This is a genomic window from Roseivivax lentus, assembly GCF_900156805.1.
In the GTDB taxonomy this organism is placed as follows: domain Bacteria; phylum Pseudomonadota; class Alphaproteobacteria; order Rhodobacterales; family Rhodobacteraceae; genus Roseivivax; species Roseivivax lentus.
Genome location: NZ_FTOQ01000004.1, coordinates 273894 through 328578, shown reverse-complemented (window position 1 = coordinate 328578; position 54685 = coordinate 273894). Strand labels below are relative to the sequence as shown.

Sequence of the window (54685 nt, the reverse complement as noted above, 5' to 3'; positions counted from 1 at the left end):
CCCCGCGGCCAGTAGATCGCGCGTCCGTCGAGGCCCGGATCGGGTTCGGCATGGTAGCCCCAGTTCAGCTGGGGATTGGCGAAATTGACGCCGTAGCCGACAGGCACCTTGATCCAGAACTTGCGGTCCGTCCCGCCGGCTTCGAGCAGGAGAACGCGGATACGCGCATCGCGGGTCAGCCTCTCGACCAGCGCACAGCCCGCGGAACCGGCGCCCACCACGATGTAGTCATAGGTTTGCAGGTCCATCGCGCGCTTCCCGTTGCCGTGCCGCGATGTGAGCGCAAGCGCGCGGATGATGCAAGCGAGGGCGCGACATGGCGGAGGGCTTCGGGGCGCATAAGCGGGGTGTTTCGCGCGCCTTGCGACAGGCGCCGTGATCCGCAATGCGCCGCGGGCTACCACGCGGTATTCGACAGGGCGCCGGTCGGAGCCGCGGCGCGGCTGCGCGATGCGGGATGCGGGGTCGGGTTGGCGCTGCGCCTTGCCGCCGACCCCGTTGCGGCGCTGCAGGACGCGCGCCGCGTCGCAAGGCCCTGCGGCAAGGTCTTCGTCATGACCTGGGGTGAGCCGGGCAGCATGGAGGCCGCGGCCCTCGTCGCCGCGCTCAAGCCGCTGCTGCCGCCGCCGCCCGCGATTGCCTCAGGCCCGTTTGCCCTGTCCGAGCCGGGCAAGCTCGAAGCGTTGGTCGCCAGCGCCGGGCTGGACCTGGTCGTGGTCTTCGATGTCGACTCGCCCAGGGCCTACCCGGATCTGGCGACGGCCCAGAAAGGGCTCGGCTCCTCGGGCGTCGCGGTCAAGGCGGTCGAGACCAGCGGCCAGGACGCGCTCGACGCCACCCATGCGGCCGCGCTTGCGCCCTTCTGTCAGCCGGACGGCAGCTACCGCATCGGCGCGAGCTTCCGCGTGCTGATGGCGCGGGTCGGGGACTGACACTTCCCGGGGGGCGTTCTTGCCCGAAACCGACGCGGCGCGCTCTGATGCGCCGCGTCCTGAGGCGACCGGCAGGCCCGATCCCGCGATTCCGTACCCATGCGGCCGAATTTGCTTTATACTTGGGTTCAGAAGCCTCAGCCTCGCGTAGCGTTTTTCTTTTTGAGTCATTGATCGGCGGAGACAGACATGCCCCAGATCCTGCAAGTTGCCGCAATCGTCCTTGCCACTGCCGGGACCGGTGCGGCCACCTTGACCGTGATGAACAAGGATATTCCCGACCTCGCCGTGCCCGAAGGTTCCTGGGTCGCGAGCGGCGCGCTGGATGGCCAGGCATTCACAATCCGCGGCACCGATCTCGACAGCGGTGCGGTGCTCACGGATGAGCTTCTGTTCCGCGACGGGGCCTTTCAGTCCGTGGACTGCCAGAACTACTGCGATTTCGGCTGGTCCGACTACCAGACCAAGGAGATCGACGGCGTGACGTATTTCACTGCCACGACCCGTTGCCCCGACGCGCCGCACACGGTCGTCTGGTACGGCGCGGTCGAGGAAGAGGCGATCACGCTCGACGTCACCTGGACGACGCGCCGCTGGTACTGGACCAACCAGATCGCCATCGAAGCGTCCGGGGAAGCCACGGATTTCGACGCCGTCCTGCCCGTGTCGGGCTAAGGCCGTCGGAATGCGCCCGTCCGGCCCGTCGGCGGGCGCCCTCGTTCTGCGAGTCGCCCTTCTGATCGCCGTCCTTGTGCTGGCCACCTGGGGCGCGCATGCGGCGCGCGACGCGCTGAACCTGCAGATCCGGCCCGATAACGAACAGCAGGTGCATCGGCTCATCATGCTGGGCGCGGTGGCCTATATCGGGCTTCTGGCCTTGCCCTTCGTCCCGGGCGCCGAGATCGGACTGGCGATGCTCGCGGCTTTCGGCCCGGCCATCGCGCCGCTGATCTACGTCTGCACCGTGGCCTCGATGATCCTCGCCTACACGGCGGGGCGGTTCCTGCCCATCGAGGTGCTGCGCAAGCTTCTCTCGACGCTTCGGATGCACCGCGCCGCAGCGGCGATTGCGCGGGCAGCCCCCCTGTCGGGCGACGAACGGCTGGCCATGCTGCTGGATGGTCAATCGGCGCGGACCCTGCGGCTTGCGGTCCGCTACCGGTATGTCGCGCTGGCGCTTGCGGTGAACACGCCCGGCAATTCGGTCATCGGAGGCGGCGGCGGCATCATGCTGATGGCTGGCCTGAGCGGCCTCTTTTCGCCTCTCGCGACCTTCGCGACCATAGCGATCGCGGTATCGCCAGTGCCGCTGGCCATGGTGTTTCTCGGTCTACGGATCTGATTGGACGGGTCACCTGACGCAGTCTGTCGGTCCCTCGCTTTCGGTGAGAGTCCGCGGACTGGAACCGGGTAGACCCGTTCTTCATCTGGCAGAAACGCACCAATCGACACCAATCAATCGAAGTATTAGCATCATGATGTCGGAAAGTGGTGCCCAGGAGAGGACTCGAACCTCCACGTCCTTGCGGACACCAGCACCTGAAGCTGGCGCGTCTACCATTCCGCCACCTGGGCAGGTTGCGTGAGGCGCGATGTACCCATAGCCGGGAGGCGTGTCAACGCCTTGCGATCACGTTTTGGGCGTGGATCACCGATGTCTTGCCCGCCGCCCCGGGGACCGGTAGGAACAGGCCGAACGCAATCTCCGGAAGGAGCGATCCATGCCCAAGTCCAAGCTTGTCACGATCATCGGCGGCTCCGGTTTCGTGGGCCGCTACATCACGCGGCGGATGGCCAAGAAAGGCTGGCGCGTGCGGGTTGCATGCCGGCATCCCAACGATGCCATCTTCGTGCGGACCTATGGCGTGGTCGGGCAGGTGGAGCCCGTGTTCTGCAACATCCGGGACGACGATTCGGTGCGCAATGTCCTCAAGGACGCGGATGCGGCGGTGAATTGCGTGGGCGTTCTGGCCGAGACCGGCAAGAACACCTTCGACGCGGTGCAGGCCGAGGGTGCGGCCCGGGTCGCGCGGCTGGCCGCCGAAGAGGGCGTCGGCCGGCTCGTGCAGATCTCGGCCATCGGGGCCGATGCGACGGGCAAGAGCAAATATGCGCAGACCAAGGCGCGGGGCGAGGCGGCGGTGCTCGAGGCGTTCCCGGACGCCGTGATCCTGCGGCCCTCCATCGTCTTCGGGCAGGAGGACCAGTTCTTCAATCGTTTCGCCTCGATGACGCGCTTCGGTCCGGTGCTGCCGATCGTCGGCGCAGATACGCGCTTCCAGCCCGTCTACGTGGACGATGTGGCCCACGCCGCGGCCAAGGCCGCGCTGGGGCAGGCGGCGCCGGGCACCTATGAGCTGGGCGGGCCGGATGTGGACACCTTCCGCGAGCTGATGATCCAGATGCTGGACATCATCAAGCGGCGGCGGTTGATCGTGAACATCCCCTTCCCGATCGCGAGGATCATGGGGGGTGTCTCCGAGGTGGTGAACACCGCCACGCTGGGGCTCGTGCCTGCGCAGATCACCCGCGACCAGGTTGCCAATCTCAGGATCGACAATGTCGTGGGCGAGGGCGTGAAGACCTTCGCGGATCTCGGGATCGAGCCGACCTCGATGGAGGCGGTGCTGCCGGATTACCTGTGGCGGTTCCGGCCCTCCGGGCAGTATTTCGCGATCAAGGAATCGGCGGATTCGCTCAAGCCGCGCTGAGGCAGTCCGGGTTGCCGGAGCTCAGGGCTTCAGTTTTTCCAGAATACGCGCATTCAGGCAGCCCGGCATCGCGTCCGGGCTCTCTTCATGCGCGTCCAGCCAGTCATCGCAGCGCTCCGGCGCGCCGCAACTGCGGCAGCGAGTGACGATTTCAGCCCATTCCGCATGCTCGATGACGCCGGAATTGCGCGCCGCGGCGGGATCGGCGCCGATGGCCTTGGCCATGCGGCGGACGCGCATCAGATGCCTGCGCGGATCGCCCAGCGGCTGGGGCCGCATCAGGCCTGCGCCTTCAGCGCGGCAAAGCGCGTGCGGTTGCGGCAATATCCCGGCGTCGCCTCCTGCGGGGCGCTGAAATCCATCAGCCAGGCGGCGCAGGAATCGGCGCGTTCGCATTGCGTGCAGGTCAGGACCGCGGCCTCGACCTCGTTCGAGGGCAGGCGCCCGCGCTGGCGAAGGACCTCCAGGTCGAAGCCGAGCGCTTCGGCCATCATCGTCACCATGCGGCGGTGTTTTTCCAGTGTGGCTGATCCCAACATGCGCATCTCCCGGTGTTGGATTGCATGCAGGAGATGTTGTCAGCCGGCCGCGCGCGGCGCCTTGATCTCAATCAAACCCCGAGTCGGGCGGCGGTCTGGCGCACGATGTCGATCCGCGCGGCATTGGGCGGATGCGTCCCGAGGAAGCGGTTGCCCGGGTCGGGGATGCGCAGGAAGAACGCCGCGCCTCTGATCGGGTCGTATCCCGCCCGGGCGGTGATGACGGTGCCGAGCTGGTCGGCCTCGAGCTCGAAATCCTTGGAATAGCGGCGCGCGCCCATTTCCGCGCCAAGCTGCTCGGCCTCCCGGACGGAGGCGGGGCTGGCCCCCGACATCGCCGCGAGCCCCGAGAAGATCACCGCGCCCACGGCCGCGTTCTGCTGCGTGCGTTCGAGATGGCCGAGGATGTGATGCGACGCCTCGTGACCCATCACGAAGGCCAGCTCGTCGGCATTCTCGACCGAGGCGATCAGCGCGAGGTTGAAGGCCAGAATCGGCCGGCCCGCGCGGTCGACCGTCTGGAACGCATTGGGCTCCTGCCCGGGGCGGTCGTCGATCACGATGATGAAGTTGCAATTGGCCCGGGGCGCCACCCGGCGGCATTCGCGTTCGGCCACCGGTTCCACCGTCTCGACCACTTCGACGAAGGTCCGCGCCGAGCGGGACGCGCGTTCGGCCACATCCGGTGTCGCGGCGGGCGCATAGGCACCGGCGGGCGGCTTTGCCGCACCGGTCGGAGGCAAGGGCGCACAGCCCGCGAGACCCAGAAGGACAAGCGGCGCAAGCAGCAGCAGAAATCGTCTCAAAGCACGCATGTTCTATGGCATATCGCCGCCGATTTCCCGGCGAAACCCACAAATACGTCACTTGGCAGGCCTTCGCTTACACCTACCTCCGACCCCATGAGCGATAAAATGACGGTCATCTACAACGATACCTGCCCGATCTGCGCACGCGAAGTGAAAGGCTACAAGTCGATCACGCGCAAGCACGATCTTGCCATCCGCTATCATGGGCTCAGCGAGGGCGAGATGGATGCCTACGGGCTGACCAATCGCGAGGCCGCGCGGCGCTTTCACGTGGTCAAGGACGGGGTTCTTTATGACGGCGTCGACGCCTTCGCGCTGGTCTGGGACGAGATGCCCCGATTCCGCTGGCTGGCGCGGCTGGTGAGGGTGCCGGGGATTCATCGTATCGCGGAGCTGCTCTACGATCATGTCGCGGCGCCTGCGCTTTTCGCGATGCATCGCCGACGCGCCGCGAAGGGGCAGGCGCACAGACAGGGCTGACGCGGCTGACGCGGCAGGGCGCGATTTGCGGTTTTCACGTCTGCCGCGGCGTTCTAGGCTGAGCGCATGTTCAGCATAGAGCACGAATTCGACGCCACCGTGGTCACCCTCGTCGACGAGGGGTCCGAAAACCTGCAGGAAGACGTGATCGTCAATTCCTTCGAGGAATGCGTGACGATCGAGCAGTTCGATCCCCGCACCGATCAGACCATGCGGATCACCCTGTCGATCAGCCAGATGCGCGACCTCGCCGCCGCGATCGAACTGCCCGAGGGCGTCTATCGCCGGGATCCGTCGGACAGCAAGACCTGACCGCGCCGTGTGCGACTGCGCGAAGCGGCGGATCCGCGGTTGAAACCCGGCTTCCGATTACAGACATAGGCAGCATCAAGACCGAGGAAGGCCCATGCCCGACGCTAACCCTGCCGCGCTCGACTTTCTCCTGACGCGCCGCTCCCGCCCCGCCAAGACGCTGACCGGCCCCGCGCCCGACCGCGCCGGGCTGAGGACGCTGCTGACCGCGGCCTCGCGCAGCCCCGATCACGGCAAGCTGGAGCCCTGGCGCTTCATCGTGCTGGAGCGCGCCGCACTCGACAGGCTGGCGGCGGCTGCCGTAGCCCGGGGCGAGGCGGCCGGTCTCGACCCCGAGCAGATCGAGAAGGGCCGCAAGCAATTCGCCGACAGCCCGCTTTGCGTGGCGGTGATCGAGACGCCCAAGACCTCGCCGAAAGTGCCTGCGCTGGAACAGACCTACGCCGTGGGCGGCGTCTGCCTCGCGCTGCTGAACGCCGCGCTTGCGGCGGGCTGGGGGGCGAACTGGCTGACCGGCTGGGTCGCCCACGATCGGACCCTGACCGCAGAGGCGCTGGCGCTGTCCGACGCGGAACGCGTGGCGGGCTTCATCCATATCGGCACCGAAACATCGCGTCCGCCCGAACGTCCGCGTCCCGATCTCGACCGGATCGTCACCTGGCAGGACGCATGATCGGGCGCAGCCTTTCCCGTGCGGTCGCGCAGATGGGCGATCCGCGCTTTCGCAGCGTCCTGCTCAAGGGCGTGGGCCTCGCCGTGGCGCTTCTGGCGCTGTTCTATGCAGGCTTCGTCACGCTGATGGGATGGATCACGCCCGAGGTCGTCACGATCCCATTCTTCGGCGAGGTGCGCTGGATCGACGATCTGGTCAGTTGGGGCTCGATCATCCTGATGCTGGGGCTCTCGGTCTTCCTGATGGTGCCCGTGGCCTCTGCGATGACGGGACTGTTCCTCGAAGATGTCGCCGCCGCGGTCGAGGACCGGTATTACCCCAATCAGCCGCCGCCCGGGCGCATCCCCTATGCCGAGGCGTTCCGCGACACGCTGTCCTTCCTCGGCCTGCTGATCGTCGCGAACCTCTTGGCGCTGGTCCTCTACCTCGTCTTCGCGCCGCTCGCGCCCTTCATCTTCTGGGGGCTCAACGGCTTCCTGCTCGGACGGGAATATTTCACCATCGCGGCGATGCGCCGGGTCGGCCGGCGCGGCGCTCAGGAGATGCGCAAACGCCATTTCCTGACCGTTTGGGTGGCCGGCATCCTGATGGCGGTGCCGCTGACCATACCGCTCGTCAACCTGCTGGTGCCGATCCTCGGGGCCGCGGTCTTCACGCATCTCTTCCACGCGCTCCGGGCTTCGCGCGCGGTGTGACGGGTCCGGTTACTCGGTCTCTTCGACCGCTGCGGGGCCCATGCGGTCGAACATGTCGATGTCGCGCACGGTGATCCATCCCGAGGTGATGATCACGTAAAGGATCACCCAGATCACCGCCGATACGAGGGTGGTGATCCAGGCCTTTTTCTTGAGGTGGTGGTTTTCGGGGCTCGAGGCATGGGTGCCATGGACCACCTCGCCCAGATCGCCCTGCGTCTCGAGCCGGATCGGGATCGCGATCAGGAAGCCCATGAACCAGATGACGGCGTAGAGCACGAAAGCGGATGTGATCGTCATGCGTTTCTCCCCGGCGCCGGTCGCGCCGTCAGACTTGTTCCAGTTCGACGAGGCAGCCGTTGAAATCCTTGGGGTGCAGGAACAGCACCGGCTTGCCATGCGCCCCGATCTTGGGCTCTCCCGACCCCAGGACCCGCGCGCCCGTACTCTTCAGATGGTCACGCGCGGCCAGAATGTCATCCACCTCGTAGCAGACGTGATGAATGCCGCCCGAGGGATTCTTGTCGAGGAACCCCTGGATCGGGCTGTCCTCGCCCAAGGGATAAAGAAGCTCGATCTTGGTGTTGGGCAGCTCGATGAAGATCACCGTGACGCCGTGATCCGGTTCGTCCTGCGGCGCGCCGACCTTGGCGCCGAGCGCGCTGCGATACTGCTCCGCCGCGGCCTCGAGGTCGGGCACGGCGATGGCGACATGGTTGAGACGTCCGATCATGGGCGGGCTCCTTCTGCGATCCCCTGCGATATGCCCCGCGGGCCTCGGGGTCTGCAAGACCGTGCAGTCATTAACTCCGCATTAGCTGTTCGAAGGCACGCTGCGAGAACAACAGAAATGAGAGGGTGTGATGAACGATTCGCTAAGTCTCGAAGGACGCATGCAACCGACGGCGGCGCGGCCGCTTCTGGGCCTGACCATCCTCATGGTGGAGGACAGCCGCTATGCCTGCGACGCGGTGCGGCTGTTATGCGTGCACAGCGGCGCGCGCCTGCGGCGTGCCGATTGCCTGGCCTCGGCCCACCGGCATCTCGAAGTCTACCGTCCCTCGGTCCTGATCGTCGATATGGGCCTGCCCGACGGTTCGGGGGCCGATCTTTTGCGCGAGGCGTCGCAATGCACGCCGCGCATCGCCGCGATCCTTGCCACCAGCGGGGATCCCTTCTCTGAGCATTGCGCGCTCGCGGCGGGTGCCGATGGCTTCCTGCCGAAGCCGATGTCCAGCGTGGCGATGTTCCAGAACGTGATCCTGTCGCACCTGCCGCAGGAGCGGCGCCCGATCGGGCCGCGCGTCATGACCGAGGCGACGGTGGATGCCGATCCGGTCGCCTATCGCGACGACATGGCGCATGCCGCGGAGGTGCTGGCGCAGCCCGGCGATCTGGCCGGGCTCGATTACGCCGCGCGGTTCCTTTCGGGGGTCGCGCTCAGCGCCGGCGACCGGGTTCTGGCAGATGCCGCCGATGCCCTTTTCGAGGCGCGCATGTCCGCGTTGCCGGTGGGCGCGCCGCTGATGCGGTTGTCCGGATTGGTGCAGGAACGGCTCGAGGATCGCATGGCGGTGTGACGGCGGTTCGGCGGGGCTTGCCCCGCGTTCGGCTGCTTGCTAGGTGTTCTGCATATGTTCGCGCACCCCGCTGCAGGAAGCGGGGTGACAATCCAGTCGAAATCTTTCATGATCTGGCCCATGGCATCCGACGCAACACAAGATTTGGCGCGCTTCCTCGGTCCGGACCGGTTCGGCTGCGTCATGGCCGATCCGCCCTGGCGGTTCACCAACCGCACCGGCAAGGTCGCGCCTGAACACAAGCGGCTGGCGCGCTATCCCACCATGACGCTCGAGGATATCTGCGCGCTGCCGGTGGCCGATCATCTGGCCGACCGGGCGCATTGCTATCTCTGGGTGCCCAATGCGCTGCTGCCCGATGGGCTGCAGGTGCTCAATGCCTGGGGGTTCGAGTACAAGTCGAACATCGTCTGGCACAAGGTGCGCAAGGATGGCGGATCGGACGGGCGCGGGGTGGGTTTCTACTTCCGCAACGTGACCGAGCTTCTGCTGTTCGGCGTGCGCGGCAAGAACGCCCGTACCGAAGCCGCGGGCCGGCGGCAGGTCAACATGATCCAGACCCGCAAGCGCGAGCATTCCCGCAAACCCGACGAGCAATATGAGCTGATCGAAGCCTGTTCCTGGGGCCCGTATCTTGAGCTTTTCGGGCGTGGCGTGCGGGACGGCTGGACGGTCTGGGGCAACCAGGCCGATGCCGATTACAAGCCCAGCTGGACCACCTATGCCTACAATTCTGGCGTCGCCGCCGAATAGGGCGTGACGCTGTCGGCGGGCAGGCCGATCAGCAGAAGCGGGCAGGGATTGCCGACGCCGCGCCGGACGCGGTCCTCGATCTTGCTCCAATGGGTCGTCGCCATGCCGAACTTGTCGGCCACGAAATAGCGCGCGAAAGCGGTCGCGAAATCCTGCCCCGACGCCACCGCCTGCGCGACGTATTTGCGCTGCCGCGCGGTGCGCTCCTTCATCCCGAGGGCCACGAGCGGGGCCTCGTCGACGATCCGGGCCGCGCGCAGATACGCCTCGATCTTCTGCCCGAGCGTATCCTGCAGCGCCCGTCCGCGGGTCACGATGATGCCCGCGCTGATGATCGATTGCGCATGCAGGCGCTGGAAATTATCGAGATCGCGGTCGAAGAACGGGTCCTTGTTGTTCCACTCGATCTCAAGCGCGAGCGTCCCGGCGGGCGACCGCCGGATATGGTCGATCTCGTGGCTCGTGCCGTCGCCCTTGGGCACGCCGTCCACGTTCGTCTCGATCCGGAAATTGTGCTTCTGCCAGCCGGCCAGCGCCAGTTCGCGCCGCAGCCGCTGGGTCGACTTGGCCTCGCCGCCGCCGGAGGCCACAAGCTCCGTTACCGGGATCGCGACCCGCAGGAGCGCCTCGACCAGCTCCTGCGTTTCGTCCGGGAAATCGACGCTCAGGATGGCTTCGGCATGGTTGCGCACCATGACGTCGAAGCCTCTCCCGCGCAGCGCGTCGAACATCACTCCTCCGGGATCACCCGAAGCCGCAACTCCATCAGCTGATCGCTGGTGGGCTCGGACGGCGCGCCCATCATCAGGTCCTCGGCGCGCTGGTTCATCGGGAACATGATGACCTCGCGGATATTCTGCTCGTCGGCCAGCAGCATGACGATCCGGTCGATGCCCGCCGCGCAGCCGCCATGGGGCGGGGCGCCGAAGCGGAAGGCGTTAACCATACCGCCGAAGCGCTTGCGCACCTCGTCCTCGCCATACCCCGCCAGTTCGAAGGCCTTGAACATGATCTCGGGCTTGTGGTTCCGGATCGCGCCGGACACCAGCTCGTAGCCGTTGCAGGCCAGATCGTACTGATAGCCCAGAACCTCGAGCGGATCGCCCGACAGCGCGTCCATCCCGCCCTGCGGCATCGAGAAGGGGTTGTGCGAGAAGTCGATCTCGCCGGTTTCCTCGTCGGCCTCATACATCGGGAAATCGACGATCCAGGCGAAGGCGAAGCGGTCGGTATCGGTCAGGCCCAGCTCGTCGCCGATGACGGTGCGCGCCTTGCCCGCGACCCGCTCGAAGGCCGAGGGCTTGCCGCCGAGGAAAAACGCCGCGTCGCCGACGCCGAGGCCGAGTTGCTGCCGGATCGCCTCGGTCCGCTCCGGGCCGATATTCTTGGCAAGGGGGCCCGCGGCCTCCAGGCCGTCGCCCTGGTCGCGCCAGAAGATGTAGCCCATCCCCGGGAGGCCCTCTTTCTGGGCAAACGCGTTCATCCGGTCGCAGAACTTGCGCGACCCGCCGCCCGGGGCCGGAATCGCGCGGATCTCGGTGCCCTCATGCTCCAGAAGTTTCGCGAAGATCGCGAAGCCCGAGCCGAGGAAATGCTCCGACACGACCTGCATCTTGATCGGGTTCCTGAGATCCGGCTTGTCGGTGCCGTACCAGAGCGCGGCATCGGCATAGGAGATCTGCGGCCAGTCCTCGGGCGCGTCCACGCGGCGGCCGCCGCCGAACTCCTCGAACACGCCCGCGATGACCGGCGAGACGGTGTCGAAGACGTCCTGCTGCTCGACGAAGCTCATCTCCATGTCGAGCTGGTAGAAATCGGTGGGCGAGCGGTCGGCGCGCGGATCCTCGTCGCGGAAACACGGTGCGATCTGGAAATACTTGTCGAAGCCCGACACCATGATGAGCTGCTTGAACTGCTGCGGGGCCTGCGGCAGCGCGTAGAACTTGCCCGGATGCAGGCGCGAGGGCACGAGGAAGTCGCGCGCCCCCTCGGGGCTCGAGGCGGTGATGATCGGCGTCTGGAATTCGCGGAAATTCCGCTCCCACATGCGCTTGCGGATCGAGGCCACCACGTCCGAGCGCATCACCATGTTCTTCTGCATGACCTCGCGGCGCAGGTCGAGGTAGCGATAGCGCAGGCGCGTTTCCTCGGGATATTCCTGGTCGCCGAAGACGATGAGCGGCAGCTCTTCGCTGGCGCCCAGCACCTCGACGTCTCGGATATAGACCTCGATCTCGCCGGTGGGCAGCTTGGGGTTCACGAGGTTTTCGTCGCGCGCCTTCACCGTGCCGTCGATGCGCACGCACCATTCCGAACGCAGCTTCTCCACCTCGGCGAAGACCGGGCTGTCGGGATCGCAGAGCACCTGCGTCATGCCGTAATGGTCGCGCAGGTCCACGAAGAGAACGCCGCCATGGTCGCGGATGCGGTGCACCCAGCCCGAAAGGCGGACATCCTGGCCCACATGGTCTTTGCGAAGATCGGCGCAGGTCTGGCTGCGATAGGCATGCATTGGGTTGGCCCCTTGGAATTCTGCGGGAAAGTTAGGCGCCGATACACCGCCCCGGGCCCAGGAAGTCAAGCGAAAGGCCTCCGGATTTGGCGCCATGGCCCGCTTGGCGTATCCTGCACGCAGGAATCGGCGGACCGTTTTGACAGGCCTTTGCACAAGGGGGCGTTTCATGTGGGACCGGATGCTGGACTCGATCCTGTCGCGTTTCGTGACGATCGGCGATTTGCACGTCACTTGGCCCGACGGGCGTGAAACCCGCTACGGCGCGAATTCCGCGCCGCGGGCGCATGTCACGCTGAAAGACCCCTCGATCGTGCGCTTTCTCTGCCTGCGTCCCGTCCTTGCCTTGGGCGAAGGCTATGTGGATGGGCGGATCGAGATCTCCGATGCGGAGTTGCATCCGCTGCTCGCGCTGCTGCAGCGGGCGCGGGAGACCGGCGGGCGGCTGCCTCGCTGGCTCGAGATCGCGAGCGACGCGAAACTTGCGCTGAGCGTCTTCCTGCAGCGCAACTCTCCGCTCTCGTCCCGGCGGAACGTGGCGCATCACTACGACCTTTCCGATGATTTCTACCGGCTCTTCCTCGACGAGGACATGCAGTATTCCTGCGCCTATTTTACCGAACCGGGCCTTGACCTCGCCTCGGCGCAGGCGGCCAAGAAGGCGCATATCGCCGCCAAGCTGCAGCTGAAGCCCGGCCTGCGCGTGCTCGATATCGGGTGCGGCTGGGGCGGCATGGCGCTGACGCTGGCGCGCGATTACGGGGTGCAGGTCACTGGCGTCACCCTGTCCGAGAACCAGAAGGCGACCGCAGAGGCGCGGGTGCAGGCGGCGGGCCTATCGGACCGCGTCGATATCCGGCTGCAGGATTACCGGCAGGTGTCGGACCGGTTCGACCGGATCGTCAGCGTCGGCATGCTGGAACATGTGGGGCGGCCGCATTTCCGCGGCTACTTCGCCAAGCTGTCCGAGCTTCTCGACCCGGAGGGCATCGCGCTCGTCCACACGATCGGGCTGAGCCGGCGGCCGTCGCCCACCTCGCCCTGGCTGGCGAAATACATCTTCCCCGGGGGTTACGTGCCCGCGCTTTCGGACCTCGCGCCGGAGATCGAGCGCGCCGGGCTCTGGATGGCGGATATCGAGGTGCTGCGCGGGCATTACGCCTGGACGCTGCACCATTGGCGGGAACGCTTCGAGGCGTCCCTCGACCGGGTGCGCGCGATGTATGACGAACGCTTCGTGCGGATGTGGCGCTTCTACCTCGTGGCCTGCGAGACCGCCTTCGAGCAGCAGCGCCAAGGCGTGTTCCAGTTCCAGCTTTCCAAGGCGCAAGGGGCGGTGCCGGTCACCCGCGACTACCTTTACGGCGGGCACGGGGCGGGCGCGATGTCCCAGGCAGCGGAATGAACGGGGCCCGGGATCAGATCGAGATATCGAAAGCGCAGTGATCCCCGCCGGTCGCAATGCAGCAGCGTTCGGTGCAGGTGAAGTCGCGGTGCGACAGGCGCTGATACATGTGCTCGAACATCGCCGCGTAGTAGTGGCAGCAGGGTCGGTCGGTCTGGATGTTCAGGGCCAGCGGATTGTGGAACAGCGCCAGTCGTGAGGTCGTCTGGATCGCGAACATCCCCGATCCCGCGAAGGTCCAGGCATTGTGCCGCGCCGATTTCCCCACCAGCCAGGCCGAGATCGACCAGGGCATGTTCTGCAGCATCAGCCGCGCCTTGGGCGGGATGTAATGCGCAACGAAGACCTCGGCGGCGACGCGGCCCGCCATGTCCATCATCCGCGGCGCCTGGTCCGGCCATGTCTGCCAGACAAGCTGGTGCAGATGCGCGACCTTGCCCTCGGGCACGAGGTCGGCCTCGGCGGGGATTTCGATTATGCCCGAATCGTGGAAGACCTCATCGCGCGCTGCGGCGCCGATTTCGCGTTCGATAACGGCGTGCAGGGGTACGATCATGTTCGCACCCATGAGCCCCGCCTGTCTCTGCGGCGGATGGGTGGTGTCGTACGCTACTGCCATGCGGCGGCTCCTGGGGAGAGGTCGGATCTATTTTGTCTGTCTTTCGCTGCGTTTTCTAAGAATGGTCACCGCGCAGAAGAGAAGTATAGCAGAATAGACATAATTGAGTGTCAGAATATTATGACAACTTAAGTCAATAATGCTGTCATTCTTGCGCTTGGCGGGGCAATGACCCCGAGGGCGCGCGTTCGGGGCTTTCGGGCTTGAACCGGGCCTGTGCATGTCTATAACGCACGACAATTTGCGACCCGCCTCCTTCGGAGTCCGGCCACCCTTCGTCTGACGAGGACCCCATGCCCAAACGCACCGATATCTCTTCCATCATGATCATCGGCGCCGGGCCCATCATCATCGGACAGGCCTGCGAATTCGACTATTCCGGCGCCCAGGCGTGCAAGGCGCTCCGGGAAGAGGGCTACAGGGTCATCCTGGTCAACTCCAACCCCGCGACGATCATGACCGATCCCGGGCTCGCGGACGCGACCTATATCGAGCCGATCACGCCCGAAGTCGTGGCCAAGATCATCGCCAAGGAAAAGCCCGACGCGCTGTTGCCCACGATGGGCGGGCAAACGGGTCTGAATACCGCGCTCAAGCTCGAGGAGATGGGCGTTCTGGCCGAGCACGGCGTCGAGATGATCGGCGCCAACCGCGATGCCATCGAGATGGCCGAGGATCGCGCGCTTTTCCGCGAGGCGATGGACCGGATCGGCCTCGAGAACCCCAAGGCCACCATCGTCACCGCGCCCAAGAAGCCCGACGGCAATGCCGATCTGAAGGAAGGCGTGCGCATGGCGCTGGCCGAGCTCGAACATATCGGCCTGCCCGCGATCATCCGTCCCGCCTACACGCTGGGCGGCACCGGGGGCGGCGTGGCCTATAACCGCGAGGATTACGAATATTACTGCCGCTCGGGCATGGATGCCTCGCCCGTGAACCAGATCCTGATCGACGAGTCGCTGCTGGGCTGGAAGGAATACGAGATGGAGGTCGTGCGCGACCGCGCCGACAACGCCATCATCGTCTGCTCCATCGAGAACGTCGATCCGATGGGCGTGCATACGGGCGATTCGATCACCGTCGCCCCGGCGCTGACGCTGACCGACAAGGAATATCAGATGATGCGCTCGGCCTCGATCGCGGTCCTGCGCGAGATCGGGGTCGAGACCGGCGGCTCGAACGTGCAATGGGCGGTGAACCCCGAGGACGGCCGCATGGTCGTGATCGAAATGAACCCGCGGGTGTCCCGCTCCTCGGCGCTGGCGTCGAAGGCCACGGGCTTCCCCATCGCCAAGATCGCCGCGAAGCTCGCCGTGGGCTACACGCTCGACGAGCTCGACAACGACATCACCACGGTCACGCCCGCCAGCTTCGAGCCGTCCATCGACTACGTCGTGACGAAGATCCCGCGCTTCGCCTTCGAGAAGTTCCCGGGCAGCGAGCCCTACCTCACCACCGCGATGAAGTCGGTGGGCGAGGCGATGGCCATCGGGCGGACGATCCACGAGTCGCTGCAAAAGGCGCTGGCCTCGATGGAGACGGGCCTGTCGGGCTTCGACGAGGTCGAGATCGAGGGCGCCGACGATCCGGCCAATGGCCGCGCCGCGGTCATCAAGGCCATCTCCAAGGCCACGCCCGACCGGATGCGCACCATCGCGCAGGCGATGCGCCACGGTCTTTCGGATGACGACATCCACGGCGTGACCAGCTTCGATCCGTGGTTCCTTGCCCGCATCCGCGAAATCGTCGAGGCCGAGGACAAGGTCCGCGCCGACGATCTGCCGCAGGATGCCGACGGGCTGCGCGCGCTCAAGATGATGGGCTTCACCGACATGCGCCTCGCCGCGCTGACCGGCATGGAAGAACAGGCCGTGCGCGCCCATCGCACCGGGCTCGGCGTCACCGCCGTCTTCAAGCGCATCGACACCTGCGCCGCCGAGTTCGAGGCGCAGACGCCCTACATGTATTCCACCTACGAGGCCCCGCTCATGGGCGAGGTAGAATGCGAGGCGCGGCCCTCGGACAAGAAGAAGGTCGTCATCCTGGGCGGCGGTCCGAACCGGATCGGGCAGGGGATCGAATTCGACTATTGCTGCTGCCACGCCTGTTTCGCGCTCACGGATGCGGGCTACGAGACGATCATGATCAACTGCAACCCCGAGACCGTGTCGACCGATTACGACACCTCGGACCGTCTCTATTTCGAGCCGCTGACCTTCGAGCATGTGATGGAGATCCTGCGCGTGGAGCAGGACAACGGCACCCTTCACGGCGTGATCGTGCAGTTCGGCGGCCAGACGCCGCTCAAGCTCGCCAACGACCTCGAAGAGGCGGGCATCCCGATCCTCGGCACCACGCCCGACGCCATCGACCTCGCCGAGGACCGCGAGCGGTTCCAGGCGCTGGTGAACAAGCTGGGCCTGAAGCAGCCCAAGAACGGCATCGCGTCCTCGGACGCGCAGGCGCTCGCCATCGCCGAAAGCATCGGCTTCCCGCTGGTGATCCGCCCCTCCTACGTTCTGGGTGGCCGCGCGATGGAGATCGTCCGCGACATGGCGCATCTCGAACGCTACATCCGCGAGGCAGTGGTGGTGTCGGGCAAGTCGCCGGTGCTGCTCGACGGTTATCTCTCGGGCGCGGTAGAGCTCGACGTCGATGCGCTCTCGGACGGCACCGACGTGCATGTCGCAGGCATCATGCAGCATATCGAGGAGGCGGGCGTGCATTCGGGCGATTCGGCCTGCTCGCTGCCGCCCTATTCGCTGCCGATGGAGATCATCGACGAGGTGAAGCGCCAGACCGTGGCGCTGGCCAAGGGGCTCGATGTCGTGGGCCTGATGAACGTGCAATTCGCGGTCAAGGACGGCGAGATCTACCTCATCGAGGTCAATCCGCGCGCCTCGCGCACTGTGCCGTTCGTGGCCAAGGCCACCGACTCGGCCATCGCCTCCATCGCCGCGCGGATCATGGCCGGCGAGAAGCTCGCCGATTTCCCGCTGCGTCCGCCCCATGGCGACAAGATCGACTATGACACGGACGTGCCGATGGCCGACCCGATGACCCTCGCCGACCCGATGATGCCCTGGTTCTCGGTGAAGGAGGCGGTTCTGCCCTTCGCCCGCTTCCCCGGCGTCGACACGGTGCTCGGCCCCGAGATGCGCTCCACCGGCGAGGTCATGGGCTGGGACCGGTCCTTCCCGCGCGCCTTCCTCAAGGCGCAGATGGGCGCGGGCAACATGCTGCCCGAGAAGGGCCGGGTGTTCCTGTCGATCAAGGAGGCCGACAAGGGCGCGCAACTGATCGACACGGCGAAGATCCTCGTGGGTCAGGGCTTTACCATCGTCGCGACCGCGGGCACCGCAGCCTATCTGGAGGCGGCGGGCGTCAAGGCACAGGTGGTCAAGAAGGTCTATGAGGGCCGCCCGAACGTCGTCGACATGCTCAAGGACGGCGAGATCCAGCTGGTGATGAACACCACCGAGGGCGCCGCCGCGCTGGAGGACAGCCGCGAGATCCGCTCCGTCGCGCTTTACGACAAGATCCCGTATTTCACGACGCTGGCCGGGGCACACGCGGCAGCACAAGCAATCCAGGCGCGGGATGAGGGCGAGCTGGTGGTGAAGTCGTTGCAGGGGTGATTATTGAAGCCGGGTGAGCAAAAAGCGCATGTACTCATCGCCGAGCTATTGCCCGGACATATTCAATATGAACCTATCCAAAACGCCCCACCTGACTTTCTTGTCAACGATATTGCAATCGAAGTTACACGCCTGACCAAGTCCATATCTTCCCAAGGCCAAGAAGAGGTTGTCGACAGCTCATTTCCAAGTTTGGCAAAAAAAATTGAAAGACTTATAACTGAACTAAGTAAGGGCGAGGGTTGCGACACATATTTCGTTAGTTTCTCTATTGATCGCCCATTTATTTGGCAAGATGCAAAAGAGTCTATAACTAAATATCTTTCAGGCTTCAGAATCAAGCTAGGTCCTACTGATTGGCCGGTCGTTTTGGATGGCGGTGTAACGCTGTATATGATGAGGGGAACGCCAAGGCCGGGATGCGACTTTATCCTAGGCGGAAGATCCGACGGTGACGCATCGGGTTTTGTAGTAAGCGATGTATTCTCAAACCTTCAGCGAGTTTCAGCGAAAAAGTTGTATAAGATTGAGCCGTTTAAAATGAATTATCGTGAGTGGTGGCTAGTACTTGAAAACACTCTTGCCGGTTCAATAAGTGACGAAAGCTTTCTTGCGGTCGTTGAGTTGGTCTCTGCTAAGCGTGATGCCTTCAATGGTTGGGATAAGATAATAATCTTTCAGCCAGATAACCCAAAGAAATATTGGCTGGTTTTCGAAAAGTAAAAGTTCCTCCACATCCCCTCTCGCCCCTGCTAAATTGAAGTAATTACCATTGAGGACGATCACCCATGCCAAGCCATGTCATCCCCTGTATGCGATGAATCTGCATGCCCGCTGAGACAAAAGCCCCTTCCGCCTTCCGCGTCTGGAAATACGGCCTGCTCCGGTCCTGGCCCGGTGCGGTCGGGCGGCGCTATGACCGCAAATACGGCAAGTCCGTCCGCATGCGCGAATTCGCCGAGGCGCTGGCCGGATCGAAGGACCTGATCGGCGTCGATCTCGGGGCCAATCTGGGCAAGTATACCCGCCGGATGGCCGAGGCGTGCCATCATGTCTACGCCTTCGAGCCCGATCCCTGGACCGCCGAGAAGCTGCGCGCCAACCTTGACGGTTTCGACAACGTCACCATAGAGGAGGCCGCCATCGGCACCGCACCCGGCACGGTGCGGCTCTATCGCCGGGCGGATTTCTCGGAGGATCACGAACGCGCGTCCGAGGGCTCGTCGATCTTCGCGGAGAAATCGAATGTCGATACCGGCACCGGGATCGACGTCCGGGTGGTCGATTTCCTCGCCTTCGCGCGGGGTCTCGACCGCGATATCGGCGTGCTGAAGATCGACATCGAGGGTGCCGAGGTCGATCTTCTGGAGGCGTTGCTCGACGCGCCGGATGTCCTCGCGCGGATCCGGATCATCCTCGCCGAGACCCACGAGAACCGCATCCTGTCGCAGGGCGAGCGGGTCCGCGCGCTGAAGGCGCGGGTAAAGCACATGCGCGCGCCGCGGATCAATCTCTACTGGGATTGACGGGCCTCAGCCCTTGGGCATCGCCGTCTCGGCCACCTCTTCCAGCACCTTGAAATGCGCCTCGGGCAGCTTGGTCGGCAGCGACAGTTTCTGCATCACGGTGCCTTCGGCCATGTTGCGCACGGCCGTGGCGCTCAGCTTGGCGTAATCCTTCTTCCAGTGGCGCAGGAAGAGCGTGTCGTAGGAGGTGAATTTCGGCACCTTCTCCCATTCCGCCCAGAGGTCGGCGCGTTCGGCCATCATCAGGTCGAACAGCATCGCGCAGGCGAAATAGGGCGTGACGATGCCGCCGCCGCCGCGCTTGATATCGACGGCCCAGTTCGGATCCTTCGGCTGGTAGATGCGCTTCGGCCCCCGGATCGACAGCGGCCCCTGCACCGCATCCATCGCGCGCCCGATCAGGCGCAGGATATCGCCCTTGGTGCCCCGGTCGAGTTCGCGCTTGAAGCGCATGGGCCGGCGCGGAATGCGCCAGTATTCGACCATGTAGTCGCGCCAGCCGGTGATCAGCGGATGGCCGGGCACCGCGCCCAGGAACCACGTCTCGGCCATGCGTTTGCGGTAGGGGTCGTGGTAGGCGAAGAAGCCCGAAGGCATGAGCGGCGGCAGGAACGCGTCGAGCGGGCGGAGCGGCACCGTGTAGGCATCGACCCAGACGCCGCCCTCTTTCGACAGGCTCGACAACCGCACGATGTTCGAGATGCCGGTGAAGGACATCTTCGAGCCGTCGACGCCGAACGCCTCGAAATCGGGCGCGATGTCGGACCAGTCGAGGATGCGCAGGTCCCAGCTTGGGTTCATCCGCGCCCAGAGATCCCAGCAGCGCTTGATATCGTCCGGTGCGGCGTCCCGGCCCTGGTGCCAGTAGCCGAAGATGTTGCGGTTGAAGCTCTCGTCCATGGATCCTCCCGGTGGGCGGCGGCCTTTCTGTCGGGCCGGTACAGGTGTGGCACAGCGGCTCCTTGCGGGGAAGGGCGCAGGGAACGGCTCAAACGCGCCGGGACGGGTCTTGCGGCTTTCCCATCCCCCCGCGGCTCTGCTACCAGTCGGATACCGTCTAGCAAAGAGGCCGCACCATGACCAAACCCGTCATCCTGACGATCCTTGACGGTTGGGGCCTGTCCGACACGCGCGAGGCGAACGCGCCCGCACTGGCGGACACGCCGAACATGGACCGTCTGATGCGGGACTGCCCGCATGCCACGCTCATCACCCACGGGCCCGATGTGGGGCTTCCCACCGGGCAGATGGGCAATTCCGAGGTCGGGCACACCAATATCGGCGCGGGCCGCGTGGTGGCGATGGATCTCGGCCAGATCGACCTTGCGATCGAGGATGGCAGCTATTTCGAGAACGCCGCGATCCTCGACTTCGCGCAGAAGGTGGCGGAGGCCGGGGGCCGCGCGCATCTTTTCGGCGTCGCGTCGGATGGCGGCGTGCACGGACACTTGAACCACATCCTCGCCACGGCGAAGCTCTTGACCGGCAAGGGGGTCGAGGTCGTCGTGCACGCGATCACCGATGGCCGCGACGTGCCGCCGAAAAGCGCCGATGGCTTCATCGACAGGCTGGCCGAAAAGCTGCCGGAGGGCGCGCGCATCGGCACGGTGATCGGCCGCTACTACGCGATGGACCGCGACAACCGCTGGGAACGGGTCGAAACCGCCTACCGCGCCATTGTGGACGGGCAGGGCCAGGAGAAAGCGAGCACGCCCGCAAGGGCGGTCGCGCAGGCCTGGGATGCGGGCAAGACCGACGAATTCATCCCCGCCACGGTGATCGAGGGCTATGAGGGCATGGCCAAGGGCGACGGTCTTTTCTGTCTCAATTTCCGCGCCGACCGCGCGCGCGAGATCCTCGCCGCGATCTGCGCCCGGGACTTCGACGGGTTCGACCGCGACGCGCCCGAGCTTTCGGCGCGGCTCGGCATGGTCGAATATTCCGATGCGCATAACGCCTACATGGACACGGCCTATCCCAAGCGGAAGATCGTCAACACGCTGGGCGAATGGGTGGCGCGTCACGGCAAGTCGCAGTTCCGTCTGGCCGAGACGGAGAAATATCCCCACGTGACCTTCTTCCTCAACGGCGGCAAGGAAGTGCCTGAGGAGGGTGAGGACCGCTTCATGCCGAGCTCGCCCAAGGTCGCCACCTACGACATGCAGCCCGAGATGAGCGCGCCCGAAGTGACCGCGAAATTCGTCGAGGCCGTGCGCGCAGGCTACGACCTGATCGTGGTGAATTACGCCAATCCTGACATGGTCGGCCATACCGGCGATCTGGAGGCCGCGATGGCCGCCTGCGCCGAGGTGGATCGCGGTCTGGGCGAGGTCCTGGCGGCGCTGGACGAGGTCGGGGGCGCCATGATCGTCACCGCCGATCACGGCAATTGCGATGTCATGGTCGATCCCGAAACGGGCAACCCGCACACCGCGCACACGCTCAACCCGGTGCCGGTGATCCTGGTGGGCGGGCCCGAGGGCGCGCAATTGGCCGAAGGCCGGCTCGCGGATCTGGCGCCCACGCTTCTCGAACTGATGGGCCTGGAGCAGCCCGCGGAAATGACCGGGCGGAGCCTGATCCGCCGATGATCCGCGCGCTGGTTCTGTCGCTGGCCCTTTGGGTGGGGCTGCTCGCCGCACCGCTTGCGGCGCAGGATGCCGGTGCCGCGGCGCGGCAGGCGGCGGCGGCGCTCGATCAGGCGGGCCGCGATCTGGCCGCGGCAGAGCGGGCCTCGGACCGGGTGGCCGCGCTCACCGCGACCGTGCGCGCCTACGAGGACGGGCTGACCGCGCTGCGCGACGGTTTGCGCGACGCGGCGATCCGCGAGGCGGCGCTGCGGCGGGATCTGTCGGCCCGCGAACGAGAGGTCGCCTCGCTGCTTGCCGCGCTGCAGACGCTGGGCCGGGCCGACGTCGCGCAACAGCTTCTCCATCCCGAAGGGCCGCTGGGCGCCGCGCGCTCGGGCATGCTCGTCTCTGCCGTGACACCCGGGCTCGCCGCCGAGGCGCAGGCCCTTGCGCGCGATCTGCAGGAGGTCGCGACCCTGCGCCAATTGCAGGAAAACGCCGCGGAGACCCTGCGCGACGGCCTTTCGGGTGCGCAGGAGGCCCGCGCGGCGCTCAGCCAGGCGGTGGCCGACCGCACCGACCTGCCCCGGCGCTTCACTGAAGACCCGGTTCAGACCGCCGTGCTGATCGCCGCGACCGAGACGCTCGAAGGCTTCGCCAGTGGGCTGACCCAGATCACCGGGCCCGACATGGCGCCCGAGAGCGGCGCGCGGCTGGCCAAGGGCGATCTGGCGCTGCCCGTTTCGGGCCGCATCCTGCGCCGCGCGGGCGAGGCCGACGCGGCGGGTGTCGCGCGCCCCGGCATCGTGCTGGCCACTCGTCCCGAGGCGCTGGTGACGACGCCTGCCGCGGCGACGATCCGCTATGTGGGCCCGCTTCTCGATTACGGGCTCGTCGCCATCCTCGAGCCGCAGGCCGACATCCTGTTCGTCTTCGCCGGGCTCGAGACGCTGTTCGGCGCCGCGGGGCAGGTTCTGCCGGAGGGCGCGCCGATCGGCCTGATGGGCGGAGGCGACGGCACGGCTGGGACGAACAACACCTCTGTGTTACAGGCCGGCGAGGGGACTGGAAACACACGTCCGGAAACGCTCTATATAGAAGTCAGAGAAGGGGACACGCCGGTCGATCCGCTGGCGTGGTTCGCAACCGACAAGGGATAACATCTTATGCAGAAATTCGTCATGGCCGCGCTTGGCGGGACGCTCGCCGGCATCGTCGCGACGACGCAATTCGTGGGCCCGCTGCTGGCGCAGGAAGACAACCGCACCACCAGCGTCTACGAGCAGCTCGATCTCTTCGGGGACATCTTCGAGCGCATCCGCGCGCAATATGTCGAGCAGGTGGACGAGGAAGACCTGATCGAGGCGGCGATCGACGGCATGCTGACCTCGCTCGACCCGCATTCGAGCTACCTGTCGCCCGACGATGCCGCCGACATGCGGGTGCAGACCCGCGGCGAGTTCGGCGGCCTCGGCATCGAGGTCACCCAGGAAGACGGCTTCGTGAAGGTCGTCTCGCCCATCGACGGCACGCCCGCCGAAATGGCCGGCATCGAGGCCGGCGATTTCATCACCCATGTGGACGGCGAGTCGGTTCTGGGTCTCACGCTCGACGAGGCGGTGGACATGATGCGCGGGCCGGTCGGCTCCGAGATCGTCATCACCGTCGTGCGCGAAGGCGAGGGCGAGCCCTTCGACGTGGAGATCATCCGCGACACGATCACGCTGACCGCCGTGCGCACCCGCACCGAGGGCCAGACCGTGGTGCTGCGCGTGACCACCTTCAACGACCAGACCTATCCCAATCTCGAGGCGGGGCTGAAGGAAGAGGTCGAGGCGCTGGGCGGCATGGAGAACGTCAACGGCTTCGTCGTCGACCTGCGCAACAACCCGGGCGGTCTGCTGACCCAGGCGATCCGGGTCTCCGATGCCTTCCTCGACGCGGGCGAGATCGTCTCGACCCGGGGCCGCGACCCGCAGGACGGCGACCGCTACAACGCCGAAGAGGGTGACCTCGCGGAGGGCAAGCCGATCGTCGTGCTGATCAACGGCGGCTCCGCCTCGGCCTCCGAGATCGTCGCGGGCGCGCTGCAGGATCATCGCCGCGCCATCGTCGTGGGCACCAAGTCCTTCGGCAAGGGGTCGGTGCAGACGGTGATGCCGCTCCGGGGCGACGGCGCGATGCGCCTGACCACGGCGCGCTATTACACGCCGTCCGGCCGCTCGATCCAGGCGCTGGGCGTCTCGCCCGACATCATCGTGGCCCAGCCTCCGCGCCGCCCCGAAAGCGAGGAGGACGAGGAGGCCAGCGGCCTGCCCACCCGCACCGAGGCCGACCTGCGCGGATCGCTCGACAATGACAGCCTCAGCGAGGACGAGCTGCGGCAGATCGAGGAAGACCGCGAAAAGGCCGAGACCGCCGCGGCGCTGCGCGAGGAGGATTACCAGCTGGCCTATGCCATCGACATCCTGAAGGGGCTCTCGGCGCTGGGTCCGAACGTCCAGGCGCTAAGCCAGGGCGCCGCGCCGGCCGAGACCGTGGCCGACACCGAGTGACTTCGCATCGGGCGCCCCCAGGGGCGCCCGACCGCCATCCGAGGACCGTCATGTCGCCCGAAGAGATCGCAAAGCTGCCCTATCGTCCCTGTGTCGGCGTGGTCCTCGCCAATCCCGCAGGCGAGGTCTTCGTGGGCCAGCGCTTCGAAACGCCGGAGCCCGCCTGGCAGATGCCCCAGGGCGGCATCGATCCCGGCGAAACGCCCGCCGAGGCCGCGCTGCGGGAATTGTGGGAGGAGACCGGCGTGCCGGCGGACCTCGTCCGGCAGGAGGCCGAAACGCGCGACTGGCTGTCCTATGACCTGCCGCACCACATCGTGCCGCGGATCTGGAAGGGGCGCTATCGCGGCCAGACCCAGAAGTGGTTCCTGCTGCGCTTTCTCGGCGAGGATGACCAGGTGAACATCGCCACCGCACATCCCGAGTTTTCCGAATGGCGCTGGCTGCCGCCGGACGCCGTGGTGGAGCAGATCGTGCCCTTCAAGCGTCCCGTCTACGCCGCGGTGATCGGCGAATTGAAGGAACACCTGTGATGCGCGCCGCGATCCTTGCCGCCTGTCTGACCCTGACCGCGGCGCCGGCGCTGGCCCTGTCCTGCCTGCCCGCCGACATCGCGCGCGACTACCAGCGCGCGGAGGAGGATGACGCGGCCTGGATCGTCGTGACCGGCAAGCTGACCTTCGACGAGGCGCGGCTGCCCGAGGTGGACATGGACCGCCAGCAGGAGACGCCGCCCGAAACCGACATTCCCGCGCGCATTGCCGGCGGATCGCTGGGCCCCGAGGGGTTCACCCGGACCTTCACGCGCGACATCACCCTGCGCGTGCTGTGTTTCGGTCCTTGGTGCGGTTCTGCGCAAAGCGGCGGGGATGTCTTGGCCTTCCTCAAGCAGGAGGGCGCGGATTTCGTGGCCATGGCCTCGCCCTGTCCGGGCATGCTTTATCCCGATCCGACGCCCGAAATGCTGGAGACCGTGACCCGCTGCTTCAACGGCGGGCGATGCACGCCGAAGATCGGACGGTGAGGCACGGAATTTTCGTGAAAATTCCGATGAGATTTTTGCGAAAAATCTCGCGCCCGGATCAGCCGTCGCGCAACCGTTCCAGCACCCGAAGCGACACGTAGCCGTCGGGCCGCACGCCCTGCGCCCGCTGGTAGGTGCGGACCGCCGAGATCGTCAGCGGCCCGATCCGGCCGTCGATCTTTTCCGGGTCGAAGCCGGCGGCGCGCAGCCGGGTCTGCAGCTCGATCCGCTCGTCGAAGGTCAGCGCCCGGTCCGTCCGGGGCCAGTCGCCGGTCAGCGGACCCGCGCCCGCGATCCGGTCAGCCAGGTGCCCCACCGCGATGACATAGGCATCGGCGGTGTTGTACCGCTCCAGCACCTCGAAATTCTCCGAGATCAGGAAGGCCGCGCCATCGGCGCCCGCGGGCAGCAGCAACGACAGCGCCGTGCCATCGGGCATGTCGGGTTGACCCACGGGCACGACGCCCAGGTCGCGCCATGCCTCAAGCGTCATGGTGTTGTCGCGGCGGGCCTGCATGTAATCGAAGGGCTCCGGCAACAGGACCTCGATGCCCCAGGGCACGTCCGTCTGCCAGCCATGGTGCTGCAGGTAGGCTGCGGACGAGGCCAGAGCGTCGCGCGGATCGTCCGACCAGATATCGCGCCGCCCGTCGCCGGTATGGTCGATGGCCAGATCGAGATAGGATGACGGCATGAACTGCGTGTGCCCCATCGCCCCTGCCCACGAGCCGCGCAGCCGGTCGGGCGTCGTCTCGCCGGTCTCGAGGATGGTCAGCGCGGCCAGCACCTCGCCTTCGAAAAACTCCGCGCGGCGGCCTTCATAGGCCAGCGTCGCCAGCGCGGCGAGGGTGGGCGTGTCGCCGCGATAGCCGCCATATGCCGATTCGAGGCCCCAGATGGCGGTGACAACCTCGGCCGGAACGCCGTATTGCGCCTCGATCTCTTGCAGTGTCGCGCGGTGATCGGCCAGCGCGCGGCGGCCGTTGGCCACGCGCGCATCGGACACCGCGGTGTCGAGGTAATCCCAGATCGTCTTGGTGAACTCGTTCTGGCGGCGGTCCCGCTCCACGATCTTCGGATCGAACCGCGCGCTGGCGAAGGCCGCGTCATAGGTCCGGTCCGAGATCCCGGCCGCGCGCGCGGTCCGCCGGAACCCGGCGATCCAGCGCTCGAACCCCTGTTGGGACAGGGCGGAGAGGCTGGCCAGCGACGTGACCTCGGCCGAGGCGAGGACAATCGGGCGAGCCTTCGGACGCGGCCCCTCGAAAGGGGCCTCGGCGCCGGCGGGCGGGGCAATCGCCACGAACGACAGAAGAACGGCGGAGAGAACGGGAATGCGCATCACGAAACCTGCATGTGACGGGTGAAACGGGCTGCTCTTTTGCGTCGCAGCCTACGCCAGTCGCGCCCGGCGGCAAAGCGCGCGATCGCCCGCGCGCGATGCTTTGCCGATTAGCGCTGGCGGGATCGGCGGGCTTTCACCTTGCCGGTCTTGCTGTCCTTCTTCTTGGCGCGCGCGAGCTTGCGCTTGGGCGACGTGCCGGGCTTCTTGCCGCGCCCGCCGAAGCGTCCCGGTCCGCCGCGGCCCCCGCGTCCCGTCCCCTGCGGCATCTCGCGATCCTCGAGCGTGATCAGCTCGAAGGCGATGCCGCCCGTGACCGGTGCGGCCTCGGTCAGCTTCACCGTGACGCGCTGGCCGAGCCCGATCACCGTGCCGGTCTCGGACCCCATGAGGGTGCCTTCGTCGCGGTCGAAGTGGAAATATTCGCGCCCGAGATTGCGCATCGGGATCAGCCCGTCCGCGCCGGTCTCGTCGAGCTTCACGAAGACCCCGAACTTGGCGATGCCGGAAATCCGTCCGGTGAACTCGGCCCCCACGCGATCCGACAGGAAGGCCGCGAGGTAGCGGTCGGTCGTGTCGCGCTCGGCCACCATCGAGCGCCGCTCGGTTTCGGAGATGTGCTGCGCCGTGGCGTCGAGCTTGTCGAGATCGCCCTCGGACAGCCCGTCATCGCCCCAGCCATGCGCGGTGATCAGCGCGCGGTGCACGATCAGGTCGGAATAGCGCCGGATGGGCGAGGTGAAATGCGCGTAATTGCGCAGCGCGAGGCCGAAATGTCCGAAATTCTTCGGGCTGTAATACGCCTGCGTCATCGCCCGCAGCGTCGACAGGTTGATGAGCTCCGCCTCGTCCGAACCCGCGGCCTGCGCCAGAAGCTGGTTCAGATGCGAGGTCTTCAGCACCTGCCCCTTGGCCAGCGTGAGGCCCGCCGCCTCAGCGGTGTCGCGCAAGGTGTCGAGCTTGTCGTCGGGCGGCTCCTCGTGGACGCGGAAGAGAAGCGGCGTCTTCTTGGCGCTCAGCGTCTCGGCTGCGGAGACATTCGCGAGCACCATGAATTCCTCGATCAGGCGGTGCGCATCCAGCCGGTCGACGAAATTCACGCTTTCCACATGGCCGTCCTCTGAGAGCTGGATGCGGCGCTCCGGCAGGTCGAGATCGAGGGGCTGGCGCTGCGCACGCGCGGCGCGCAAGGCGGCATAGGCGTCGTAGAGCGGCGCGATCACGTGCTCGGTCAGGGGCGCGGTCCTGTCGTTGGGCGCGCCGTCGCGCGCGGCCTGCACCTCCTGGTAGGTCAGCGCGGCGGAGGACAGCATCAGCCCGCGCACGAAACGGTGGCTTTTCTTGTTGCCCTCGCCGTCGATCACCATGCGCACGGCGACGCAGGCGCGCGGCACACCTTCGTGCAGGGAGCAGAGATCGCCCGACAGCCGGTCGGGCAGCATCGGCACGACGCGGTCGGGGAAATAGCTGGAATTGCCGCGTTTGCGGGCCTCGCGATCGAGCGCGGAGCCGGGGCGCACGTAATGCGCCACATCGGCAATCGCGACCCAGAGGACGAACCCGCCCGCGTTCTTCGGGTCGTCATCGGGCATGGCGAAGACCGCGTCGTCGCGGTCGCGCGCATCCGCGGGGTCGATGGTGATGAGGTCCATGTCCCGCAGGTCGACCCGGTCGCCAAGTCCCGCGGGCGTCATGCGGTCGGCCTCGTGGATCACTTCGTCGGGGAAGGCGTCGGGAATACCGTGCTGGTGGATCGCGATCAGCGACACCGCCCGGGGCTCGGACGGATCGCCGAGCCGCGCGGTGATGCGGGCGCGGGGATTGCCCATGCGGCCCTTGGGGCCGATCTGTTCGGCCTCGACCAGTTCGCCGTCCTTGGCGCCGCCGCTGGCATCGGGCGCCACGCGCCATTCGCGATCCGCCCCCTTGTCGATGGGCTTGATCGCGCCGCCTTCGGAGTTTTTGCGGAAGATCCCCACGATCTTCAGCGGGTTCGACCCGATCCGGCGGATGAGCCGCGCCTCGTAATGGTGGTCCTCGGCCTTCACCTCCTGCAGGCGCGCGAGGATGCGGTCGCCCGCCCCCAGCGCCGGATCGCTTTCGCGCGCAACGATCAGGATGCGCGGTTCCGCCCCGCTGCCGTTCCATTCCATAGGCTTGGCGAAGAGATCGCCATCGTCGTTCGGCGCGCGCACTTCGAGCACGCTGACCGGGGGCAGGCGGTCGGGATCGCGATAGGTCTTCTGACGCTTTTCGAGATGCCCCTCGGCCTCGAGATCCTTGAGGATTTTCTTCAGGTCGATGCGCTGGGCACCCTTGATGCCGAAGGCCTTCGCGATGTCGCGCTTGGCCGTCTGCGTGGGGTTCTCGGCGATCCAGTCGAGGATCTCCGCCTTGGTGGGAAGCTTTGCCATGACGCGCCACCTAGCACGCGCATGGGGGGGCGTCACGCGGGATCAGGGGGCGCGGCGCATCATCCGGTGCGGCACGCCTTCGTCGTCGTAATCCGCGCCGTAGGGCAAGAAGCCGAGGCTTGCATAGAACGGCATCGCCCGGACCTGCGCGCCAAGCGCCACGATGCCCACGCCGCGGTCCGCGAAATGCTGCAGCCCGGCCCGGACAAGGGCGGCGCCGACGCCGCGGCCGCGCCCCTCCGGCAGCACGCAGATGCGTCCGATCCGGCCTTCGCCGTCTGCCATGTAAAGCCGCGCGCAACCGATGGGCGCCCCGCCGTCCGAGGCCAGAAGATGCCGCGCCGCCCTATCGAGCCCGTCGAACTCGGAGGCCTCGGTGAAGCCCTGTTCGCGCACGAAAACCGCCATGCGCAGTGCGCGGACCGGCGCGAAATCCGTGGCCTCGGCGATGCTCAGCGTCACGCGAAATAATCCGCCAGGATGCGGGTATATATCGCCTTCAGCTGGTGCACGTGATCGGTCCGGACCCGCTCGTCGACCTGGTGCATCGTCTCGCCCACGAGGCCGAATTCCACGACCGGGCAGTGATCGCGCACGAAACGGGCATCGGACGTGCCGCCCGTGGTCGACAGGACCGGCGCGATGCCGGTCTCGGCCTCGACCGCGCGGGCGACCAGATCGGAGAGTGGCCCGGGCGGGGTCAGGAAGGCCTCGCCGGAGATCTTGATCTCCATCTCCGTCCTGGTGCCGAACGCCGCATCGACCTTCGCGACCTCGTCGCGCAGCCAATCGGACAGCGATGCCCCGGAATGGCTGTCGTTGAAACGGATGTTCAGAAGGCCCCGCGCCTCGGCCGGGATCACGTTGGTGGCCGGGTTGCCCACATCCATGCTGACGACCTGCAGCGAGGAAGCATCGAAGTGATCGGTGCCCTGGTCGAGCTCGTGCGCGGCCAGCCGGTCCAGAAGCCTGAGGAGCGCATGGCACGGGTTCTTCGCACGATGCGGATAGGCCGCGTGCCCCTGCACGCCGCGCGTCGTGATCCAGGCCGACATCGATCCGCGCCGCCCGATCTTCATCATCTCGCCCATTTCCGAGGGGCAGGTAGGCTCGCCCACGAGGCAGACATCCATCGCCTCGCCCGCGCCCTCCATCCAGTCGAGCAACGCGCGCGTCCCGTCGACCGCCGGGCCCTCCTCGTCGCCGGTGATGGCGAGGATCAGCGCGCCGTCGGGGGGCGTGTCGGTGACGAAATCGAACGCCGCCGCGACGAAGGCCGCGACGCCCGACTTCATGTCTGTGGCGCCCCGGCCCCAGAGGTAGCCGTCCTTTTCCGCCGCGCCGAAGGGGTCGACGGACCACGCGTCGGGGTCGCCCAGCGGCACCACGTCGGTGTGGCCGTTGAACCCGAAGGTCCGCGCGTGGCCCTGCGCGCCCCAACGGGCGAAGAGGTTCGCGACGCCGCCCCGGTCGACGCGGGTGCAGGTGAAGCCCGCCGCCTCGAGCGTGCTTTGCAGCAGCGTCAAGGCACCGCCCTCTTCGGGGGTGATGGATGGACAGCGGATCAGGTCGGCGGTGAGGCGAACGGGATCGGTGGGCACGGGACCTCCTCGGACGGGCATCTGTGGCGCGAATGCCGCGCAACTTGCCGGGTTATCGACGAATTTCGAAGAAGTGTTAAGTATCGCCGCAAGCGCGCGGTTACCATCGCGGCAAAACGGGCGCCCGATCTGCGGCATTTCGCGGAAACGGGCGACAGAGGCGAAGGCAGATAACGTGACACAGGCAACGGGCCGGATGCATTGCATGGCGCCGCGCCGGCAAGGCCGCGCGGCATGAGCTGGATCGCGTTGTCCGGAAACGATATCGACTGGACCTGTCCCGACAGGTTCGGGCCGGACCTGGTCAGCCGGAACCAGTTCCTGATCCGCGGCTCCCTCGTGATCGAAACGCGCCTGTCGCCCCACGGGCGGCCGCAGACGCTTCTGGGTTACGAACGGCGGCATCCCTGGACGGGGCGCATTTCGCTGCAGGCAGTGCCCGGCGGCGGCGTCGTGGTGGTGCTGAACCAGGGTGGATCGCATTTCCACACCGTGATCCCGCCGGAAAGCGGCGCCCGGACGGAAACGCTGCGGCTGACCTTTTCGTGGGACGCGCCGGCGCGCTGGGGCCGGCTGTCGGTGGAGCGGCCGGAAAGCGCGGGTTTCCGGATGATCGAGACGCCGCCCCCGCCGCCGCTGATGCTCGAGGATATCTACACGATGATCCATCGCCCGCAGCTTTGCGAACGGGATGCGGATGTGCTGTTCTTCGCCGTTTCGGACGCGATCGAGCCCGTGGGGCCGCAGCCCGCGCTGGCCAGCAACGCGGTGATCGAGACGCAGCACGGCACCAAGCGCGCCTGCGACATCCGCAAGGGCGAGCTTGTCCGCACGCTAGGCGGCAGCCTGCAGCCGGTGCTGAAAGTGGTCCAGCGCACGGTGCCGGCGCTCGGCTCCTTCCAGCCCGTGCGGCTGCGCGCGCCCTATCTGGGGCTCGTGCGGGACGTGACCGTTGCGCCGCATCAGCGGCTGGTGATCGGCGGGTCCGAGGTGGAATACATCTTCGGTCACGAGGCGGTGCTGATCCCGGCGGATGCGTTGTCCAACGGCTTCACCGGCCTGCGGGATACCCGGCGCAGTTTCGTGCAGTATTTCCAGTTCGTGCTGCCGCGCCATGATGCGCTTCTGATCGCGGGGGCCGCCTTCGAAAGCCTCTATCTGGGCCGCTTGCGGCGCAAGCGCGCGCTCGTTCCGGCGACGCTTCTGGCGGATATGGATCGGGCGAGCTTTCCCGAGCATGTGCGCGCGGGCTACCAGGTTCTGCGTCCCTTCGAGGCGGTGACGCTGGCCGAGGCACGCGCGGCCTGATCGGCGCGTTCAGCCCTTGTGGGTGGCCTTGTCGAAATACGGGGTGATCTGGGCCACCACGACGGAATTCTCCTCGAGGGCGCGGGCCATGAGGGCTCGTTCCTCGGCGTCGATCTCGTGCCCGGCCTCACGGCGCTCGTCCTCGGTGCCGTAGCCCGTGACATCGAGCGGCGCCATATCCGCCTGTTTCAGGATCGCCACGGTCTCGCGCACGGCCTCGGCCTCATCGACGCCCGACGCGTAGCACATCAGCGCCGCGCCGGTCGCGCCATCGGGCAAGCCGTCGCCGGACTTGCGCCCGAGTTCCACGACCAGCGTGTAGACTTTCTGTTTCGATCCGGTCTTGGTCATGCGCGCGTGCATGATGGGCAATGCGGGGGCTTGTCAACAACCATGCCGCCCGCCGCCTCCGGCCCTAGCGCTTGATCGCGCGCCAGCCGCCGATCAGGATGCAGGCGCCGATCAGGCCCACGACCAGTTGCGACACCCACCATCCCGAGGCCATGATGCCGAGGATGCCCAGGAGCCAGTTGGCGAAGATCGCCCCGACGATCCCGAGGATGATGTTCAGGAACAGCCCGGTATCGGCCTTCATGATCATGCTCGCGAACCAGCCGGCAAGGCCGCCGACGATGATCGATCCGAAAAATCCAAGTCCCATGACGTCTCTCCTTTTCTGTCTGCGCCCCGTCTGCCCGGTCGCACCGGGTCATGCGAATATCTCCGTCACGAGCGCGGTGAGGTAAATCCCCATCATCAGCACGCTCTCGATGCCGATGCGGCCTGGCCCCTCGCGCTGGCGCAGGATCAGGCCGGCCAGCAGGACGGCGGTCATCAGAAGGCCCGTGGCCAGCCAATAGGCGTCGTTCGTGCCGGTGGCGTGGTACAGCGATCCGTCGCGATAGGCGATGTCGCCCGCCACGAGGAACAGCGTGTCGAAGGTGTTGCCGCCGATGATCCCGCCCACCGCGAGCTGCAGGGCGCCGCGGCGCACCGCCACCAGCGTGGTGACGAATTCCGGCAGCGAGGTGACCACGGCGGTGATCACGGCGCCCACCAGCGACGAGGACAGCCCGAAGCGCGAGATGAACACCCCGCCCGCCTGGCTGATGACCCAGCCGCCCAGTCCCATGATGGCCACAAGTCCTGCAAATTGCAGCGCCGGGCCGCGCACAGAGTGGCCCGCTTCCTCCGCATCCTCGGGCGCATCGTGGCGGGTATCCGAGGTGCGCACCGGGCGCCACATCGGATCCTCGCGCACCGAGGCGGCCAGCCGGACACCGGCCAGATAGACGAGAAACAGCAGCACCGAGGCCGGGTGAATGCCGAGATAGGCGATATCCGGCCCCGACATGGCGCAGAGCGGAATGCTGAGAAGGATGATCAGCATCACCGCCTGGAAAAGGTTGGCAGGCTCCGCAGCGGCATGTTCGAGATTGGCGCGCTTGTGCAGCAGATCGGCGATGGCGAGGAACAACGTCTGCGCCGCTATGCCGCCCACCGCGTTCGAGAAGGCGTAGCTGGCATCCCCCGAGGCGGCGGCGTTGACCGACACCACCACGCCCGCCAGAGAGGTCGCGCCGCCGAGGATCAGACCGCCCGCCATCGCCTCGCCGATCTGGGTGCGGTCGGCAATGATGTCCGCGAGGCGCGTCGCCTTGATCGACGCGATCACCACTGCGGTCGCGGCAAGGGCGAACACGGCGAAGAGAAGCGGCGATGGAAGGCTTGCGATCATGAAAACGGCCCGGCTCTGTCACTCGGACAACCACCGGGCCGCAGATTTGTTTCAATCCGCGCAGAAGCCGCGCGGACGCCGCGCAGGATGCGGCGCGCGGGATCAGTCGCGCAGAAGCTCGTTGATCCCGACCTTGGAGCGGGTCTGCTCGTCCACGCGCTTCACGATCACCGCGCAGTAGAGGTTCACACCGTTCTTCGACGGCATGGAGCCCGAGACGACCACCGAATAGGGCGGCACCTCGCCATAGGTGAACTCGCCCGTCTCGCGGTCGACGATCTTGGTGGACTTGCCGATATAGACGCCCATGCCGAGGACGGCGCCTTCGCGCACGATGCAGCCCTCGACCACCTCGGACCGCGCCCCGATGAAGCAATTGTCCTCGATGATGGTGGGCCCGGCCTGCATCGGCTCCAGCACGCCGCCGATGCCGACGCCGCCCGAGAGGTGCACGTTCTTGCCGATCTGCGCGCAGGAGCCGACCGTGGCCCAGGTGTCGACCATCGTGCCCTCGTCCACATAGGCGCCGAGATTGACGAAAGACGGCATCAGCACGACGCCGGGCGCGATGAAGGCCGATTTGCGCACGATGCAATTGGGAACAGCGCGGAAGCCCGCCTCTTTCCAGTCCTTCTTCTTCCAGCCCTCGAACTTGCTGTCGACCTTATCCCACCAGGTGCCGCCCTGCGGTCCGCCGGAATGCTTTTCCATGTCCTTGATGCGGAAGCCCAGGAGCACGGCCTTCTTGGCCCATTGGTTGACGTGCCAGTCGCCGCTTTCCAGCTTCTCGGCGACGCGCAGCTTGCCCGAATCGAGCGCCTCCAGCGTCTCTTCGATGGCATCACGGGTCTCGCCCTTGGTGTCGGGCGTGATGTCGGCGCGCGCCTCCCAGGCGCTCTCGATGGCAGCTTCGAGCTGGGCGATATCCATGGGCCTTGGTTCCTTCGCTGTCGTTTCGGGTTGCGCCCTCTTAGCGCGCGGCTCGGCCCAAGGAAAGCCGCTCTGCAGGTGCTGGCGGGCGCCGCCGATCCGGGCTAGGTCTGCCAAGCACATCACTGCCGGAGGCCCGATGAAGGATAACCGCAAGAGCCAGTTCCGCGATGCGGGCCGGGATCGCAAGACCGCTTCCGAAGTTCCGGACACGCCGCAGACGCGGTCTCCGGCCTACAGGCTCGCCTTCACCGATCACGAGTTCATGGTCCGCCCCGAGCTGCGCCCGGTCCGGCTGCAGCTGGAGCTTCTCAAGACCGAGATGCTGCTCGACGAGGCCGGGATCGAGACCACCGTGGTGATGTTCGGCGGCGCGCGCATCCCCGCGCCCGAGCGCAAGCACAAGGCCCGCACCGAGACGCTGGCCGATCTGTCGCGCTATTACGAGGAAGCGCGCAAGTTCGCGCGCGTCCTGACGGAGCAGTCGCTCAAGGCCCATGGCGGCAGCGATGCGGTGGTTACCGGCGGCGGTCCGGGCGTGATGGAGGCAGGAAACCGCGGCGCGGAGGAGGCGGGCGGACGGTCCGTCGGGCTGAATATCGTGCTGCCGCACGAACAGGCACCGAACTCCTATGTGACGCCGGAGCTGACCTTCAATTTCCACTACTTCGCGATCCGCAAGATGCACTTCCTGATGCGGGCGCGGGCGATCTGCGTGTTCCCGGGCGGGTTCGGCACGCTCGACGAGCTGTTCGAGGCGCTGACGCTGATCCAGACGGGCCGGATGAACCGCGTGCCGGTGCTGCTTTTCGGCGAGGCGTTCTGGCGCTCGATCGTCAACTGGGAGGCGCTCGCGGAGGCGGGCACGATCGGCGCCGATGATCTCGAGCTTTTCCGCTTCGTGGAGACCGCCGACGAGGCGCTGGAGGAAATCGCCAAATGGCCGGTCGAGCCCGCGCGCGACCGGCTTCCGCCGCGCTGAGGCGCTGACGCGCGGGCCGGGCCCGGGCGCAGCAGCGGACCCGCGCTGCGCCCCTTTCCCCTTCACGCGGGCTGCGTTAGATAGCGTCGCAATTCAAGACCGGGCGGTATGTCTCCGTCCGGCCAACAGCACAGGAGCCGATCAAATGGGCTACAAAGTTGCCGTCGTAGGCGCCACGGGCAATGTGGGCCGCGAAATGCTGAACATCCTCGCGGAGCGGGAATTCCCGGTCGACGAGCTGGCCGCGCTGGCCTCGCGCCGGTCGCTCGGCACCGAGGTGAGCTTCGGCGATGCGACCCACAAGACGCAGGATCTCGACACGTTCGATTTCACCGGCTGGGACATCGCGCTCTTCGCCATCGGGTCCGACGCGACGAAGAAATACGCCCCGAAGGCGGCCAAGGCGGGCTGCATCGTGATCGATAATTCCTCGCTCTACCGCTACGACCCGGACGTGCCGCTGGTGGTGCCGGAAGTGAACCCCGAGGCGGTCGAGGGCTATGCCAAGAAGAACATCATCGCCAACCCGAACTGCTCCACCGCGCAGATGGTCGTGGCGCTGAAGCCGATCCATGACCGCGCGAAGATCAAGCGCGTGGTGGTCTCGACCTACCAGTCGGTGTCGGGCTCCGGCAAGGAGGCGATGGACGAGCTGTGGAACCAGACCAAGGCTGTCTACAACCCGACCGACAGCGTGCCGCCGAAGGTCTATCCCAAGCAGATCGCCTTCAACGTGATCCCGCATATCGACGTCTTCCTCGAGGACGGCTCCACCAAGGAAGAGTGGAAGATGGTCGCCGAGACCAAGAAGATCGTCGATGCCTCGATCAAGGTCACCGCGACCTGCGTGCGCGTGCCGGTCTTCGTGGGCCACGCGGAATCGATCAATATCGAGACCGAGGAACATCTCGATGAGGACGAGGCCCGCGATATCCTGCGCGAGGCGCCCGGCATCATGGTGATCGACAAGCGCGAGGACGGCGGCTACGTCACGCCGATCGAATGCGTCGGCGATTACGCGACCTTCATCAGCCGCATCCGGCAGGATTCCACGATCGACAACGGCCTGAACCTGTGGTGCGTGTCGGACAACCTGCGCAAGGGCGCGGCGCTCAACGCTGTGCAGATCGCCGAGACGCTGGGCAACCGGGTGCTGAAGAAGGGCTAATCGTCCTCGATCACCTGGAAATCGTCATCATCCGCATCGCCGCCGCCGTCCCACATCCGGGGCGGCGGCGTTTGCGTGTCGAGAAGCCGGGCCGCGAGATGGTGATGCGCGTGCCCGGGAAAGGGCGCGCCGTAGCGGCGCATCAGCGCCCCGCAGGAATGACCGAGCTCGGAGGCCTTGCAAAGGCGCAGGCCCTCGGGATGGGAATGGAGCGCGAGGCCGCCGCCGGCCTCGTGCAGCGCGTAGCCTTTGGCGCGCAGCCGCGCGGTCAGCTCGTCCCAGCTTCGCGCCGCCGCGAAATCCCGCGCGAGGAGGACCCGCAAGGGGCCGAGGAGCTGCTCATCCGCCCGGTTGGGCGTCTTCGCCGGGCAGGCCCTGCGGCGCAGATCGGCGGCCAGCGCCCGCCGGATCAGATCCCCGGGCGAGATATCGGCGGCCCGCGCGGCCTGTTCCGTCGCGCGGCGCAGATCAGGGGGCAGGAAAAGGTCGAAACGCTCCATGCCCGAAAGCTACGCGCGCTGCCGTTAAGAGATGGTAACCACAAGGCCACAATCTGGAGAAAAGGTCCGACCCGGTCCTAATTCTGCCCCGAATCAGCGGCATAGTGAAAAAAACAAAATACCGAGGCAGATCATGCACCTTGCAAACAATTCCGAAGCCGCATCCCACGCCCTGCCACCGCGCCTCGATTGCGAGACCGCCGCGCTGGTCCGTGGTTTTCTCAGGCCGATCTTCGAGCGCGCCCAGACCTGGGCCGATCTGGTCGCCGCGCTTTCGGCGCGGGGCTACGACCTCGTCTTCCGGGAGGGTCGCCTCGTGATCCTGTCGCATGACGATGGCCGGCCGCTTTGCACCGGTCGCGATCTGGGCGAACCCCTGGCCGATCTTGCCGCGCGCTTCGGGCGTCTGCAGCTCAAGACCGGCCGCGATGGCCGGTCCGGCTGGATCGCCTGACCCGGCCGCTCAGACCGCCGCGTAGACCCCCCGGGCCGGATCGAACTGCTCCAGGCTGCCTTCGGCGATATCGGTCCACAGGCCGTGCAGCGACAACGCGCCCGACTCGACCGCGCTCTTGACGAAAGGGAAGGTCATCAGGTTGTCGAGCGACACGAGCACCGCTTCCTTTTCCAGCGCCCGCGCCGCACCCGCTTCGTCCACCTCGCGCGCCTGAACGCGGTCGAAGCCCGGTCGCAGGATATCCATCCAGCGCCCCACGAAACTGGTCTTCTCCTCGAGCGCCGGGGCCTTGCCGTTGCACATGTCGAGGCAACCCTGAACCCCGCCGCAGCTCGAATGGCCAAGCACGATCAGGTGCGACACGTGCAGCGCCGTCACCGCGTATTCGACCGCCGCCGAGGTGCCGTGCTGGTTGCCGTCGGGCTCGTAGGGCGGCACGAGATTGGCGATGTTGCGATGGATGAAGAACTCGCCCTGATCCGCGCCGAAGATCGAGGTGACATGCACCCGGCTGTCGCAGCAGGAGATCACCATCGCCCGCGGCCGCTGTCCTTCCACCGCAAGCCTGCGATACCACGCGCTGTTGTCCGCATAGGCCGTGGCCTTCCAGCCGTGATAGCGCGTGACGAGGTAGCTCGGCAGGGGGCGGACGAACTGCATGCGGGTCTCCGAAGGCTTCATCCTCTTCGGATAAGGGCGATTTGAACGAAATTCGAGGGAAAAGGCATGCGGCCCGAAACCTTTTCTGAAGGACGTTGTGGCAGGGTGATGCCCGGGTGAAAGGGGTAATTGGATGAAGGAAGCCATGTCATGGCACCGATCAGTATGCTCGCGCCGCAGGAACCTGCGCGACTGGATATCGAAATTCTCTCCGATCTTTACGGAGATATGGGGCCATCGGCGGCGGAAGAAGCGGTCTGCCGCGCGATGGAGGAACTGGCCCTGCGCCTTGCCGAGGCCGAGCGCGCCTTTCGCGGCGACGATTGGCTGGAGCTCGGCAACGGCCTGCGCCGCGTGACCGCCATCGCCCGGCAGATCGGCATGGTGGGCCTCGTGCGCGTCGCCCGCGATTGCCGCGCCTGCCTTGAGGCGGGCGACAGCGTGGCCCTGGCCGCGACGCTCGCGCGGCTGCTGCGCACTGGTGAAAAGTCGCTCCTGGCCCTGTGGGACCGTCCCGGCCTGCTTCCCTGACGGAACCGGCCGCGCATCGGCGCGTGAGCGGGGCAAACGAGGCCTTGTCGCGCTGCCTGTAGGAGTTAGGCTCCGGACCAACAGGCACCGCAGGTCCGGGGATATCATGACGCTTCGTTTCGCCACAGCCGCCGAGGGCGCGCTCGACCTTCATGTTCTCGAACAGGGCGCCGTGGACGCCTGGCTTTCCGATCAGCCGGATCATGTCGCGGCCTGGGTCCGGGCGAGCGGCTTCGAGGGGGGCATCGGCGACACACTGGTGATCCCGGGCCCGGACGGCGGGCCGACCGCGGGTCTCGCGGGCTATGGCAATGCAGCGGCGCGCGCGCGGGTCCGGTTCACGCTCGCGGCAGCCGCACCGCGCCTGCAGGATCAGACATGGCGCATCGCCTCCGGTCTGCCCGGGCAAGACGCCGAGCGCGAGGCGCTGGGCTGGTTGCTGACGGGCTACGGGTTCTCGCGCTACCGCGACCAGACCGCCAAGACCGGCGCGCTCGTCGCGCCCGAGGGGATCGATGCGGACCGGGTCGAGATTCTCGCCGCCGCCGAAGTTCTGACGCGCGATCTCATCAACACGCCCGCGGCGGATATGGGGCCCGAGGCGCTGGAAGAGGCGGTCTGGGACCTCGCCCGCGATCACGACGCGCATGTGGAGGTGATCGCCGGGCAGGGCCTGCTCGATCACAATCTGCCGATGATCCACGCGGTCGGGCGCGCCGCGAAGGACGACCCGCGGCTGATCGACATGACATGGGGCGATACGGGTCCGCACCTCGTCCTCGTCGGCAAGGGCGTGTGTTTCGACACGGGCGGACTGAACCTCAAGCCGGGCGCCTCGATGGGCCTGATGAAGAAGGACATGGGCGGTGCCGCGGCGGTGCTGGGGCTGGCCAAGGCGATCATGGCGCTCGAGCTGAAGCTGCGGCTGCGCGTGCTGATCCCGGCGGTGGAGAACTCGGTCGCGGGCAACAGTTTCCGCCCGCAGGATATCCTGCATTCGCGCAAGGGCCTGACGGTCGAGATCAACAACACCGATGCCGAGGGCCGTCTGGTGCTCGCGGATGCGCTGGCCCTCGCGGACGAGACCGCGCCGGACCTGATCCTGTCGATGGCCACGCTGACGGGTGCCGCGCGCGTCGCGGTCGGGCCGGATATCGCGCCGTTCTTCGCCACCGACGACGCCCTGGCCCGCGCGTTCGAGGCGGCCGCGCCGGGGGCCGCCGATCCGGTCTGGCGCCTGCCGTTCCACGACCCCTATGAGCCCCTGATCGAACCCGGCATCGCCGATCTCGACAATGCGCCCAAGGGCGGCTTCGCGGGTGCGATCACCGCCGCGCTGTTCCTGCGTCGCTTCGTGACCGAGACGCCGCGCTACGCGCATTTCGACATCTATGGCTGGCAACCGCAGGCGGCGCCTGGGCGCACCAAGGGTGGGATCGGTCAGGGTGCGCGGAGCATTCTCGCCGCGCTGCCTGAGATCCTCGACCTGTGAGCGGGCGCGCGCCAGAAGCCGCGCTGCCGGACCGTCGGATGCTGCCGGCCAATGGCCGCGTCGCCGCTGCCGCGCTCGAAGGGCAGGTGGCGGCGGAGCGGTTCGTCGCGGGCGAGCCGCGCCGCGTCATCGCTCCGGTCGCCGATCTGCGGCGCAGTCCCGGCGGTGCGCGCGACCGCCAGCTCCTGATGGGGACGTCGGTCACCCTCTTTGAGGCCCGGGAAGGCTGGGCCTTCGTGCAAGCGCGGGCCGATGGCTATGTGGGCTATGTGGACGTGACTGCGCTGGGCCCCGACCATCCCGTCACGCACCGGCTCGCCACCCGCGCGAGCCATGCCTATGAGGCGCCCTCGATCAAGGCGCCGGAACGCGCGGCCCTGAGCCTCGGGGCGTTGCTGGCCGTTTCCCGGACCGACGGCGCCTTTGCCGAGACCGAAGCGGGCTGGGTCCCGCGCGCGCATCTCGAACCATGCGACTTGCGTCACCCCGACCCTGTCGCGGTCGCCGAGCGGCTTCTCGGAACCCCCTACCTCTGGGGTGGAAATTCCGCGTCCGGGATCGATTGCTCGGGGCTAATCCAGATCGCCTGCCGGTTCGCCGGGCTCGACTGCCCGGGCGACAGCGACTTGCAGGAGGCGGCTTTCGCGCCGCACCGCACCGAAGACGCGCCGCGCCGGGGCGATCTGCTGTTCTGGCGGGGTCATGTCGCCTGGGTTTCGGGGCCCGACACGATCCTGCATGCCAATGCCCATCACATGGCGGTCGCGTATGAAGGGCTGGCCGCGGCCACCGCGCGGATCGCCGCCCAGGGGGACGGGCCGGTGACCTCCCATGTCAGGCTGCAGGGTACGGGGTACGCGTGACCGCGGCTCCCTTCGAGGCGCTCAGCGTCTGCCGCGCCTTGGCGGGAGCCGATGGCGTGGGGACGGATCGGGTGGAGGTGCCGCGCTTCGCTCCGTTGGGCGGCACGGCCTGGCTCGGGCACCCGATCCCGTTCGCGCTGCTTTCAGCGATGACCACGTGAACTCAATCATTAGGTAATGATTGAGGAACGATCCTAGTTAAGATCGTTCAGCGACTTCCCGCAAAATCAGATCGCGCGGATCAGTTTGCGCTCCAGCACGCGCAGCACGGCTTTCAGGTCATGCCCGCGCTTCAGGATTTGCCCGTCCATTCCCACGACCGAATACATGCCCTGCTTGTTGCGCAGTTTCGGCCGTTTTTCGATGCGGTAGAGCGGCTGTTCGGCCGAGCGGCGAAAGATCGAGAAGATCGCGGCGTCCCGCAGGGCGGAGATGCCGTAATCGCGCCATTCGCCCGCGGCCACCATGCGGCCGTAGAGCGACAGGATCTCGTTCAACTCGATCCGATGAAACATGACCGTCTCGGTCTGCTCCGGCCGGTGCGGAAAGGGCGTGAGCGAATTCATGCCTCAAAGGTGCGGTGCGGCGGGTCCGAAATCAAGGCTTTTGCGCGGATCAGAGATGTGTCCGCGAATGCCGCCTGTCCTGCGGCTCCAGATGCGGGCAGGCGTTGAACTGGGCCAGCGCGAGACCCGAGGGCATGATCTGCAACCGGTGCACAGACGTGTTCTCGATCGAGAGGCACATCAGCGCGAAAGCCTCGATATCGAGGCGCAGCGCGATGCGTATGGCCATGCCGATCACGCCGCCCGAGGTGACCGCGATGGTCGGACCGCGGCCCGCCGCCAGATCGCTGAGCACCTCGGCAACGCGCGTCTCGAACGCCTCGAAGGGCTCCGGCGCCGCGCTGATGTCGCCGCGCGACCAAGCGGCGAACATGCGCGGCAGATGGGTCAGGAATTCGGGGCGGTCCTGCGGCATGGCAACGCCATGCTCGGCCTCGAAGGCCTGCGCGAGCGTGAAATATTCCAGCTCGTTGAGCCGGGGGTCTTGAGCGGGGGCGGTCTCGGCGACCGCCATTTCCGCCAGGGTCTCCGATTGCCGCTGCAACGTGCCCGAGACCGCGTGCGAGAACCGCTCGCCGCTGCCTTTCAGATGCGCACCGAGCCAGCGCGCCTGCGCCCGGCCAAGATCGCTGAGGCGATCGTATTCCGCCTCGTCGCGGGCGGCGGAATTGGCCTGGCCGTGACGGACCAGCAGGATTTGCGACATGGGGCAGGCTCCGGAAACGTAACCCGGTCCTAGCCCCGATCAGGGCCGACGGAAAGGCGCGTATAGGCCCAAAGTCCTACAGACTTTCGTCGCGGGCTTTGGAAGGCTTGGGGTCTGCACACCTTGCGCGTCCGGAGGTGCCGCCGGTCGCAACGGCGGTCACGACGACCGACCCGCATCTCGAGGAGCCAAACATGTGCCAGGTTTATGCCGGACAGGATCGTGACCGATACCGATCCACCACGCGGCGGGTCCGCATCAACGGTCAATCCACCTCGATCCGCCTCGAGAACGCCTTCTGGGACACCCTCGACGAGATCGCGGACGGCGAGGGCATCACCACCCCGATCTTCCTGTCGAAACTGCATGCGGAGGTGCTGGAAAAGCAGGGCGAGCCGGAAAATTTCTCGTCGCTTCTGCGCACGACCTGCCTGATCTATGCCAGCCGCTCCGCCATCCCTGACCGGATCGTGTTCGCCGCGGAATGAAAAGAGCGCGCGTGTAGTAAAGGTCTACTACCCGCCCCGTGCCGCGATTCCATAGCCTTTCCCTAAGTCGCGACAATTTACCAAGGGAGGCTTCATGGCCAAGGCCATTCACAGCATGATTCGCGTCCTCGACGAGGACCGTTCGGTGGCATTCTACAAAAAGGCATTCGGTCTCGAGGTCGCCGACAGGCTCGATTTCGACGATTTCACGCTGATCTACATGTCGAATGACGAGCAGGAATTCGAACTCGAACTGACGGTCAACAAGGGCCAGACCGAGGCCTACGATCTCGGCAATGGCTACGGTCACCTGGCCGTGTCCGTGGCCGATCTCGATTCCGAACATGCCCGCTTCGAGGCCGAGGGGCTGAGCCCCCGCAAGCTGGTGGAATTCGCGCCCGGCGGCACGCTGGTCGGACGCTTCTTCTTCGTGGCGGACCCCGATGGCTACCAGATCGAGGTGCTGGAACGCTCGGGCCGCTTCAAGTGAGACAAATCTGAAAGGGGCCGCGCATAGGGCGCGGCCCTTCTCGCATTCGATATCGGTGAAAAGGGAGGACATCTGATGACCGATACACCAACCATCCGCACGCTCACGCGGCGGCAGCTGCTGTCGCGCGGTGTCGCGGCGGGCGCGGGCCTTGTCGTGGGCTCGGGTTTCGTGGCGGGCAGCGATGCCGCCTGGGCCACCGAGATGAACGCGCTCAAGCCCGATACGATGGCCACGCTGATCCAGATGGCGCGCGACATCTACCCGCATGACAAGGTGGGCGACCAATATTACGCCGCCGCAGTCAAGGGCTACGACGTGCCGGACGAGGTCGATTTCGCCGAGGCCGGCATCGAGTTGCTGAACGAGAAGGCGCAGGTCACGGGCGCGGGCCGTTATCTCGATATCGGTTGGGAGGCCGAGCGCGTGGCGGTGCTGCGCACGATCGAGGACACCCCGTTCTTCCAGCGTATTCGCGGCGGGCTGGTCACCGGCCTCTACAACCAGAAAGCCGTCTGGCCGATCTTCGGCTACGAGGGCGAGTCCTACAGCCAGGGCGGGTACATGTACCGCGGCTTCGATGACATTTCGTGGATTTGAGGCGGGGAGGACAGAACAATGACAGCACCTTTTGACAAGAACGACGACAGCGTCGTCGTCATCATCGGAACCGGCGCGGGCGGTGGCGTTCTGGCGAACGAACTCGCCAAGAAGGGCGTGAGCGTCGTCGCGCTGGAAGCCGGCGGGCGCTATCTGCCCGAGGATTACGTCAACGACGAATGGGACAGTTTCGGCCAGCTCGCCTGGCTCGATCCGCGCACCACGTCGGGCGACTGGCGCGTGGCCAAGGACTTCTCGGGGCTGCCCGCATGGATCGTGAAGGCGGTGGGCGGCACCACCACGCACTGGGCGGGCGCGAGCCTGCGCTTCCAGGAGCACGAGTGGAAGGCGCTCACCAGCTATGGCGAGGTCGAGGGCGCGAGCCTGCTCGACTGGCCCATCGACGCCGCCGAAATGGCGCCCTGGTACGATCTGGCCGAGAAGAAGCTGGGTGTCACGCGCACCAACGGCATTCCGGGCCTGCCCGGGAACAACAACTACAAGGTCTTCGAGGCCGGTGCGAAGAAGCTCGGCTACGAAAAGGTCCATACCGGCAACATGGCCATCAACAGCGAAGAGCGTGACGGCCGCATGGCCTGCCAGCAGACCGGTTTCTGCTTTCAGGGCTGCAAATGGGGCGCCAAGTGGTCCTCAGCCTATACGGACATCCCGGCGGGCGAGGCCACCGGCAACCTCGAGGTGCGCGAGCGGTCCCACGTGGCCCGGATCCTGCACAACGAGGCCGGCAAGGTCACCGGCGTCGAGTATTTCGACGCGGACGGCAACCTGCAGATGCAGAAGGCGCGCATCGTCGCCGTTGCGGGCAACTCCTTCGAAAGCCCGCGGATGCTGCTCAACTCCGCCTCCTCGATGTTCCCGGACGGGCTTGCCAACTCCTCGGGGCAGGTCGGGCGCAACTACATGCGGCACATGACCGGGTCGGTCTACGCGACCTTCGAGCAGCCGGTGCGCATGTGGCGCGGCACGACCATGGCGGGCATCATCCAGGACGAGGCGCGGCACGATCCCTCGCGCGGCTTCGTCGGGGGCTACGAGCTCGAGACGCTCGCGCTGGGCCTGCCCTTCATGGCGGCCTTCCTCAATCCCGGGGCCTGGGGCCGCGAGTTCACCACTGCGCTCGACAGCTACGAGAACATGGCGGGCATGTGGATCGTGGGCGAGGACATGCCGCAGGAAGGCAACGGCGTCACCCTGTCCGAGACCAAGGACCAGTACGGCCTGCCGGTGGCCAACGTGCATTTCGACGATCACCCCAACGACATCGCGATGCGCAACCACGCCTATGACCGAGGCCGCGCGGTCTATGACGCGGTGGGGGCGACCCGGACCATGCCGACGCCGCCCTATCCCTCGACGCACAACCTCGGCACCAACCGGATGTCGGCGAATGCGCAGGACGGCGTGGTCAACAAGTGGGGTCAGACCCACGACATCGAGAACCTGTTCATTTCGGACGGCTCGCAATTCACCACCGGTGCGGCGGAAAATCCGACGCTGACCATCGTGGCGCTGGCGATCCGGCAGGCCGATCACATCGCCCGCGAGATGTCGGCCCAGAACCTCTGAGCGCGGCTTTCGCGAAACACCAGAAAGGCGCGCCCCCGGGCGCGCCTTTTTTCATGGGCGCGCAGGGCGCAAATCTTGGTCAACAGGTCGGAATTGGGGGGCGTCCCGGCGCCGGCTCTGGCATAGAAGGGGGCAGGCACAGGGAGACACGACATGGCCGAGACGATCCGCTTCACGCTTGATGGCGACACGGTCGAGGCGCCGAAGGGCACGACGATCTGGGAAGCGGCGCATGGACGCGGCCTCAGGATCCCGCATCTCTGTCACCGGCCCGAACCGGGGTACAAACCCGACGGCAATTGCCGCGCCTGCATGGTCGAGGTCGAGGGCGAGCGCATTCTTGTCGCCTCCTGCATCCGCGAGGCCGCCGAGGGCATGGAGGTGCGCAGCGCCAGCCCGCGGGCGCAAAGCGCGCGGAAGATGGTCATCGAGATGCTGATGGCCGATCAGCCCGAGCGGGACGCGGCCCACGACCGGTCCTCGCATTTCTGGGACATGGCCGATGCGGTGGGCGTCAGCGAAAGCCGCCTGCCGACGATGGAGCCCGACCGCATCCCGCTCCTCGACGACAGCCACGTCGCCATGCGCGTCAATCTCGACGCCTGCATCCAGTGCAACCTGTGCGTCCGGGCCTGCCGCGACGTGCAGGTCAACGACGTGCTCGGCATGGGCGGACGCGGGCACGACGCCTTCCCGGTCTTCGACCAGGACGATCCGATGGGGGCCTCGACCTGCGTGGCCTGCGGCGAATGCGTGCAGGCCTGCCCCACGGGCGCGCTGATGCCCGCGTCGGAACTCAACGCCGCGCAGGAAGGCGACAGCCGCGATTTCGACGCCGAGGTCAAATCGGTCTGCCCGTTCTGCGGCGTGGGCTGCCAAGTGTCGATCAAGGTCAAGGACGGCGCGGTCAAGCGCGTGGACGGCATCAACGGACCGGCCAACGAAGGCCGGCTCTGCGTCAAGGGCCGCTTCGGCTTCGACTACATCCAGCATCCCGACCGCCTGACCAAGCCGCTGATCCGCCGTGAGGACGCGCCGGACAAGGGGCTGAATGTCGACCCGTCGAACCCCTGGACGCATTTCCGCGAGGCCAGCTGGGACGAGGCGCTCGACGTGGCCGCGCGCGGGCTTGTCGATCTGCGGTCCTATTTCGGCGGGCAATCCGTGGCGGGCTTCGGGTCGGCCAAATGCACCAACGAAGAGGCCTATCTCTTCCAGAAATTCATCCGGCAGGGCTTCAAGCACAACAACGTCGATCACTGCACGCGGCTTTGCCACGCGTCCTCGGTCGCCGCGCTGATGGAGAACGTGGGCTCGGGCGCCGTGACCGCCAGCTTCCGCGAGATCGAGAATGCGGATGTCGCCATCGTCATCGGCGCCAATCCGACGGAAAACCACCCGGTCGCCGCCACCTATTTCAAACAATTCGCCAAGCGCGGCGGCAACCTGATCGTCATGGATCCGCGGCTGCAGAACGGGCTGAAGCGGCATGCCACCCATAACCTGCAGTTCAAGCCAGGCTCGGACGTCGCGCTCGTGAACGCGATCTGCAACGTGATCGTCGAGGAAAAGCTCTACGACCGGCAATATATCCAGGGCTTCACCGAGGGCTTCTTCGAGTATCGCGACCATATCCGCGCCTTCCCGCCTGAGAAGATGTCCGAGATCTGCGGCGTCGACCCGGACACGATCCGCGCCGTGGCCCGCGATTTCGCGGGCGCGCAGCGGGGCATGATCTTCTGGGGCATGGGCGTGTCTCAGCACATCCACGGCACCGACAATGCCCGCTGCCTGATCTCGCTCGCGCTGCTTTGCGGCCATGTGGGGCGGCCGGGCACCGGCCTGCACCCCCTGCGCGGGCAGAACAACGTGCAGGGTGCCTCCGATGCGGGGCTGATCCCGCATGTGATGCCGGATTACCAGACCGTCACCGACACCCATGTGCGCGATCTTTTCCGCCATATCTGGCAGGGCACCGAGATCGACGCGGCCCCGGGCCTTACCGTCGTGGAGATCATGGACCGCGTCTATCGCGGCTCGATCCGCGGCATGTACGTGCTGGGCGAAAACCCGGCCATGTCCGACCCGGATGTGGAACACGCGCGCAAGGCGCTGGCCAAGCTCGATTGCCTCGTCGTGCAGGACATCTTCCTGACCGAGACGGCGATGTTCGCCGACGTGATCCTCCCGGCCTCGGCCTTGTTCGAGAAGACCGGCACCGTGACCAACACCAACCGCACCGTACAGGTGGTGCGCGCCGCGACCGAGCCGCCGGCAGAGGCGCGGCAGGACTGGGAGATCCTCGTCGATCTGGCGCGGCGGATCGGGCTCGATTGGGATTACGACGACCCGCGCGAGGTCTTCGACGAGATGAAGATGTCGATGCGCTCCCTGCATCACATCACTTGGAAGCGGCTCGAAAAGGAAGGCGCCGTGACCTATCCGTGCAAGGGGCCGGAGGATCCGGGCGCCTCGGTGGTCTTCGGCGACGGTTTCCCGCGCCGGGCGGGCCGGGCGCAGTTCACGCCCGCGCGCGTGACGCCGCCCGCCGAGAGCCCGGACAAGGAGTACCCTATGATCCTGATCACCGGGCGGCAGCTGGAACACTGGCACACGGGCTCGATGACGCGGCGGTCGGTGACGCTCGACAACGTGGAGCCCGAGGCGACCTGTTCGCTGCATCCCTCGACGCTACGGCGCATGGGCGTGCCCGAGGGCGGACGCGTGCGGCTGACCACCCGGCGCGGTTCCATCGCGATGCTGGCGCGGGCGGACCGGAACGTGGCGCCCGAGACGGCCTTCATCCCGTTTGCCTTCGTCGAGGCCGCGGCGAACGTGCTGACCAACCCGCAGCTCGATCCATTCGGCAAGATCCCGGAGTTCAAGTATTCCGCGGTGCGGATCGAGGCTGAGACGGAGAGCCGGGTCGCGGCGGAATAGACGCGAGCGCCGGGCCGTCGGGCCGGGCGCCGCCTCCGGCGGGCTTCGGATTTGATACTGGGTTCGGTGTGGCGCTCGCTTCGCGAACCGTTCCTTCGGCTCGCGGGATGTCCCCGCACATGACGCGCGGCGAAACCTCAGGTGATTCGCGCAAAAAGACCGCCAAACGGGCCTGGCCCGGCTCTTTTCCGCGCCCGCGAACACCCGGCAATTCCGGCATTAATTTAATGAACGTTCAATTTTTTTCCACCGCGACGCCAAGGGACTTGACCCAAAGGGCCGCGCCGGACCTAATGTGCGAAGAGCCTTGGAGGAGGCGATGTTCCCGCCGCGGCGGGACACACCGAAAAAGGCCCGAAACAAGGGCTGCCGGGAGGAAACGCTTTGACACAGTCGACCGAGGGCGCAGCCGAATTGCGCTCCGTGCCTGCCCTGTTGCACCGCAACGCGACCCGCTTCGGGGCGCGACCGGCCTTCCGCGAGAAGGAGTTCGGCATCTGGCAGACCTGGACCTGGTCGGAGACCGAGCGCGAGATCGAAGCCTTCGCGCTGGGCTTGCTGGATATGGGCGTGGCGCCGGGCGATTTCGTCGCGATCATCGGGCGCAACCGGCCGTCGCTTTACTGGTCGATGGTGTCGATCCAGTCCGTGGGCGCGGTGCCCGTGCCGCTTTATCAGGACGCCGTGGCCGAAGAGATGGCCTATGTGCTCGATCATTGCGGCGCGAAGCTGGTGATCGCGGAAGACCAGGAACAGGTGGACAAGGTCCTCGAGATCGAGGACCGGCTGCCCGAGTTCCACCGCATGATCTATCTCGATCCCCGCGGCATGCGGAAATACGACCACACCACCCTGTCCTCGTTTGCCGAGGTGCAGGAAACCGGGCGCAATGCCAGCGCCGAGCAGAAGGCGGAGCTTGAGAAGCGGCGCGGTGGGCTCGGCTACGACGACACCTGCGTGATGCTCTATACCTCGGGCACCACCGGAAAGCCCAAGGGCGTGGTGCTGTCCAACCGCAACATCATCGAGACCGCGAAGGCCTCCTGCGAATTCGATCACCTGACCGAGCGCGAGGAGATCCTCGCCTACCTGCCGATGGCCTGGGTCGGCGATTTCATCTTCTCGGTCGGGCAGGCCTATTGGGCGGGGTTCTGCGTGAACTGCCCCGAAAGCCCGGACACGATGATGACCGACCTGCGCGAAATCGCGCCGACCTATTACTTCGCGCCGCCACGCGTCTTCGAGACGCAGCTGACGCAGATCATGATCCGGATGGAGGATGCCGGACCGCTCAAGCGGAAGATGTTCCATTACTTCATGGATCACGCGCGCCGCGTCGGTCCCAAAATCCTCGACGGCGAAAGCGTGAGCCTCGGCGACCGGCTGAAATACCGGCTCGGCGAGTTTTTGGTCTATGGGCCTCTGAAGAACGCGCTGGGCTTTTCCCGCGTCCGCGTGGGCTACACCGCGGGCGAAGCCATCGGCCCCGAGATCTTCGATTTCTACCGGGCGCTCGGCATCAATCTGAAACAGCTTTACGGCCAGACCGAGGCGTCGGTCTTCATCACCCAGCAGCCCGACGGCGAGGTGCGGTCAGACACGGTGGGTGTGCCCTCTCCGGGCGTCGAGATCCGCATCGCGGAAAACGGCGAGGTGTTCTACCGCTCGCCCGGCGTCTTCGTGGAGTACTTCAAGAACGCCGAGTCGACCGCGGGAACCAAGGACGCGGAAGGCTGGGTCGCCACGGGCGATGCGGGCTTCATCGAGGAAGACACCGGCCACCTGCGCATCATCGACCGCGCCAAGGATGTGGGCAAGATGGCCGACGGCGCGCTGTTTGCGCCGAAATACGTCGAGAACAAGCTCAAGTTCTATCCCAACATCCTCGAGGCGGTGGTCTTCGGGGCGAACCGGGATCGCTGCGTCGCCTTCATCAACATCGACCTCGCCGCCGTGGGCAACTGGGCCGAGCGCAACAACATCGCCTATGCCTCCTATCAGGAGCTGGCGCAGAACAAGCAGGTGCTCGACACGATCCAGGCCCATGTGGAGGAGGTCAACGCCAGCGTCGCGCAGGACGACATGCTGTCCGGCTGCCAGATCCACCGCTTCTTCGTGCTGCACAAGGAACTGGACGCGGACGATGGCGAGCTGACCCGCACCCGCAAAGTCCGCCGCAAGATCATCGAAGAGAAGTTCGCCGATCTGGTCGAAGGTCTCTATGCCAACGAGGACAGCGTCTACACCGAGACGGAAGTAACCTACGAGGATGGCCGCAAGGGCAAGATCAAGGCGACGCTCTATGCCCGCGCGCCGAAGGTCGTGCCGGTCGAGACCAAGACGCTGGAGGCGGCGGAGTGACCGCAAGGATGCCCGCCTCTCGCGCCGCCTGCAAAGCCGCGATCGCGGCCCTTTGCGCCGCCGCGACGATCGCGCCCGCCACGCAAGGGCGGGCCAGCGCCGGCATCGAGGCGAGTTGGACGCAGCTCATGGATCAATGCATCGCCTATATCGACGGTGAAGAGATCGCCCCCGGCGCCATCGGCCCCGAGATCGAGAATGGTTTCGGTCCCGACGGCATCGAACGGCGCGTGCATGCCGGGCCGCATGATCTGCGCCTGCGCTTCGGGGCAAGCGACGTGGCCGTGCCGAAAAACGCGCGCCATTGCCTGGTCTGGACCAAGGACGCGATGCCGACAGAGGCGCTCGAGGCGCTGCATGCGGCGACGATGGCGCGGTACGACGAGCTGATCGCGGAGGGCTGGACGCTCGGCGACTTCACCTTCGACGATGCGCCGTATCTCGAAAAGGACATCCACGAGCGCCGGCCCAGCGGCTGTCTGGCCGCAAGCCGGATCAATATCGAGTGGGCACCCGGCACGGCCAGCTTCTACGCGCGGCTGATCGGCATGAACTGCGCCACCACCACCACGGACAAAGGCTAGGGCATGAAGGATACCGAGGGCTACATCACGCCGGATGGCCGCCAGATCGGCGGCGTCCTGATGGAGATGAAGAACATCACCCTGCGTTTCGGCGGCGTGGTGGCCATCAACGACATTTCCTTCGACGTGCGCGAGGGCGAGATCCGCGCGATCATCGGGCCGAACGGGGCGGGCAAGTCCTCGATGCTGAACATCATCTCGGGCTTCTACACGCCATCCGAGGGCGAGGTCTTCTACAAGGGCGAAAAGCGCCCGCCGATGAAGCCCTTCGAAGTCGCCCGCATGGGCGTCGCGCGGACCTTCCAGAACATCGCGCTTTTCGAGGGGATGACCGTGCTCGACAACGTCATGACCGGGCGGCTTACCCATATGAATGCGGGCGTGCTCAGCCAGGCGCTCTGGTGGGGGAAGGCGCGCGACGAGGAGATGGAGAACCGCGAGGTGGTCGAGAAGGTGATCGACTTCCTCGAGATCCAGAACATCCGCAAGACGCCGGTGGGCCGTCTGCCCTACGGTCTGAAAAAGCGCGTCGAACTGGCCCGCGCGCTGGCCGCCGAGCCCTCGATCCTGCTGCTCGACGAGCCGATGGCGGGCATGAATGTCGAGGAGAAGGAGGACATGTCCCGCTTCATCCTCGACGTGAACGACGAGTTCGGCACCACCATCGCGCTGATCGAGCACGACATGGGTGTGGTCATGGACATTTCGGACCGCGTCGTGGTGATGGATTACGGCAAGAAGATCGGCGACGGCACGCCCGACGAGGTGCGCAACAACCAGGACGTGATCGACGCCTATCTCGGGGTGGCGCATTGATGGCCGCCGTCGTGCGCAGCCTGGCAATTCGTCGGTGCCAGGACGGGCGCACCGACATCGCGACTGCGTCGCGGGTCGCATCGCGGCCCGGCCTGCCGGGTCTGAGGCCCGATTTCACCCCATTCCAAGAACCCTCGGATCTCATTCGGGACGGGAGATAACATGCTCTACGACTACTTCATCGCCCCCTTCGTCGACATGTTCGCGGCGCCGGATTTCCTGATGCAGGTGCTCTGGGAGGGGCTCGTATCGGGCATCCTCTACGCGCTCATCGCACTGGGCTTCGTGCTGATCTTCCGCTCGTCGCGGATCTTCAACTTCGCGCAGGGCATCATGGTGGTGTTCGCGGCGCTGACGCTGGTGGGCCTCCATGCCCTGGGCGTTCCCGCCTGGATTTCGGTGGGCCTGACGCTCGTGGTGATGTTTGGCCTTGCGGTGACTATCGAGCGGGTGGTGCTGCGCCCGCTCGTGGGTCAGCCCGACATCATCCTCTTCATGGCGACGATCGGCATCACGCTGTTCCTGATCGGCGCGGGCGAGACGATCTTCGGCGGCGAGAACAAGGTGATGATCACCGAGGAGCTGGGCATCCCCACCGGGGATTACGTGCTGGAGCCCTTCGGCGGCCTGCTGATCCTGCAGCATCTCGACATAACCGTGGTCATCGTGGCGACGCTTCTGGTGCTCGCGCTGCTTGCCTTCCTGAATTACACGCAGATGGGCCGCGCGATCCGGGCCTTGGGCGACGATCACCAGGCGGCGCTGTCGGTGGGCATCTCGTTGCAGACGATCTGGGTTCTCGTCTGGTTCATCGCGGGCATCATCGCGCTGGTGACCGGCATTGCCTGGGGGGCCCGCGCAGGCGTGAGCTTCGCGCTTGAGGTGATCGCCTACAAGGCGCTGCCCGTGCTGATGCTGGGCGGGCTCGAGAGCATCACCGGCGCCATCGTCGGCGGCCTGATGATCGGTATGCTCGAGAAACTCTTCGAGATCTACTGGGGCCAGCCCTTCCTCGGCGGCAATACCGAGACGTGGTTCGCCTTCGTGCTGGCGCTGATCGTGCTCCTGTTCCGTCCGCAGGGCCTCTTCGGGGAGCGGATCATTGAACGGGTTTAGCGAGGCTCGCGCAATGGGACGGGAATGTGTTAAGGACGTTGCGTGCGCTGCCGAAATCGCGCGTGGGTCCAACCCCCAGAATGGAAGGCGCAGGGCCTCGACATGGATACGAGATCGCCTGAACCGGACACTTTCCTGCAGCGGAGCCGCCGAGGGCTCTGGTATTTCCTGCTTTGCGGTCTCGGCGCGATCTGGGCGGTGGGCTTTCTGGTCTACGGCACGCTCGCCCTCATCGAATGGGCCGGGGACGGCTGGTCGCTGCACCGCGAATTCGGGCGCGTCATCCGCATCCTCGTCGCGTTCATCCTCTTCGGCGGGGGCGCTGCCGTGGCGCTGTGGTCCTACAGCCAGACCCGAACGGACCGCGACAGGCACGCAGAGCCGCCCGAGCCCGAGACGGATGCCGCAGGTGACGCGGATCCCGACGACCTGCCGAACTGACCGGCCGGCCGCCGCATTCGGCCCCGCCGTGCCGATCCGGCCCGCCATCCTTTCCGCCGCCCACGCAAACTGACGCAGGACGCGCCCCATGCTTTACCGCACCGCTGGACAATTCAAGACAAGCTACAAGGCCGACCAGGCCCTATTCCCGGTCCGGCAGGACGCCGTTCTGCTGATCGCGATCCTGATCGTGGCCTACGTGATCTTCCCGCTCATCGCCTCGGAATTCGCCTACCAGACGCTTCTGATCCCCGTGATGATCTATGCGCTGGCGGCGATGGGGCTCAATATCCTGACGGGCTATGCCGGGCAGCTCTCGCTGGGCACCGGCGCGTTCATGGGTGTGGGGGCCTATGCCTGCTACAAGCTCATCACGATCTTCCCGTGGATGAACCCCATCGTGGCGATCCTGTTCTCGGGTGTCTTCTCGGCGGGGATCGGCGTGGCCTTCGGCATTCCTTCCCTGCGGATCAAGGGGTTCTATCTGGCCATCGCGACGCTGGCTGCGCAGTTCTTCCTGGTCTGGCTGTTCGAGAAATGGGCGTGGCTCTACAATTACAACGCCTCCGGAGCCATCCAGGTGCCCAATACGGAAATGTTCGGCATCTACCTGACCGGACCGCTGGCCAGCTCGGTCACGCAATATTACCTCGTCCTGGTGATCGTGTCCT

60 protein-coding genes and 1 tRNA gene (2 of these 61 only partly in view) are annotated in these 54685 nt (G+C 66.3%); 38 read left to right on the top strand and 23 right to left on the bottom strand.

The annotated features are described in order from the left end of the window. Positions 1-248: the beginning of a GMC family oxidoreductase gene (locus tag BW990_RS10375; protein ID WP_076447944.1), read on the bottom strand. The gene continues 1411 nt to the left of window position 1, outside the view; only the first 248 of its 1659 coding nucleotides appear in the window; its start codon is at positions 246-248; its stop codon lies off the left edge, out of view. 99 nt (positions 249-347) lie between these two features. Here BW990_RS10375 and BW990_RS10370 point away from each other — a divergent pair, with 99 nt between their 5' ends. The 3 genes from BW990_RS10370 (at position 348) to BW990_RS10360 (ending at position 2274) form a co-directional block, all read left to right on the top strand. Then, positions 348-932 carry a hypothetical protein gene (locus BW990_RS10370; protein WP_143526135.1) on the top strand — a complete coding sequence of 195 codons (585 nt, stop codon included), beginning with the start codon at positions 348-350 and terminating at the stop codon, positions 930-932. Positions 933-1121: 189 nt separating this feature from the next. Beyond that, positions 1122-1607 carry a hypothetical protein gene (locus tag BW990_RS10365; protein WP_076447939.1) on the top strand — a complete coding sequence of 162 codons (486 nt, stop codon included), beginning with the start codon at positions 1122-1124 and terminating at the stop codon, positions 1605-1607. Positions 1608-1617: 10 nt separating this feature from the next. Continuing rightward, a complete protein-coding gene (locus BW990_RS10360) occupies positions 1618-2274 on the top strand; it encodes a hypothetical protein (RefSeq protein WP_076447937.1) in 657 nt (218 codons plus the stop codon). A gap of 147 nt (positions 2275-2421) precedes the next feature. Here the strand turns inward: BW990_RS10360 and BW990_RS10355 are convergent. Next, a tRNA-Leu gene (locus BW990_RS10355) sits at positions 2422-2507 on the bottom strand. Between the two features lie 146 nt (positions 2508-2653). Between BW990_RS10355 and BW990_RS10350 the strand changes: the two genes are divergently transcribed. Continuing rightward, entirely contained in the window at positions 2654-3643 is a 990-nt protein-coding gene (locus BW990_RS10350) for a complex I NDUFA9 subunit family protein (RefSeq protein ID WP_076447934.1), read from the top strand. A gap of 21 nt (positions 3644-3664) precedes the next feature. On the opposite strand, the gene BW990_RS10345 is transcribed toward BW990_RS10350, so the two are convergent. The 3 genes from BW990_RS10345 to BW990_RS10335 form a co-directional block, all read right to left on the bottom strand. Then, entirely contained in the window at positions 3665-3922 is a 258-nt protein-coding gene (locus BW990_RS10345) for a DUF6455 family protein (protein WP_076447931.1), read from the bottom strand. Then, positions 3922-4182, bottom strand: a complete 261-nt coding sequence (locus tag BW990_RS10340; RefSeq protein ID WP_076447928.1) for a DUF6455 family protein — start codon at positions 4180-4182, stop codon at positions 3922-3924. The genes BW990_RS10345 and BW990_RS10340 overlap by 1 nt, the downstream gene beginning before the upstream one ends. Positions 4183-4253: 71 nt before the next feature. Further along, the gene (locus tag BW990_RS10335; RefSeq protein ID WP_076447925.1) at positions 4254-4988 is read right to left on the bottom strand and encodes a M48 family metallopeptidase; all 735 of its coding nucleotides are present in this window, start codon (positions 4986-4988) and stop codon (positions 4254-4256) included. Between the two features lie 96 nt (positions 4989-5084). Here BW990_RS10335 and BW990_RS10330 point away from each other — a divergent pair, with 96 nt between their 5' ends. The 4 genes from BW990_RS10330 to BW990_RS10315 all read left to right on the top strand — a co-directional run bounded on the left by BW990_RS10330 (position 5085) and on the right by BW990_RS10315 (position 7151). Next, on the top strand, positions 5085-5471 hold the full coding sequence (locus BW990_RS10330) for a thiol-disulfide oxidoreductase DCC family protein (RefSeq protein ID WP_076447922.1): 387 nt from the start codon (positions 5085-5087) through the stop codon (positions 5469-5471). 66 nt (positions 5472-5537) lie between these two features. Then, positions 5538-5783, top strand: a complete 246-nt coding sequence (locus BW990_RS10325) for a hypothetical protein (RefSeq protein ID WP_076447920.1) — start codon at positions 5538-5540, stop codon at positions 5781-5783. 94 nt (positions 5784-5877) lie between these two features. Continuing rightward, the gene (locus BW990_RS10320; protein ID WP_076447917.1) at positions 5878-6456 is read left to right on the top strand and encodes a nitroreductase family protein; all 579 of its coding nucleotides are present in this window, start codon (positions 5878-5880) and stop codon (positions 6454-6456) included. Continuing rightward, entirely contained in the window at positions 6453-7151 is a 699-nt protein-coding gene (locus BW990_RS10315) for an EI24 domain-containing protein (protein ID WP_076447914.1), read from the top strand. Before BW990_RS10320 ends, BW990_RS10315 begins: the two co-directional genes overlap by 4 nt. 9 nt (positions 7152-7160) lie before the next feature. On the opposite strand, the gene BW990_RS10310 is transcribed toward BW990_RS10315, so the two are convergent. Together BW990_RS10310 and mce are read right to left on the bottom strand one after the other, a co-directional pair. Beyond that, complete coding sequence (locus BW990_RS10310; protein ID WP_076447911.1) at positions 7161-7451, bottom strand: DUF1467 family protein; 291 nt, start codon at positions 7449-7451, stop codon at positions 7161-7163. Between the two features lie 28 nt (positions 7452-7479). Beyond that, positions 7480-7884 (bottom strand): methylmalonyl-CoA epimerase, encoded by a 405-nt coding sequence (mce, locus tag BW990_RS10305; RefSeq protein ID WP_076447908.1) that lies wholly within the window; start codon positions 7882-7884, stop codon positions 7480-7482. A 130-nt stretch (positions 7885-8014) separates the two neighbouring features. Here mce and BW990_RS10300 point away from each other — a divergent pair, with 130 nt between their 5' ends. After that, entirely contained in the window at positions 8015-8731 is a 717-nt protein-coding gene (locus tag BW990_RS10300; RefSeq protein WP_076447906.1) for a response regulator, read from the top strand. Positions 8732-8851: 120 nt separating this feature from the next. Further along, entirely contained in the window at positions 8852-9484 is a 633-nt protein-coding gene (locus tag BW990_RS10295) for an MT-A70 family methyltransferase (protein WP_076447994.1), read from the top strand. On the opposite strand, the gene BW990_RS10290 is transcribed toward BW990_RS10295, so the two are convergent. After that, positions 9457-10215, bottom strand: coding sequence for a BglII/BstYI family type II restriction endonuclease (locus BW990_RS10290; RefSeq protein ID WP_076447903.1), 759 nt, complete (start codon positions 10213-10215; stop codon positions 9457-9459). The two genes, BW990_RS10295 and BW990_RS10290, sit on opposite strands and share 28 nt — an antisense overlap. Then, positions 10215-11996: an aspartate--tRNA ligase gene (gene aspS, locus BW990_RS10285; protein WP_076447900.1), complete on the bottom strand. Its 1782-nt coding sequence runs from the start codon at positions 11994-11996 to the stop codon at positions 10215-10217. The genes BW990_RS10290 and aspS overlap by 1 nt, the downstream gene beginning before the upstream one ends. Before the next feature lie 169 nt (positions 11997-12165). On the opposite strand from aspS, the gene BW990_RS10280 reads away from it, so the two are divergent. Continuing rightward, positions 12166-13401: an SAM-dependent methyltransferase gene (locus BW990_RS10280; RefSeq protein WP_076447898.1), complete on the top strand. Its 1236-nt coding sequence runs from the start codon at positions 12166-12168 to the stop codon at positions 13399-13401. Positions 13402-13414: 13 nt separating this feature from the next. Here BW990_RS10280 and bchJ read toward each other — a convergent pair whose 3' ends face one another. Next, positions 13415-14020: a bacteriochlorophyll 4-vinyl reductase gene (gene bchJ, locus BW990_RS10275; protein WP_083950541.1), complete on the bottom strand. Its 606-nt coding sequence runs from the start codon at positions 14018-14020 to the stop codon at positions 13415-13417. Positions 14021-14313: 293 nt separating this feature from the next. Between bchJ and carB the strand changes: the two genes are divergently transcribed. From carB to BW990_RS10265, 3 genes are all read left to right on the top strand, one after another. After that, positions 14314-17658, top strand: a complete 3345-nt coding sequence (gene carB / locus BW990_RS10270) for a carbamoyl-phosphate synthase large subunit (protein ID WP_076447892.1) — start codon at positions 14314-14316, stop codon at positions 17656-17658. A 3-nt stretch (positions 17659-17661) separates the two neighbouring features. Next, positions 17662-18381 (top strand): hypothetical protein, encoded by a 720-nt coding sequence (locus BW990_RS21300; RefSeq protein WP_143526134.1) that lies wholly within the window; start codon positions 17662-17664, stop codon positions 18379-18381. A 104-nt stretch (positions 18382-18485) separates the two neighbouring features. Further along, on the top strand, positions 18486-19184 hold the full coding sequence (locus BW990_RS10265) for an FkbM family methyltransferase (protein ID WP_076447888.1): 699 nt from the start codon (positions 18486-18488) through the stop codon (positions 19182-19184). A 6-nt stretch (positions 19185-19190) separates the two neighbouring features. Here BW990_RS10265 and BW990_RS10260 read toward each other — a convergent pair whose 3' ends face one another. After that, on the bottom strand, positions 19191-20084 hold the full coding sequence (locus tag BW990_RS10260; protein WP_076447885.1) for a capsular polysaccharide synthesis protein: 894 nt from the start codon (positions 20082-20084) through the stop codon (positions 19191-19193). Positions 20085-20260: 176 nt separating this feature from the next. On the opposite strand from BW990_RS10260, the gene gpmI reads away from it, so the two are divergent. The 5 genes from gpmI to BW990_RS10235 are packed head-to-tail and all read left to right on the top strand — an operon-like array spanning position 20261 to position 25333. Continuing rightward, positions 20261-21775 carry a 2,3-bisphosphoglycerate-independent phosphoglycerate mutase gene (gpmI, locus tag BW990_RS10255; RefSeq protein ID WP_076447883.1) on the top strand — a complete coding sequence of 505 codons (1515 nt, stop codon included), beginning with the start codon at positions 20261-20263 and terminating at the stop codon, positions 21773-21775. Next, positions 21772-22914 carry a murein hydrolase activator EnvC family protein gene (locus tag BW990_RS10250; protein ID WP_076447881.1) on the top strand — a complete coding sequence of 381 codons (1143 nt, stop codon included), beginning with the start codon at positions 21772-21774 and terminating at the stop codon, positions 22912-22914. Before gpmI ends, BW990_RS10250 begins: the two co-directional genes overlap by 4 nt. A 6-nt stretch (positions 22915-22920) precedes the next feature. Further along, positions 22921-24309: a S41 family peptidase gene (locus BW990_RS10245; RefSeq protein WP_076447879.1), complete on the top strand. Its 1389-nt coding sequence runs from the start codon at positions 22921-22923 to the stop codon at positions 24307-24309. A gap of 50 nt (positions 24310-24359) precedes the next feature. Beyond that, the gene (locus BW990_RS10240; RefSeq protein WP_076447876.1) at positions 24360-24842 is read left to right on the top strand and encodes an RNA pyrophosphohydrolase; all 483 of its coding nucleotides are present in this window, start codon (positions 24360-24362) and stop codon (positions 24840-24842) included. Further along, positions 24842-25333, top strand: coding sequence for a hypothetical protein (locus BW990_RS10235; RefSeq protein ID WP_234990209.1), 492 nt, complete (start codon positions 24842-24844; stop codon positions 25331-25333). The genes BW990_RS10240 and BW990_RS10235 overlap by 1 nt, the downstream gene beginning before the upstream one ends. A gap of 58 nt (positions 25334-25391) precedes the next feature. Here BW990_RS10235 and BW990_RS10230 read toward each other — a convergent pair whose 3' ends face one another. The 4 genes from BW990_RS10230 to dapE all read right to left on the bottom strand — a co-directional run bounded on the left by BW990_RS10230 (position 25392) and on the right by dapE (position 30690). Then, complete coding sequence (locus tag BW990_RS10230; RefSeq protein ID WP_076447871.1) at positions 25392-26675, bottom strand: lytic murein transglycosylase; 1284 nt, start codon at positions 26673-26675, stop codon at positions 25392-25394. Positions 26676-26785: 110 nt separating this feature from the next. Next, positions 26786-29089 carry a ribonuclease R gene (gene rnr, locus BW990_RS10225; protein ID WP_076447869.1) on the bottom strand — a complete coding sequence of 768 codons (2304 nt, stop codon included), beginning with the start codon at positions 29087-29089 and terminating at the stop codon, positions 26786-26788. A 42-nt stretch (positions 29090-29131) separates the two neighbouring features. Continuing rightward, positions 29132-29551: a GNAT family N-acetyltransferase gene (locus BW990_RS10220; RefSeq protein WP_076447867.1), complete on the bottom strand. Its 420-nt coding sequence runs from the start codon at positions 29549-29551 to the stop codon at positions 29132-29134. Next, a complete protein-coding gene (gene dapE / locus BW990_RS10215) occupies positions 29548-30690 on the bottom strand; it encodes a succinyl-diaminopimelate desuccinylase (RefSeq protein WP_407690131.1) in 1143 nt (380 codons plus the stop codon). The genes BW990_RS10220 and dapE overlap by 4 nt, the downstream gene beginning before the upstream one ends. A 234-nt stretch (positions 30691-30924) precedes the next feature. Here dapE and BW990_RS10210 point away from each other — a divergent pair, with 234 nt between their 5' ends. Then, the gene (locus tag BW990_RS10210) at positions 30925-31998 is read left to right on the top strand and encodes a Hint domain-containing protein (protein WP_076447861.1); all 1074 of its coding nucleotides are present in this window, start codon (positions 30925-30927) and stop codon (positions 31996-31998) included. Between the two features lie 9 nt (positions 31999-32007). On the opposite strand, the gene BW990_RS10205 is transcribed toward BW990_RS10210, so the two are convergent. From BW990_RS10205 to dapD, 4 genes are all read right to left on the bottom strand, one after another. Continuing rightward, the gene (locus BW990_RS10205; RefSeq protein WP_076447993.1) at positions 32008-32349 is read right to left on the bottom strand and encodes a hypothetical protein; all 342 of its coding nucleotides are present in this window, start codon (positions 32347-32349) and stop codon (positions 32008-32010) included. A 64-nt stretch (positions 32350-32413) separates the two neighbouring features. Continuing rightward, positions 32414-32659, bottom strand: coding sequence for a GlsB/YeaQ/YmgE family stress response membrane protein (locus tag BW990_RS10200; RefSeq protein WP_076447858.1), 246 nt, complete (start codon positions 32657-32659; stop codon positions 32414-32416). A 48-nt stretch (positions 32660-32707) separates the two neighbouring features. Continuing rightward, positions 32708-33736 carry a sodium:calcium antiporter gene (locus tag BW990_RS10195; RefSeq protein WP_076447856.1) on the bottom strand — a complete coding sequence of 343 codons (1029 nt, stop codon included), beginning with the start codon at positions 33734-33736 and terminating at the stop codon, positions 32708-32710. Between the two features lie 102 nt (positions 33737-33838). Further along, positions 33839-34666 (bottom strand): 2,3,4,5-tetrahydropyridine-2,6-dicarboxylate N-succinyltransferase, encoded by an 828-nt coding sequence (dapD, locus tag BW990_RS10190; RefSeq protein WP_076447853.1) that lies wholly within the window; start codon positions 34664-34666, stop codon positions 33839-33841. A gap of 139 nt (positions 34667-34805) precedes the next feature. Between dapD and BW990_RS10185 the strand changes: the two genes are divergently transcribed. Together BW990_RS10185 and BW990_RS10180 are read left to right on the top strand one after the other, a co-directional pair. Further along, a complete protein-coding gene (locus tag BW990_RS10185; RefSeq protein ID WP_076447851.1) occupies positions 34806-35648 on the top strand; it encodes an LOG family protein in 843 nt (280 codons plus the stop codon). Positions 35649-35793: 145 nt separating this feature from the next. Next, entirely contained in the window at positions 35794-36816 is a 1023-nt protein-coding gene (locus tag BW990_RS10180; protein WP_076447848.1) for an aspartate-semialdehyde dehydrogenase, read from the top strand. Here the strand turns inward: BW990_RS10180 and BW990_RS10175 are convergent. Next, positions 36813-37316, bottom strand: a complete 504-nt coding sequence (locus BW990_RS10175; RefSeq protein WP_076447845.1) for a hypothetical protein — start codon at positions 37314-37316, stop codon at positions 36813-36815. The two genes, BW990_RS10180 and BW990_RS10175, sit on opposite strands and share 4 nt — an antisense overlap. Before the next feature lie 133 nt (positions 37317-37449). On the opposite strand from BW990_RS10175, the gene BW990_RS10170 reads away from it, so the two are divergent. Then, complete coding sequence (locus tag BW990_RS10170; protein ID WP_076447842.1) at positions 37450-37770, top strand: hypothetical protein; 321 nt, start codon at positions 37450-37452, stop codon at positions 37768-37770. 9 nt (positions 37771-37779) lie between these two features. Here BW990_RS10170 and BW990_RS10165 read toward each other — a convergent pair whose 3' ends face one another. Then, a complete protein-coding gene (locus BW990_RS10165) occupies positions 37780-38433 on the bottom strand; it encodes a carbonic anhydrase (protein WP_076447839.1) in 654 nt (217 codons plus the stop codon). A gap of 150 nt (positions 38434-38583) precedes the next feature. On the opposite strand from BW990_RS10165, the gene BW990_RS10160 reads away from it, so the two are divergent. The 4 genes from BW990_RS10160 to BW990_RS21805 all read left to right on the top strand — a co-directional run bounded on the left by BW990_RS10160 (position 38584) and on the right by BW990_RS21805 (position 41480). Beyond that, complete coding sequence (locus BW990_RS10160; protein WP_076447837.1) at positions 38584-38964, top strand: hypothetical protein; 381 nt, start codon at positions 38584-38586, stop codon at positions 38962-38964. A 106-nt stretch (positions 38965-39070) separates the two neighbouring features. After that, a complete protein-coding gene (locus BW990_RS10155; RefSeq protein ID WP_076447835.1) occupies positions 39071-40456 on the top strand; it encodes a leucyl aminopeptidase family protein in 1386 nt (461 codons plus the stop codon). 38 nt (positions 40457-40494) lie between these two features. After that, positions 40495-41319, top strand: coding sequence for a C40 family peptidase (locus BW990_RS10150; RefSeq protein ID WP_143526133.1), 825 nt, complete (start codon positions 40495-40497; stop codon positions 41317-41319). Then, positions 41316-41480, top strand: coding sequence for a hypothetical protein (locus tag BW990_RS21805; RefSeq protein ID WP_159441624.1), 165 nt, complete (start codon positions 41316-41318; stop codon positions 41478-41480). Before BW990_RS10150 ends, BW990_RS21805 begins: the two co-directional genes overlap by 4 nt. A 66-nt stretch (positions 41481-41546) precedes the next feature. Here BW990_RS21805 and BW990_RS10145 read toward each other — a convergent pair whose 3' ends face one another. Then, positions 41547-41885: a DUF2794 domain-containing protein gene (locus BW990_RS10145; RefSeq protein ID WP_076447833.1), complete on the bottom strand. Its 339-nt coding sequence runs from the start codon at positions 41883-41885 to the stop codon at positions 41547-41549. Positions 41886-41934: 49 nt separating this feature from the next. Further along, the gene (locus BW990_RS10140) at positions 41935-42591 is read right to left on the bottom strand and encodes a histidine phosphatase family protein (protein WP_076447830.1); all 657 of its coding nucleotides are present in this window, start codon (positions 42589-42591) and stop codon (positions 41935-41937) included. Between the two features lie 194 nt (positions 42592-42785). Here BW990_RS10140 and BW990_RS10135 point away from each other — a divergent pair, with 194 nt between their 5' ends. From BW990_RS10135 to BW990_RS10085, 11 genes are all read left to right on the top strand, one after another. Further along, a complete protein-coding gene (locus BW990_RS10135; RefSeq protein WP_076447827.1) occupies positions 42786-43079 on the top strand; it encodes a ribbon-helix-helix domain-containing protein in 294 nt (97 codons plus the stop codon). A gap of 94 nt (positions 43080-43173) precedes the next feature. Continuing rightward, entirely contained in the window at positions 43174-43569 is a 396-nt protein-coding gene (locus BW990_RS10130) for a VOC family protein (RefSeq protein ID WP_076447825.1), read from the top strand. A 75-nt stretch (positions 43570-43644) separates the two neighbouring features. Then, the gene (locus tag BW990_RS10125) at positions 43645-44169 is read left to right on the top strand and encodes a Twin-arginine translocation pathway signal (protein WP_076447822.1); all 525 of its coding nucleotides are present in this window, start codon (positions 43645-43647) and stop codon (positions 44167-44169) included. Positions 44170-44187: 18 nt separating this feature from the next. Then, a complete protein-coding gene (locus tag BW990_RS10120) occupies positions 44188-45756 on the top strand; it encodes a GMC family oxidoreductase (RefSeq protein WP_076447819.1) in 1569 nt (522 codons plus the stop codon). A gap of 153 nt (positions 45757-45909) precedes the next feature. After that, positions 45910-48696, top strand: a complete 2787-nt coding sequence (fdhF, locus tag BW990_RS10115; RefSeq protein WP_076447816.1) for a formate dehydrogenase subunit alpha — start codon at positions 45910-45912, stop codon at positions 48694-48696. A gap of 384 nt (positions 48697-49080) precedes the next feature. Beyond that, positions 49081-51057, top strand: coding sequence for an AMP-binding protein (locus tag BW990_RS10110; RefSeq protein ID WP_076447814.1), 1977 nt, complete (start codon positions 49081-49083; stop codon positions 51055-51057). A gap of 8 nt (positions 51058-51065) precedes the next feature. Next, complete coding sequence (locus tag BW990_RS10105; protein WP_076447812.1) at positions 51066-51641, top strand: hypothetical protein; 576 nt, start codon at positions 51066-51068, stop codon at positions 51639-51641. A gap of 3 nt (positions 51642-51644) precedes the next feature. Next, positions 51645-52457 carry an ABC transporter ATP-binding protein gene (locus tag BW990_RS10100; RefSeq protein WP_076447810.1) on the top strand — a complete coding sequence of 271 codons (813 nt, stop codon included), beginning with the start codon at positions 51645-51647 and terminating at the stop codon, positions 52455-52457. Between the two features lie 162 nt (positions 52458-52619). Then, entirely contained in the window at positions 52620-53573 is a 954-nt protein-coding gene (locus BW990_RS10095) for a branched-chain amino acid ABC transporter permease (protein ID WP_076447808.1), read from the top strand. Positions 53574-53675: 102 nt separating this feature from the next. After that, complete coding sequence (locus tag BW990_RS10090; protein WP_076447806.1) at positions 53676-54014, top strand: hypothetical protein; 339 nt, start codon at positions 53676-53678, stop codon at positions 54012-54014. Positions 54015-54102: 88 nt separating this feature from the next. Continuing rightward, on the top strand, positions 54103-54685 hold the 5' portion of the coding sequence (locus tag BW990_RS10085) for a branched-chain amino acid ABC transporter permease (protein ID WP_076447804.1). Its footprint extends 494 nt past the window's final position; only the first 583 of its 1077 coding nucleotides appear in the window; it begins with the start codon at positions 54103-54105; its stop codon lies beyond the right edge, outside the window.

What these genes read in the sequence shown, in the direction of transcription:
- BW990_RS10365 (WP_076447939.1), top strand. Translation starts at nt 1,122, where the DNA reads ATGCCCCAGATCCTGCAAGTTGCCGCAATCGTCCTTGCCACTGCCGGG.
- BW990_RS10360 (WP_076447937.1), top strand. Translation starts at nt 1,618, where the DNA reads ATGCGCCCGTCCGGCCCGTCGGCGGGCGCCCTCGTTCTGCGAGTCGCC.
- BW990_RS10350 (WP_076447934.1), top strand. Translation starts at nt 2,654, where the DNA reads ATGCCCAAGTCCAAGCTTGTCACGATCATCGGCGGCTCCGGTTTCGTG.
- BW990_RS10345 (WP_076447931.1), bottom strand. Translation starts at nt 3,922, where the DNA reads ATGCGGCCCCAGCCGCTGGGCGATCCGCGCAGGCATCTGATGCGCGTC.
- BW990_RS10340 (WP_076447928.1), bottom strand. Translation starts at nt 4,182, where the DNA reads ATGTTGGGATCAGCCACACTGGAAAAACACCGCCGCATGGTGACGATG.
- BW990_RS10330 (WP_076447922.1), top strand. Translation starts at nt 5,085, where the DNA reads ATGAGCGATAAAATGACGGTCATCTACAACGATACCTGCCCGATCTGC.
- BW990_RS10325 (WP_076447920.1), top strand. Translation starts at nt 5,538, where the DNA reads ATGTTCAGCATAGAGCACGAATTCGACGCCACCGTGGTCACCCTCGTC.
- BW990_RS10320 (WP_076447917.1), top strand. Translation starts at nt 5,878, where the DNA reads ATGCCCGACGCTAACCCTGCCGCGCTCGACTTTCTCCTGACGCGCCGC.
- BW990_RS10315 (WP_076447914.1), top strand. Translation starts at nt 6,453, where the DNA reads ATGATCGGGCGCAGCCTTTCCCGTGCGGTCGCGCAGATGGGCGATCCG.
- BW990_RS10310 (WP_076447911.1), bottom strand. Translation starts at nt 7,451, where the DNA reads ATGACGATCACATCCGCTTTCGTGCTCTACGCCGTCATCTGGTTCATG.
- mce (WP_076447908.1), bottom strand. Translation starts at nt 7,884, where the DNA reads ATGATCGGACGTCTCAACCATGTCGCCATCGCCGTGCCCGACCTCGAG.
- BW990_RS10300 (WP_076447906.1), top strand. Translation starts at nt 8,015, where the DNA reads ATGAACGATTCGCTAAGTCTCGAAGGACGCATGCAACCGACGGCGGCG.
- BW990_RS10295 (WP_076447994.1), top strand. Translation starts at nt 8,852, where the DNA reads ATGGCATCCGACGCAACACAAGATTTGGCGCGCTTCCTCGGTCCGGAC.
- BW990_RS10290 (WP_076447903.1), bottom strand. Translation starts at nt 10,215, where the DNA reads ATGTTCGACGCGCTGCGCGGGAGAGGCTTCGACGTCATGGTGCGCAAC.
- aspS (WP_076447900.1), bottom strand. Translation starts at nt 11,996, where the DNA reads ATGCATGCCTATCGCAGCCAGACCTGCGCCGATCTTCGCAAAGACCAT.
- BW990_RS10280 (WP_076447898.1), top strand. Translation starts at nt 12,166, where the DNA reads ATGTGGGACCGGATGCTGGACTCGATCCTGTCGCGTTTCGTGACGATC.
- bchJ (WP_083950541.1), bottom strand. Translation starts at nt 14,020, where the DNA reads ATGGCAGTAGCGTACGACACCACCCATCCGCCGCAGAGACAGGCGGGG.
- carB (WP_076447892.1), top strand. Translation starts at nt 14,314, where the DNA reads ATGCCCAAACGCACCGATATCTCTTCCATCATGATCATCGGCGCCGGG.
- BW990_RS10265 (WP_076447888.1), top strand. Translation starts at nt 18,486, where the DNA reads ATGCCCGCTGAGACAAAAGCCCCTTCCGCCTTCCGCGTCTGGAAATAC.
- BW990_RS10260 (WP_076447885.1), bottom strand. Translation starts at nt 20,084, where the DNA reads ATGGACGAGAGCTTCAACCGCAACATCTTCGGCTACTGGCACCAGGGC.
- gpmI (WP_076447883.1), top strand. Translation starts at nt 20,261, where the DNA reads ATGACCAAACCCGTCATCCTGACGATCCTTGACGGTTGGGGCCTGTCC.
- BW990_RS10250 (WP_076447881.1), top strand. Translation starts at nt 21,772, where the DNA reads ATGATCCGCGCGCTGGTTCTGTCGCTGGCCCTTTGGGTGGGGCTGCTC.
- BW990_RS10245 (WP_076447879.1), top strand. Translation starts at nt 22,921, where the DNA reads ATGCAGAAATTCGTCATGGCCGCGCTTGGCGGGACGCTCGCCGGCATC.
- BW990_RS10240 (WP_076447876.1), top strand. Translation starts at nt 24,360, where the DNA reads ATGTCGCCCGAAGAGATCGCAAAGCTGCCCTATCGTCCCTGTGTCGGC.
- BW990_RS10235 (WP_234990209.1), top strand. Translation starts at nt 24,842, where the DNA reads ATGCGCGCCGCGATCCTTGCCGCCTGTCTGACCCTGACCGCGGCGCCG.
- BW990_RS10230 (WP_076447871.1), bottom strand. Translation starts at nt 26,675, where the DNA reads ATGCGCATTCCCGTTCTCTCCGCCGTTCTTCTGTCGTTCGTGGCGATT.
- rnr (WP_076447869.1), bottom strand. Translation starts at nt 29,089, where the DNA reads ATGGCAAAGCTTCCCACCAAGGCGGAGATCCTCGACTGGATCGCCGAG.
- BW990_RS10210 (WP_076447861.1), top strand. Translation starts at nt 30,925, where the DNA reads ATGAGCTGGATCGCGTTGTCCGGAAACGATATCGACTGGACCTGTCCC.
- BW990_RS10205 (WP_076447993.1), bottom strand. Translation starts at nt 32,349, where the DNA reads ATGACCAAGACCGGATCGAAACAGAAAGTCTACACGCTGGTCGTGGAA.
- BW990_RS10200 (WP_076447858.1), bottom strand. Translation starts at nt 32,659, where the DNA reads ATGGGACTTGGATTTTTCGGATCGATCATCGTCGGCGGCCTTGCCGGC.
- BW990_RS10195 (WP_076447856.1), bottom strand. Translation starts at nt 33,736, where the DNA reads ATGATCGCAAGCCTTCCATCGCCGCTTCTCTTCGCCGTGTTCGCCCTT.
- dapD (WP_076447853.1), bottom strand. Translation starts at nt 34,666, where the DNA reads ATGGATATCGCCCAGCTCGAAGCTGCCATCGAGAGCGCCTGGGAGGCG.
- BW990_RS10185 (WP_076447851.1), top strand. Translation starts at nt 34,806, where the DNA reads ATGAAGGATAACCGCAAGAGCCAGTTCCGCGATGCGGGCCGGGATCGC.
- BW990_RS10180 (WP_076447848.1), top strand. Translation starts at nt 35,794, where the DNA reads ATGGGCTACAAAGTTGCCGTCGTAGGCGCCACGGGCAATGTGGGCCGC.
- BW990_RS10175 (WP_076447845.1), bottom strand. Translation starts at nt 37,316, where the DNA reads ATGGAGCGTTTCGACCTTTTCCTGCCCCCTGATCTGCGCCGCGCGACG.
- BW990_RS10170 (WP_076447842.1), top strand. Translation starts at nt 37,450, where the DNA reads ATGCACCTTGCAAACAATTCCGAAGCCGCATCCCACGCCCTGCCACCG.
- BW990_RS10165 (WP_076447839.1), bottom strand. Translation starts at nt 38,433, where the DNA reads ATGCAGTTCGTCCGCCCCCTGCCGAGCTACCTCGTCACGCGCTATCAC.
- BW990_RS10160 (WP_076447837.1), top strand. Translation starts at nt 38,584, where the DNA reads ATGGCACCGATCAGTATGCTCGCGCCGCAGGAACCTGCGCGACTGGAT.
- BW990_RS10155 (WP_076447835.1), top strand. Translation starts at nt 39,071, where the DNA reads ATGACGCTTCGTTTCGCCACAGCCGCCGAGGGCGCGCTCGACCTTCAT.
- BW990_RS10150 (WP_143526133.1), top strand. Translation starts at nt 40,495, where the DNA reads ATGCTGCCGGCCAATGGCCGCGTCGCCGCTGCCGCGCTCGAAGGGCAG.
- BW990_RS10145 (WP_076447833.1), bottom strand. Translation starts at nt 41,885, where the DNA reads ATGAATTCGCTCACGCCCTTTCCGCACCGGCCGGAGCAGACCGAGACG.
- BW990_RS10140 (WP_076447830.1), bottom strand. Translation starts at nt 42,591, where the DNA reads ATGTCGCAAATCCTGCTGGTCCGTCACGGCCAGGCCAATTCCGCCGCC.
- BW990_RS10135 (WP_076447827.1), top strand. Translation starts at nt 42,786, where the DNA reads ATGTGCCAGGTTTATGCCGGACAGGATCGTGACCGATACCGATCCACC.
- BW990_RS10130 (WP_076447825.1), top strand. Translation starts at nt 43,174, where the DNA reads ATGGCCAAGGCCATTCACAGCATGATTCGCGTCCTCGACGAGGACCGT.
- BW990_RS10125 (WP_076447822.1), top strand. Translation starts at nt 43,645, where the DNA reads ATGACCGATACACCAACCATCCGCACGCTCACGCGGCGGCAGCTGCTG.
- BW990_RS10120 (WP_076447819.1), top strand. Translation starts at nt 44,188, where the DNA reads ATGACAGCACCTTTTGACAAGAACGACGACAGCGTCGTCGTCATCATC.
- fdhF (WP_076447816.1), top strand. Translation starts at nt 45,910, where the DNA reads ATGGCCGAGACGATCCGCTTCACGCTTGATGGCGACACGGTCGAGGCG.
- BW990_RS10105 (WP_076447812.1), top strand. Translation starts at nt 51,066, where the DNA reads ATGCCCGCCTCTCGCGCCGCCTGCAAAGCCGCGATCGCGGCCCTTTGC.
- BW990_RS10100 (WP_076447810.1), top strand. Translation starts at nt 51,645, where the DNA reads ATGAAGGATACCGAGGGCTACATCACGCCGGATGGCCGCCAGATCGGC.
- BW990_RS10095 (WP_076447808.1), top strand. Translation starts at nt 52,620, where the DNA reads ATGCTCTACGACTACTTCATCGCCCCCTTCGTCGACATGTTCGCGGCG.
- BW990_RS10090 (WP_076447806.1), top strand. Translation starts at nt 53,676, where the DNA reads ATGGATACGAGATCGCCTGAACCGGACACTTTCCTGCAGCGGAGCCGC.